Origin of the sequence: Pseudomonas reactans (genome assembly GCF_013385825.1) — a bacterium.
Lineage (GTDB): Bacteria > Pseudomonadota > Gammaproteobacteria > Pseudomonadales > Pseudomonadaceae > Aquipseudomonas > Aquipseudomonas reactans.
The window spans coordinates 1-55,020 of the sequence record NZ_JACAPG010000009.1; the positions used below are offsets into that span (position 1 = coordinate 1).

Genomic DNA, 55,020 nt, shown 5'->3' on the forward strand with positions numbered 1-55,020 from the left:
ACTTCGTCAGAATCCCCAAAAGCCCCCTGACAAAACCCACCGCCGCATCAAGAATCTGCCCGCCATACTTGACCAACCGCAGGCTCAAATACGCCACACCCGCCGCCGGTAACGCGATGGTCAACACCACGCCAATCACCAGATCAATCAACAGAGACACCACAAAACCAGCCGCCATCTCGGCCATTTCACCGGGCGGCAATGCGTCCAGCCAGATCATCGCCGTGCGTAGCATCAGGAACAGTGCTGCCTCATCACTGGCCAGCAGCATCGCCTGTTCCATGACTTTGGGCGCATCGGTGGCGAGCTGCGCCAATTTGGCCGCTTCTGCGCCCAACTCTTCGACATACTTCAATGGGTCATCAAGAATCGCCTGTACGAGCTTGATGCTGTCCCACACATCACGAATCGCCGCCCAACCGCCTGCCAGTACGCCGCTGCCAATCGCGCTGACGGTGGACTGCTCCCAGCGCGGTTTAAAACCCGACCACTGCGCCCGAAGCCACTGCTCCAGATCCCCGGTCAGCCCAGCGTAAGACGCAAACAACGCGTCCACTTGCTCAGCAGAAACGCCCCCCTGCACCCGCACCTGATACCGACCACCCGCCGCGCAGTGGTGCGAGCCCTTGCCTTGTTCATCCAGCATGATCACGGTGGAACTGCCGTCATCCAGCCCGATCACCTCCACCGGGATGTTGCCGATCGGCACGTCATACACCGACTCGAACAGGCTCTCGATCTTCAGCTCGCCGCCCACCGCGCACTGGGCCACGGTCGAAAAGTCAGTATCCGTAATGCTCACCGCCCGCTGCGAATCGCCCACCCGCAACACCCGATCCATCCCCAGCAGCGACGGTATGTCCAGCGCATGGCTCACCGAATCCAGCGCACGCGAATACCACGCGTCCATCTGCTGGCGATAAATCACCAGGCTCTGATGGAAGCCATCCAGCTCAAATTCGATAAGGGCAATGTGGGAAGGGTGGGTCATCCGTGACGTCTCGGCAAAGGGCAAGGCGTCGGAGCATGCCGTAGCAAAACGCAGCGGGATGAACGGTTGAGAAATTCAGAAAGGGCTGACTGATCACGGGAAAAAGCCGCAAAAAACCAACCCAAAGGGCTACACGAAAAAGCGACAAAACTGATTGCAGTGCGGCAACTTAAATAAAAATCGCTCTCATCCTTGCCCGATTTCCCGACATGGCCGTCATGGTTTATAGAACCTCCCTTACGCAGGATTTCCCATGTCGCGCCTTGCTCGTCCCTTGCACCCACTGGCCTTGTCAGTGGCGATGGCTTTTGCCGCCGTGCCGTTGCTGACCGTCCAGTCCTCCTTTGCCGAAGAGACCAGCAGCGCCGTGCGCAGTTTCTCGATTCCCGCCGGTGACTTGAGCCAGGCGCTCAATAGCCTGGCCGAGCAGGCGGGCCTGGTGCTGGCGTTTGATGCAAGCCTGACGCGCGGTAAGCGCAGCAAGGGTTTAAGTGGGCAGTACGACACTGATGTGGCGCTGAATCAGTTACTCGCCGGCAGCGGCTTGCAAGCCTTGAAGCTCTCCGCCGACCGCTACCGCCTCGAAGCCATCCCGGATAACGGCGGGGCCATGGAGTTGCAGGCCACCACCATCAGCGGCGCATACCAGACTGAAAGCCCGACCGGGCCGGTGTCCGGTTATGTGGCCACGCGCAGCTTGTCGGGCACCAAGACCGACACGGCGCTAATCGAAACGCCGCAGTCGATCTCCATCGTCACCAAAGACCAGATGCGCGCGCAAAACGCCGAGAGCCTCAATCAGATCCTGCGCTACAGCGCCGCCGTCATTCCGGAAACCCGTGGCGCCACCGCATCGCGCCTGGACCAATTGACCATCCGGGGTTTCTCTCCGGCCACTTATCTCGATGGCCTGCGCATGCCCTCGAGCCGTGACGCCTTGCCGCAAAAGGATGCCTTTGACCTGGAACGCGTGGAAGTGCTGCGCGGCCCGGCCTCGGTCCTTTACGGGCAGGGCACGCCAAGCGGCGTGATCAACATGGTCAGCAAGCGCCCGCTGGATACGCCGTTTCACGAAGTAGGCGTGGAATACGGTACCTTCAACAAGAAGCGTACGACCTTCGACCTGAGTGGCCCATTGGATGATCAGGGCGTGTATTCCTACCGGGTGGCCGGGCTTTTCGACGATGCCGACGGGCAGGTAGAACACACCGAGACGCGCCGCCAGTCACTGTCCAGCGCCTTCACCTGGCGCCCGGACGACGCGACCTCGCTGACCCTGCTCGGGCATTTCCAGAAGGACCCCAAAGGCGCGTCCTACGGTTCGGTGCCGGCCTGGGGCTCGGTGCTGCACAGCCCGACCGGGCGCAGCATCGATGTGGACTTCTACGACGGCGAAAAGAATTTCGAGAAAAGTGACCGCGAGTACTACAGCATCGGCTGGGCATTCGAGCATCACTTCGATGACGTGTGGACCGTGCGCCAGAATGCGCGTTACCTGCGCAGCGAAGGCCAGTACCGCAGCCTCTACAGCAACTACCTGATGGCGGATTACCGCACCATCCGCCGCTCGACCATTGCCAGCGATGTCGACCTGGACGCCTACACCCTCGACAATCAGGTGCAGGCCAAATTCGACACCGGCCCGTTGCAGCACACCTTGTTGATGGGGCTTGATTACCAGAACACCAGCACCGACACCAAGTCCGGCTCGGGCGTTTACACCGCTGGCCCGACCCTGGATATCTTCAATCCGGTCTATGGCGCGTCGGTCCCGGTGCCGGCCTACACCACCGACGGCACTTCGCGCAGCGAGCAGACCGGTGTGTACCTGCAAGAACAGATGAAGTGGGACAAATGGGTCCTGTTGCTGGGCGGGCGCTATGACTGGGCCAGCACCGACAGTAGCACCAAGACGATTCGCACCGGCGCCAAGTCCGAGTCGTCCCTGGACAGCAAGGCATTTACCGGCCGTATCGGCCTGGTCTATCTGTTTGATAATGGTCTGGCACCCTATGCCAGCTACGCCGAGTCGTTCAACCCGCAGTCGGGCACCGGCTACGGTGGATCGGTGTTCAAGCCGACCGAAGGCAAGCAGTATGAAATCGGCATCAAGTACCAGCCGCCGGGCAGCAACAGCTTTATCACCGCGGCGATTTTCGACCTGCGCCAGACCAACGTGCTGACCACCGACCCGGACCCGACTCACCTGTGCGGCACCGGACGCTGCCAGAGCCAGGACGGCGAAGTGCAATCCCGTGGCTTTGAGCTGGAAGGCAAGGCCAGCCTCAATGACAACCTGGACATCACCGCGGCCTACGCCTACCTGGACAACCGCATCAGCAAGTCCAACAACACCGTGCGGTATGCACCCATCAGTGACATCGGCGTAGGCCCGGCCATCGCCGCCGAAGGCACCACCACTTACGGCGTGCCGCGTCACACCGCCTCGGCGTGGGCCGACTACACCTTCCATGATGGCAACCTGAAAGGTTTCGGTGCCGGTGCGGGGGCTCGGTATGTTGGCTCGTCCTGGGGCGATACGGCTAACACCCTCAAGGTGCCGGGCTACACCCTGTTCGATGCAGCCGTGCACTACGACATCCCGAACATCACCAGCCTGAAGGACAACCTGCGCCTGGCGCTCAATGCCACCAATCTGGCGAATAAAGAGTACGTTGCGTCCTGCTACTCCTATTCGTGGTGCTGGTATGGCTCGCAGCGCACCGTGCAGGCGAGCGCGACCTACCAGTGGTGAAGTAAAAAAGGCCTTGGCGAAAGAATTCGGGAGCAGCATCGCCAAGGCCGAAACGGGCTAGCGCTTAGCGGGCTCAATCCATTTGTTGACCACCGGCGCCTGCCACCGCTCAAGGGCATCGAGCAGGGCGCCGGGGTTGTCTTCGACGATCAGCATCTGGCTGTGTTCGGCCTTGATGAAGCCTTCCTGCACGCCGTGCGCGAACAGGCCCTGCAGCGGCGCGAAAAACTGTGCGGTATTCAGGCAGGCCACGCCTTTTTGATGCTCGCCCAATTGCGTCAGAGTCATCGCTTCCAGCAACTCCTCGAAGGTGCCGAGGCCACCGGGCAGGGCGATAAACCCATCGGCCAGTTCGCTCATGCGCGCTTTGCGGCTGCGCATGTCTTCGGTGATTTCATAGGCGCTGAGCCCTGGATGTATGTGCCCGAGCTCATGCAGCAATCGTGTGATGACGCCGATCACTTCGCCACCCTCAGCGAGCGCGCTGTCGGCAATCACGCCCATCAGACCCTTGGCGCTGCCGCCGTAGACCAGGCGAATACCACGTCGGGCGATTTCACGGCCCAGGGCTTTGGCGTCTTCACTGTAGCGAGGGTGGGTGCCGAAGTTGGAGCCGCAAAATACCGTGAGACTGCGCATCAGAATTCCTGGTTGGGGGAGGGCGTCGCAGTTTCACGGCTGTTGGCCGACAAGCACAGCGCCAAGAAATCACCTGATGACTAGGCCACCCAGCATTCCAGGAGGCGCCGGCCCAATGCTTCAGCGCTGGCCTGGGAGTCGATGTTGGCAAACCCCAGCAGCAGGCCGGGACCGCTGTGCTGCACGACATTCCATTCGCTCAAGGCTTCCGCGAAGAGGCCGACGCTTGCCAGTTTCTGCACCAGCAAGCGGTCCGATTGCGGGCTCTTGAATCGCAGGATCAGGTGCATCCCGCCAGGTTGTGCATCAATGGAAATATGCGCGCCCAATACCTTGCGCAACCCGTTGGCGGTGGCTTCGCGGCGCTCGCCGTACAGCTTGCGCATGCGCTGGATATGCCGGGCGAAATGCCCTTCGGCGATAAAACTGGCGACGATGGCCTGGGTCAGTTCCGGGCAGTTGCCGAGGAAGCTCTGGCTGACCTGTTCGAAACGCCCGACCTGGGAAACGGGCACCACGAGATACGCCAGGCGAATGCCGGGGAACAGCACTTTGCTGAAGGTACCCGCGTAAAGCACCCGGCCCTCGCGGTCCAGGCTCTTGAGCGCCGGTAGAGGGCGACTGACGTATCGGTACTCGCCGTCGTAGTCGTCCTCGATGATCCAGGCCTGTTCACGGCGGGCCCAGTCCAGCAGTTCCAGGCGGCGCGGCAGCGACAGCGACACACACAGCGGGCTTTGATGGGCGGGGGTGACAACCACGGCGCGGGCGGCGCTGAGGTGTTCTACGCAGAGGCCGTCCTGATCCACAGGTATGGGGATGGACTTGATCTGCAAGTGGTCCAGCAGCGGTCGTGTGGGCAGATAACCAGGGTCTTCGACCAGCACCGCGTCGCCGGGTGAGAGCAACGCATGGGTGACCAGGCTCAGCGTGTTGCGGTAGCCCGACGTGACAAAGATCTGCTCCGGCGTGCAGTGGATTCCTCGGGCCACCTGCAAGTAACTGGCGATAGCGGTGCGCAGCGAAGGCAGGCCGTAGACCGGCGGGTTGCCCATGTCCGCCAGTTGCGTGGCGCGCACGCAGCGGGCGGCGATTTTCGACCAGATCTTGCGTGGGAAAGCGTCCAGCGCCGGCAGGCCCATCTGAAAGGGCAGTACGTGTGACTGTTGTCGCACCGCGTTGTAGGGCGTGATGACCACCGGCGTAGGCTGGGCGCTCTGGATACCGTGCGCCACCACCGTGCCTGCCTGGCCGCGAGCCTCAAGATAACCCTCGGCGGTCAGTAATGCATAAGTGCTATCGATGGTACCGCGCGCGAGTCCCAACTCCTTGGCCAGCGCCCGCGCCGCCGGGACACGCTCGCCGGGCTTGAGCAGGCCTTCGGCGATGGCACTGCGAAAACGCCAGTAAAGCTGACGGTAGATCGGCTCGGCCGAGGTAGGGTCCAAAGGGGGCAACGTGTGCATGGGGGGGAGATTTCCTGGTCGCGGCTGCCTTAACTGTAGCGGCTGCATGACCTGTACCCAAGGACCATAACTGCAACATTTGACTAGGCCATCATGGTCTGGTCACCGGGTCCATTCTTGGCTCTTCAGAGGTGAGCCATGGCGCTGCAACATGGTGCCTTCACTCAACCTCGACAGGATTTATCATGACCACTCGCCTCGATTACACCCAAGCATCCCCGGAAGGCTACAAGGCTTTCGGCGGCGTTTATGTCTACCTGCAAAACTGCGGTCTGCCCAAGACGCTGATCGACCTGGTTTACCTGCGCGTTTCGCAGATCAACGGCTGCGCCTTTTGCATCGATATGCACTCGCGCGACCTGCTCAAGCAAGGCTTGGCCGTGGACAAGCTGGTGCTGGTGCCGGTGTGGCACGACGCACGGGATGTGTTCACCCCCCGCGAGCGCATCGCCCTGGCTTTCGCTGAAGCGGTCACCCACAGCGACGTCTCGGACGCAGAGTACGCAGCGGCCGCCGCCGAGTTCAGCGCCAAGGAGCTGGCCGACCTGACTTACGGCATTGCCTTGATGAACGCATTCAACCGCCTGGGCATCACCTTTCGCACCACGCCGGCTGCGGCCAACTGAAACCTGGCGCAATAAGGCAATTTAATGGCCCCTTTGTAACAAAATCCTCGCCAGAATCGCTTTTATTTTCAGGTGGTTAGGTGAGGATGCAAATGCGCTCTGTTGGAATCATGCTGATCGCCTGCTCCCTGGCCGGCGGCGCGGCTGCCGTGCAGGCACGGGAGCTGCGCGAGGGTGACAAGTACATGTGCAGTTGGGGCGCCGGCACCGCCGCCAGGGCCCAGGAACTCAAGCTGTCGGGCGTGTCGTTGTACGCGGCGCGGCAGAAGATCCAAAGCATGAAGTTCAGCAAGTCCTGGATGCGCATGATGGCCATGGGCATTACCGAACAGACCTACGACAGCCGTTCACGGCTCAAACCCGAGGCGATCCGCCAGGGCTTCTATCAGGATTGCGTGCGCTACAAAGTCGCACGCAAATAACGGCTTAACGTGACAGCGGCGAGCTGGCGTCTTCCTGGAAATACACCTTCGCCGTCTCAATAAACCGCCGATTGGCCTGGGACAGGTATTCGCTGGCGCGCCAGCACAGGTTGAAGTGCATGAACTGCGCCGGCTCGAATGAAACGCCGGCCAACCCTGGCTCTTGCTCCTGCACCGACCGCAGCAAGGTGGACACGCCCATGCCGTTGCGCGTGGCGGTAATCACCAGCGGCACGAAGTTGCTTTCCAGGGCTATGTTGAAACGCACGCGGGCGTTGTTGCAAAAGGCGTCCAACAGATGGCGTTGCAGGAAGGTGTTGTCGAACACCAGCATCGGTTCGTGTTGCAGCCGCTGCGCCGAGATGGACGAGAGGCCCGCCAGCGGGTGATCTTCGGCCATGCACAACACCATCTCATCGCTGCCGAGCAGCACCGACTCCCACGCCGGATCAACCCGTCGCGACTCCAACAACGCCACATCGATGTCCCGCGTTGCCAGGCGTTCGCTGATGTCATCGGCGCTGCCTTCCACCACATGCATGGCAATTCCAGGGTATTGGGCGCGAAATTGCATCAGCAGGTCGGGAATATGACGGATGCCGTACATGGGCGGCACGCCAACGCGGATTTCGCCGCTGTGCAGTTGGGTCAAGTCCTGCAATTCACGGCGGGCACCGGCCAAGCCTTCAAGGCACGTCTCGGCGCGTGCCAGGAACAGCTGGCCTTCGGCAGTCACGCTGATCTGCCGCGTCGCGCGGTTGAACAGGGCCACGCCTAACTCACCCTCCAACCGGCTCACCGCCATGCTCAGTGCCGGCTGTGCCACGTGCAAGGCCTGGGCGGCCTTGGTGAAGCTGCCTTGGCGGGCGATCTCGACGCAGTACTCCAGCGCTTTCAGGTTCATGACGGCTCACATAACAAAGAGTGATGGCTGGCTTCACAAATGGATATTTTCTGTGATGAAGGCAAGTCTATAGCCTGTCGGCATTCTTCTCCATGCCGAGTGCTCCTCCATGCCCAACCATTGGCTCTTCACACTGATTATCGGCGCGCTGGGCGGCAGCCTTGCCAGTTGGGCGGGGTGGCCGTTGCCCTGGGTGATCGGTTCGCTGGTCGCCGTGATGCTGATCCGTTGCGCCGGCAGCTTGGTGCCGGAAATCCCCCATGGCCGCCAAGCCGGGCAACTCATCGTGGCGGTTGCCATCGGCTGTCATTTCACGCTGCCGGTGATGCAGCAAGTGGCGGCTCATCTCGGGCTGATCGTCACGGCGGTGTTGCTGACGCTGGTACTGGCGCTGTGTTCGGTGCTGATCCTGCATCGCTGGGGCGTGCCGTTCAGCACAGCGTTCTTCGCCTTGATGCCGGCCAACTCCAGCGAGATGGTGCACCTGGGCCGCCAACGCCAGGGGGACACCAGTTTTATTGCCGCCGCCCATAGCATCCGATTGTTGCTGATTCTTTTGACGGTGCCGGCTGTCGCCACTTTCGGGATGCCCCCTGTAGCTGCGCATGCGCCATTGCCGGTCATCTGGCCCTGGCTGATCTTCATCCTCGCCGTGGGCTGGCTGGCGGCCCTGGGTTTCAAGCAGTGCAAGTTGCCTAACCCCTGGACCTTCGGGCCGTTCCTGATTTGCGCGGTGGGGGTGGGCTGCAATCACCTGTCGATGAGCATGCCGGGCTGGCTCAGCGGCAGCGGCCAATTGCTGATTGGCTGCGCATTGGGCGTCGCGTTTGACCGCAGTTTCTTCCAGCGCGCACCGGGCCTGCTGGGCAAAGTGCTGCTGCTATTGACCGGTTCGGTGATCGCCAGCGCATTGGCCGCCTGGGCGCTGGGTGCCGGGTTGGGCATGCCGTGGCTGTCGCTGGCCCTGGGCATGATGCCCGGCAGCGCGCCGGAAATGAGCCTCACCGCCGAGGCACTGGGCCTGGCCGTTACATTGGTGACGGCGATGCAGGTGATCCGCATGTTGCTGATCCAGGCGGCGTGCCTGCCGTTGTATCGCCTGTTGGATCGGCCTTCTGAAGCACCGTCCAGTGCAAAATCTGCGTAGACCTGTCCAACTTCGCCCCGGCGCCACTCGCCATACTGGCGCCAGGTAACGACGAGGCCCAAGCCATGACTGACTATGTATTCACACCTACGCAAACCCCGTCCCTGGCCGTGCAGGGCAGCGAAGCACGCTTCCCGCTGCGCCGGGTGTTCTGTGTGGGTCGCAACTACAGCGAACACGCTCGTGAGATGGGGCATGACCCGGACCGCGAGCCGCCATTCTTCTTCATGAAACCGGCGGATGCCGTGGTGCCGGCCGAAGGCGTGATCGCCTATCCGCCGCTGACCGCCGACCTGCACCACGAAGTGGAACTGGTGGTGGCCATCGGCAAGGGCGGGGTGGAGATCAGCCCGGAACAGGCGTTTTCCCACATCTGGGGGTATGGCGTCGGCATCGACCTGACCCGTCGCGACCTGCAAGCCCAGGCGAAGAAGCTGTCACGCCCGTGGGATTGGGCCAAGGCTTTTGATGCGTCCGCACCGACGACTGCGCTGCAACCGGTGAGCGTGGTCGGGCATCCGTCCAGCGGCAAGATCTGGCTCAACGTGAACGGTGAACAGCGCCAGGTGGGCGACCTGGCCGACCAGATCTGGTCCGTCAGTGAAGTGATCAGCCATGCCTCCAAATCCGTCGCACTGAAGGCCGGCGACTTGATCTTCACCGGCACTCCGGTAGGCGTCGGCACCTTGCAACCAGGCGATGTCATCACCGCCGGCATCGACGGCATCGGCGAGTTGCGTTTCACCCTCGGCCAGGGTTGAGGTTACAGTGGTGCCCAGGCCGCCCGAGAGACCGTTATGCCAGGCACCCGCGTCACCACTTACGGCATGGAACAACGCAGCGACCGCCCCGACTTCTACATCCGCGACAAACGCGGGCGAGCGGCGCTGACCAGCCCCCATCGCCATGAGTATTTCCAGATCCAGATCAACCTCGGTGGCGACACCGTGCAGCATATCGGCGGCGCGGTGCGGCCGTTTCCGCGCAAGGCGCTGGCATTTATCCTGCCTCACCGCCTGCATGTAATTCCCCATCCCGAAGAGGGCGAATTCATGCTGATCAACTTCAGCCAGGCGTTTTTCCTGCCGCAGTTGACGTGCGATCCGCTGGACCTGGAAGACATTCCCATCGGCCAGGCGCCGGAGCTGTCGCCGTTTCGCTTCCAGGAGCAGTTGGACTTCATTCTCGAAGACGCGGCGTTCGAGCAGGTGCAAACCTGGCTTGCCCACATGCGCGAACTCGATGCCCACCGCACCTTCGGCGCCCGCGAACGCCTCAAGGGCTACCTGTTTCAACTGATCGGCCTGGTCTGCGAACAGTACGCCGAGCCGTTGCAGGCCTTCGCTGCCAACAATGCCACGCGGCGTGGACGCAAGGATGCATTGGCGCGGGTGCAGGGCTATATTCGCGAGCACCTGCATGAACCCACCCTCAACCTCACGGATGCAGCGGCGGCGGCGTTCCTGTCGCCCAACTACCTCACTCACCTGTTGCGCAAGGAAACCGGCAAACCCTTCTCGCAACTGGTGCTCGACCGCCGCATGCAGTTGGCGCGCACCTTGTTGCTCAACAGTGCGCAGATGATCGGCACGGTTGCGCACCGCTGCGGTTTTACCGACGAGGCGTATTTTTCCCGATGTTTCCGCAAGGCCCATGGCGTGGCACCGGGGCAATTCCGACGGCAACAGCGCGAGGCTCTGTAGGGCGTTTTACAAATCCACGACATTCAGTATGTTTCTATTTGCATACAATTGCGCCCTCTACTAGGGAGGCCAGTATGCAAACGCTAATCCGCGTGGCGACGCAGGACGATGTCGACACGCTCTTCGCCATTCGCACCTCGGTGGTGCAAAACCATTTGAGTGTCGAGCAAATGGCCGACCTGGGTATCACGCCGCAGGTGCTGGCCGACAGTATCCGCGCGGCGCCTTGCGTTTGGATCGCCGAGGTGGATGGCCAACCGGCCGCGTTTGCCATGGTCGATCAGGCCGAAGGCGAGGTGTTCGCGATGTTCGTGCGGCCGGCTTTCGAGAACCTCGGCCTGGGTCGTCGACTGATGGCCGTGGCCGAGGCTGCGCTGTTTGAACACCATGATCGGTTGTTCTTGATTACCGACGGCCGTGACGGAATCCGTGCCAACGGGTTTTATCAGCGGCTGGGGTGGAGCGTGGTCGGTCCAGTAGACGGCGATGACGTGCGTTACGAGAAGAGCAGGGCGCAATAACGTCATGAGCCCACCCGAGCCGCCGTCTTCCAATAGCTTTCGCTACTTTGTGCTCGGCGTGCTCTGTGCTGCGGTGTTGCTGGGGTTCTATTTTGTGCGGCTCAACGCCGAGGTTGACCGCGAGCGGGAAGCCGCCAACCAACGCCTGGCGCTGTGCAGGCAGGTGGAAAGTGTAGGGCGCTCGGTACTGCCCAATAGCCTTGAAACCCAGGAAGCCTGCAAACAATTGAATGAGCGTATATCCAAAAGTGTAACGCCGCTTTAATCCAATAACCCTTTTTTATAAGTGGAAATAGTGTCGGTAGTTGCACCAAAAAGTGGCACTCATAGACCGTGCTACCTTAAAAAATGTGTGGTTATTGAATGACTTACAGCGATTTTAATCCGACGAAAGGATTAAAATAATCTTGTTACAGGTTTTTACAATCGTTACTATAGCCGGGCGTTCACCTCCCACGGTTTATGCATTTTTAAATCCCAAGTTTCCATCAGCTACTTGGGATTTTTTTTGCCTTTAATTTGACCTTCGCGTCAAACTTCATCGCCAGCGAACTCGGCGCGCATCCGCCCATTACGTTTGGCCTGATACAGCAACTTGTCGACCTCTTCGACAAATCCCAGCATCGGACTGTCGGGTTTCACGATGCGTGTACCGACGCCCAGGCTCAGGGTCAGCAGGTTCGACACCGCCGAAAAACCATGCTCGATCTGCTGCTGGCGGATCAGGTGCAAGCAACGCTGCGCCACTTGCCGGGCGGAATCCGCATCAGTTTCCGGCAGCAACCACACAAACTCTTCGCCGCCAATACGCGCAATGAAATCCCTCGGACGGTTGGCCGCCTGGGACAGGGTGTTCGCCACCTGACGCAGGCATTCATCGCCCTTGATATGGCCGTAGTGGTCGTTGTACTGCTTGAAAAAATCGATATCCAGAATGATCAGCGACAGGGGCAATTGGCTACGCTGGGCGCTGGCCCATTCACGCTCCAGCACCGTGTCAAACATACGCCGGTTGGCGATGCCGGTCAGGCCGTCCTGGTAGGAATATTCCTCAAGTTGTTTTTGCAGGCGCACCAGGTGCTCTTCGGTCTTCTTGCGCTCACTGATATCGAACATGAACCCGATCAGCGCCTCGACCTCGCCGTCCTTGCGCACCACGTGCACCACATCGCGAATCCACACGTAGTCGCCGTTCACGGTCAGCGCGCGGTAGTCCGCTTCGTGGTCCACCCCGGCGCGCGATTGCGACACGCAGAAATTCACCACGTATTCACGATCATCCGGGTGCATGCGCTCCACCCAGTCGTCCACGCTCACCCAACTCTGCGGGGTCCAACCCAGCAAGGTCTCGATCTGCGGGCCGATGTAGCTGAAGGTCATGCTCTGCCAATCAATGCGCCAAGGGATGGCCTTGGTCGACTCCAGCAAGGTCTTGTATACATCGCTGTCGGGTTGGCTCGGAGGGTCGATGCTCATAGGGGTTTGGCTCAAGATGATGGCGAAAAGCCAAGAGCGTCTTGTGATCGACGCATTGAGTCAAGCCCTCGCCGGAGCAGCAGACGAGAGGTCGAAACGCGGGTTTTCTGGCGTCAGTGATTCGGCGTTTTCGGGGCGAAATGAGGCATGGCTAACACTTTTGCATTAATGCTTCCATGGCCTGTAGAACCTCATCTACTCTGTCTCCATCACAACACCTCGTGAGGCCCAGGGATGGGAACTTGTCATGATTTCAATCGTTGAATTCAACCGCATCATGGCCTCGGGCTTCCTGCCGCTGGCATGCGATTGCACCTTGAACAGCGACGGCTCGTTGCGTATCAATATCTTCGAGCCCGTGTCCGGCCGGGTCGACCTGCTGCTGACCGGGGTGTCCCCCGAAGGTTTGGACAGCATCCGTTCCATCTCAAACCTGATTGGCGAGTTGCGCACCGAAATCAAGGCCGGGCGCCGGGGTTTTGCGGCAGTCGGCTAGCCGTTGACGCTGTGGGTCGGCGTATCGAGCGCGCCGTAATAGCGCCAGCAGCAATGGCGGTGTTCCGGCACGATCACGCAGCCGCTGAGGCTGGCGATCAGCAGTGCGGCAACCAGCATATAAAGTCGGCGGGACATGGTGTTTCCTCTTGGGTTGATCAGCGTTAATCCTTCAACGTTGCCACCTGCGTAAATCCGTCGCGAAGCTTGCAAACCTTTCATCAAGTGCCTTCATCCCCTGGGCAATACTGCCTGCGACAATAATCTGCGCGTCCTGCGACGGATTTTTCGACACGCCCCGTTCAACCCATCAGCAACCGGCACTTTCGCCCGTTGCATGAAGGAGTTGCCATGAGACCCCTGGCCACATTGCGCTTTGCCTTGCTTGCTCCGCTGGCCCTTGCCGCGTTTGTCAGCACCCCGGTGTTTGCCCAGACCGAAATCATCATCCGCCAGGCGCCGCCACCGGAGCGTGTGGAAATGGTCCCCGTGGAGCGGCCAGGTTACGCCTGGGACCGTGGCCACTGGCGCTGGGAAGGGCGCGGCTATGGCTGGGTGCCAGGCCACTGGCAGCCGGTGATGCGCAATGCGCGGTGGGAGCCCGGCCATTGGGAAGCCCACGGTCCCAACTGGTATTGGCGCGAAGGGTATTGGAACCGCTGACCGAGAATTGCCCGATTGAAAGACTCTGATCCGGACGTTGAACTGCTCGCACGCATCGGCAACAACGAACCTGCGGCCGTCAACGAAATGGTGACGCGCAAACTGCCGCGTCTGCTGGCACTCGCCAGTCGGATCCTGGGGGATGCCGACGAAGCCAAGGACGTGGCCCAGGAAAGCTTCCTGCGCATCTGGCGCCAGGCGGCCCGTTGGCGCAGTGGCGAGGCGCGTTTCGACACCTGGCTGCATCGGGTGGTGCTCAACCTGTGCCATGACCGCTTGCGTCGGCGCAGGGAACGTCCTTTGAACGAGGAGGAGGCGCTGGAGCTGGCGGACAGCGCACCGCCTCTGGATGAACAATTGGAAAGCGCCGACCGCAACGCGCGCATGGCCGCCGCGTTGGCCGCTTTGCCCGCGCGTCAGCGCGAGGCGATTGTGTTGCAGTACTACCAGGAGCTGTCGAACATCGACGCCGCGGCCCTGATGAATATCAGCGTCGAGGCACTGGAGAGCCTGCTGTCGCGGGCCCGCCGCCAGTTGCGCAGCCAACTTGCCGATACACCCGGGCTTGCCCGCCCAGGAAGGGGAACATCATGACACTCGAACGATTTGCTTATCTGGCCGACGCCTATGGCGCCAACCTACAGCGTTGGCCCTTGGCTGAACGCGGGGCGGCTCAGGCGCTGCTCGACGGCGGTAATGTCAGTGCCCGTGAAGTGTTGGATCAGGCCAGTTGGCTCGACGCCCAGCTGGACAGCCATCAACTGGCATTCACCGACCCGGCGCTGGCCCGGCAGATCCGCCTGTCAGCGCCGCGCCGGATGTCGTTCTGGTCGCGCTATGCCGCTTGGCTGTCACCGGCGGGACTGGTGGGCGTGGGCATTGCGGGGGTTGTCACCGGCATGCTGGTGGCGTCCATGAGCGTGCCGCTGCCGATGGTGTCCGCCGAGGTATTGCCCAGTGTGTTTGACCAGGGCGATGCGCAAGTCATCTTTACCGTCAATGCCGAGGAATCCGAGCAATGAGTACCCAATCCCTTAAACCGTGGTTGCTGGTCTCGGTGTTGCTCAATGTGTTTTTGATGGGCGGGGTGGGCGGGGCGGTTTACCACTGGATGGCCAGTGCCAAGCCTGTTGAGGCGGTGGTCAACCAGCATGGGTTGCGGCAGGCGATGGTCAAGTTGCCGCCGGAGCGGCGACGGGAACTGCGCCAGTTGTTGCGTCATAACCGCGCCGATAGCCAGCCGTTGGTGATGGCCGGGCGGGAGGCGCGGTTGGGGGTGATCAAGCAGTTGGAGGCACCGACGCTGGACCGGGATGTGCTGGTCACCGAATTGGCCAAGGCTCGCGAGGCGGATATGGCGCTTCGTGCCTTGGTGGACACCACGTTGGCGCAGTTTGCCAGCACCTTGCCCCAGGTCGATCGGCAAAAACTGGTCGAGGCGTTGTACCTGCGCGGGCAGGGCAAACCTAAGGAAAAACTCAAGGCGCCGGTAGCGGACTCAAGATAGCGGGCAAAAAAAATCCCGCCGGGAAGGGCGGGATCGGGATTCAGGGTTGCCCGTGAATCAAGCCGGGAACAGCTCGCTCAGCTTCATCGCCAGCATCATGTCGCCTTCGGTGCGCAGTTTGCCGCCCATGAAGGCTTGCATGCCGTCGGTTTCGCCGCTGACGATGCCTTTCATGGTTTCAGCGTCCATCACCAGGGTGACCTGGGCGTCTGGGTTTTCGCCTTCCAGCAGTTCGCAGGTGTTGTTTTTCACCACCAGCGAGAAGTTCTGGGTGTCGTCGATACGGAAACCGAACACCAGGTCCAGGCCGTCGGCAGCGGCTGGGTTGAATTTGGCTTTCATTGCTTCTACAGCTTTGGCTACGTCAGTCATGGTTTCGATCCTTTAGGGTGGAGTCCAGTGACCTTGGGGTCACGGTTGGCCGCAGTTCATCGGAACGTGATGAGCTGCGGCGCCTTCAACAGTTGCAAGTGGGTATGACTGTTGAAGGAAGCCAGTGCCACCTCGCGACCGCGGAATTTCAGCTGGTTGAGCGAGGTGTTAACAATTTGCCAGTTCAGTTCGAAGGCCTGGGCTGCGGGCATCCGGGTAATCAGGTGGAGCAGGGCGGTGATGGTGCCGCCCGAGGTGAACACCGCAATTTTCTGCGTGTTGTCCGCCGCTTCAAGAATGCGTTGCAAGCCGCCCTGGACACGCTCCACAAAGCCCAGCCAGCTCTCCAGCCCCGGTGGATCATAGGTGCCGGCCAGCCAGCGCTCGATGATCAGGGCGAAGATGCGCTGGAATTCGCTGCGGTTCTGCGCGGCATTGCGCAGGATCTCCAGGGCTTCGGGTTCGGTGGTGAGCAGATCGGGGAGCAGGGCGCGAATGATCGCGTCGGCATCGAATTCGTTGAAGGCGCTGTCGATTTCCAGCGCCGGCACCGGCAGGCCCAGGGCATTGTACTGATCGAACGCGGCGGTGGCGGTGTGCTGCTGGCGGCGCAGGTCGCCGGCCACACAGCGGTCGAACACCAGGCCCATGTCGGCCAAGTGGCGGCCGAGCACCTGTGCCTGTTCCACGCCGACGGGCGACAGGACGTCATAGTCGTCTGCACCGAAGGAGGCCTGGCCATGTCGAATCAGATAGATGCTGCCCACGTCCGTTTTCCCGGTACGTTGAAAGTCTGGCGAGGTTATGAGGATGCCTGCGAGCTGTCAATGAAAAAACATACGCTTGTTTTAAAAGCGCGTTGGAGGGCGCCTGGTGGCGGTTTGAGCACTGGCTCCCGGCAAGCCCCGTCGGTATGCTTGGGCAATCCGCGCCTGGCGCACTGCATTTGTAAGGAGAACCATGGATTTTTTGGCCGAATACGCGAGCTTTCTGGCGAAGACCGTCACTCTGGTGGTCGCTATTCTGGTGGTACTGGTCAGTTTCGCGTCGCTGCGCAGCAAGGGGCGTCGTAAATCCGCCGGTCAATTGCAGGTCAGCAAACTCAATGACTTCTACAAGGGTTTGCGTGAACGCCTGGAGTCGACGCTGCTCGACAAGGACCAGCTCAAGGCCCTGCGCAAGTCCGAAGGCAAGGCCGAAAAGAAGAAGGGCAAGCAGAAAGCCGAGGCCAAGCCACGGGTGTTTGTGCTGGACTTTGATGGCGATATCAAGGCGTCGGCCACCGAGAGCCTGCGCCATGAAATCACCGCGTTGTTGAGCCTGGCCACGCCGAAGGATGAAGTGGTACTGCGCCTGGAAAGCGGCGGCGGCATGGTGCACAGCTACGGCTTGGCTTCGTCGCAACTGGCGCGTATCCGCCAGGCCGGCGTGCCGTTGACCGTGTGCATCGACAAGGTGGCGGCCAGCGGCGGCTACATGATGGCGTGCATCGGCGAGAAGATCATCAGCGCACCGTTTGCCATCCTCGGCTCCATTGGCGTGGTAGCGCAGTTGCCAAACGTCAACCGTCTGCTGAAAAAGCACGACATCGACTTTGAAGTGCTGACTGCCGGTGAGTACAAACGCACCCTCACGGTGTTTGGCGAAAACACCGAGAAGGGCCGCGAGAAGTTCCAGGAAGACCTGGACATCACCCATCAACTGTTCAAGAACTTCGTCTCGCGTTACCGCCCGCAGTTGGCGATTGATGACGTCGCGACCGGAGAAGTGTGGCTGGGTGTTGCAGCCCTCGACAAGCAACTGGTCGATGAGCTGCAGACCAGCGATGAATACCTGGCCACCAAGGCCAAGACCGCCGAGGTGTTCCACCTGCACTATGCCGAGCGCAAGAGCTTGCAGGAGCGCGTAGGCCTGGCGGCCAGTGGTTCGGTGGACCGCGTGCTACTGACCTGGTGGAGCCGGTTGACCCAGCAGCGATTCTGGTAAAAATGCTCAGCGGTGCGCAGGTTTCATTGAGGCCTGTTGCACTGCTGGTAGGGGGTTTCTCATTAATATCCCCACCACCAGCGCCCCCAGCAATCCCAATAACCCCGCCACCCACAGCACGCCACTGAACCCGCCCACAAACGCCTGCCGTGCCATTGGCTGCACCAACAGCCGTGCCGACTCCGGCAACAACCCCATCGCCGCCGGCATGTCACCCGCGACGACGCGTGAAGCAATACCGTTAACCTGAGCCTGCCATTGTGTGTCGATGCTTGCGCTCAACAACTGTTCGCTATGACTGCTCAATAGCGCCCCATACACACCGATCGCCAACATGATCGCGCTGAAGCGCATGGTGGTGCTCATACCGGACGCCATCCCGGCACGGTCTCGCGGCACGCAGGCCATAATGTTTTTCTGCGTATCGCCATTGAGCAGGCCTGCCCCGGCACCTGTCACCGCAATCGCCAAGGCAAAGGGCAGGTAACCCCCCACGTTTACCGCCCAGGCGCTCAAGAGGTTGCCGCAGCCCACCAGGGTCAAGCCGGCCGCCATCATCGTTGCTGGCGCGAAACGCCCTGCCAGGCGGGCGCCAATGCGTGGGCAGATCAGCATGGTCAGCGCAAACGGCAGCATGCCCAGGCCCGAGGCGATCGCGGAGAATCCCAGGCCGTTCTGCAGGTAGAACGGCAACAAGGTCATCATCACCTGGGCACAACCGGCGTAGGCAAACATCCCCAGCAAGGCGCCGATAAAGCGCGGGTGACGGAACAGTTGCAGGTCGACCATGGGTCGCTGTTGTACACGTTCGACGACGACAAATACGCCCAGCAAGGCCGCGCCGCCTATGAGCCGGGCGTAGGTCAATGGGTTGTCCCAGCCGATGCGATTGGCTTCGATCAAACCCCAGATCAGACACAGCAGGGCGGCGCTGAAGGCCAGGCTGCCCCAAGGGTCGAGTCGCGCCGACTGGGTATCGCGGGATTCCTCAATGGCGCGCAGCACCATCGCCATCAGCCCCAGGCCCACCGGTAGGTTGAGATAGAAAATCCAGCGCCAGCCCAGGTACTCGGTGATCAAGCCACCCAGGGTCGGTGCGGCGGTCATGGCCACGCCCATGCAGGCGCCCCAGAAGGCCCAGGCTTTTGCCCGCTCCACGTCGTCATGGAAGGTGTGGCCGATGGAGGCGAGCGCCGAGGTCAATAGCAGGGCGGCGCCGACGCCTTTGATCGCGCGTGCGATGTCCAGGAACACAGCGTTGGGCGCCGCGCCGCAGCCCAGGGAGGCCAGGATAAAAATGCTCAGCCCCCAGATCAGGGTCTTCTTGCGGCCAAAGCGATCGGCGATGCTGCCGGCGGGCAATAACAGTGCGGCAAACGCGAGCATATAGGCACTGACGACCCATTCGATGTCGGCAAAGTTCGCGCCCAGGTCGCGGGCGATGCTGGGCAGCGTCACGGCGACGATGTTGGTGTCGAGCACGATCAGCGAGCAAACGCCGGATGCGGTCAGCAGTGTGAGGCGTGGACTGACCCGGTTCATGGTTGAATTACCTTGCAGGCAATGCTGATAAGGCGGTTGACGGACATCGCAAGGGCTCTCTAGTGTTCAGGTTTTGTGAGCTTATGCCAGGCCGGCATTGCTTTTGTTAGCCGCCATGAAGTACTTCATTACCTTTGAGCTAATGCTGTTATGGATATTCGTCATTTTCGCTACTTCCTGGCCGTTGCCCGCCAGCGCAACTTCACGCGGGCCGCGGAGCAATTGGGCATTGCGCCCCCGACGCTAAGCCGTCAGATCCAGGACATGGAAGCGGCGCTGGGGACGCGTCTGTTTGTCCGCCAGCAACGCGAAGTCAGCCTGACCGAAGCCGGTGCTGCCTTATTGATCGAAGCTGAGGCTACCGTGCGCCAGTTTGAGTTCGCCCAGCGCAATGCCCAGCGCGCCGGGCGTGGCGAGATCGGCCATATTGAATTGGGCTACGTGGCGTCGGCGGTGTATTCGGGCCTGTTGCAGCGGCAAATGCAGGCGTTCGGCCAGGCGTTTCCAGATGTGAGCGTGAATGTGCGCGAATGTGCGATGGCGACGTTGCCTGTCGCGGTAGCGGACGGGCGTGTCGATATTGGTTACATCCGCTCGCCCATGACGCTGCCGGAAGGGGTCGAGGCGGTGCGCCTGGACAGCGAAGGGTTTGTCTTGGCGCTGTCCCAGGACTCCTGGCTGCTGGGGCTCAAGGCCATCGGTTGCACGCATTTGGAGAACGAGACATTCATCTTGCCGGAGCAAATCAGCGGCACCTTGCAGGTGGCCGCGCAAGGTGGCTACGCACCGCGCCTGGGGCCGCAACCCGGTGGGTTGGTGGCGGTGGTGGCGTTGGTGTCGCTCGGGCAGGGCGTGGCGGTGGTGCCGGCGTCCATGGTCGGGCATGTGAGTCTGCCAGGCGTGGTGTACCGCAGCATTCAGGGCGCTGACGCGTCGTCGTGGCTGTCGTTGATTCACCGGCGCTTCGAAAAAGCGCCGGCGGTCGTGCGATATATCCAGCAGGTCAAGCAGACAGTCGCGTCTGCACCGAATCGGCCAGACGCGTGAGGATCAGGCAGCACGACACGGCGCCGGCATCCAGCACGCCGAGGGAACGTTCGCCCAGGCGACTGGCGCGGCCGATTTTGGCCACCAGGTCCTTGGTCGAGTCGCGGCCCTGTGACGCGGCGGCTTTCATCGCATTCAAAGCGTCGCTGAAGGAAGCCCCTGAGGCGTGCGCCCGCTCAAAAGCCTCAACCGCCGGGATCAGGGTGTCCATCAGGCATTTATCGCCCACACCCGCGTCCGTAATGTCCTGCAACGAGGTCAAGCCGCCCCGCAGCAAATGAGCAAAGGTCGCGGCGTCGATGTCGTCACTGCTGCGCACTTCATCGGCCATGCCGATAAACAGGCTGCCATACAAAGGCCCCATGGAGCCGCCGATGCCTTCCATCAAGCTGAGCGTCAACTCATCCAGCGCCTCGGCCAGGGTCAGTTGGCGTCCTTCAATGGTGCGCCCGCAATGGGCAAAACCCTTGGCCATGTTGATGCCGTGGTCGCCATCGCCGATGGCGCCGTCGATTTCACTGAGGTATTCGCGGTTGGCGACGATCACGCTGACCAGGTCGCTGACGATGGCGCCGCCGTCTCGGGTGGAAAAATGCTGGCTCATGGTTCACTCCGCCTGGGTCATGCCGATGGAGCGGCAGGGTTGATCGATCAGGGTGGCAAGCTCTGCGTCGAGGCCGAGCAGGGTCAGGGTCACGCCCATCATTTCCAGGGAGGTGAAGTAGTTGCCGACGTAGCAACGGTGAATCTTCAAACCTTTGGCCGTGAGCTGTTTTTCGACCTCGGCATAGAAAACATACAACTCCATGACCGGCGTGGCGCCCAGGCCCGAGACCAGCACTACCACGCTGTCGTCCTGGCTGAAGTCGCGGTCGGCGAGGATCGGCGCGAGCATGCGTTCGGCCATGGCGGCAGCCGGTTCGATGGGGATTACCTCGATGCCCGGTTCGCCATGATGGCCGATGCCCAGTTCCATCTGGCCGTCAGGGATCTGGAAGTTCGGCTTGCCCACCGCCGCAATGGTGCACGGCGTGAGGCCGATACCAATCGAGCGGCAGTGGTCGACGGTTTTCTGTGCGACCCGGATCACGCCGTCCAGGTCGTAATGCTGAGCGGCAGCAGCGCCACCGATCTTCCACATGAAAATCTCCCCGGCCACGCCCCGGCGCTTGGCAATCTCGGCTTTGGGGGCGGACGCTACGTCGTCGTTGGCGACCACCGTACGGATGCGCATGTCTTTGCTGGCGGCCATTTTCATCGCCAGCTTCACGTTCATGTTGTCGCCAGCGTAGTTACCATAAAGGCAGGCCACGCCTGCGCCATGGTCGGCGGCGCGGAAGGCGTCGAAAAAACTCTTGGCGGTGGGTGAGGAAAAAATCTCGCCCACCGCCACGGCATCCACCAGGCCTGGGCCGACGTAGCCAAGGAAGGCCGGCTCGTGGCCCGATCCGCCGCCGGTGACAATGCCGACGCGGCCAGGCGCAGAAGGCTTGGCCTTGACGATGACGCGTGGGTTGGTCTCGAACTGGCGCAGCTCGGGGTGCGCGACCAGAATGCCGCGCAGCATGTCCTCGACCACCTGGTCCGGATCGTTGATGACTCGATTCATAACGCGGGTTCCTGTTCTTGTTGTTAATTGTAGGAGCGAGCTTGCTCGCGAAGATCGCCAACGATAACGCAGGGCCATCAGATGGGCCGCGGCGCCTGTGGGTTTTTCGCGAGCAAGCTCGCTCCTGCAGTAAGGGCGGAAGCGGTTGAGGTTTGGTCAGGGCTCCAGGACTACCTTCAGCGATTTATCGCCGCGCTCCATCACCGCGAACGCTTCCTTGAAGTCCGCCAGCGCAAACTTGTGGGTCACCACGTCGCGCATGTCGATCTTGCGGTTGCCGATAAAGTCGATGGCGCGTGGGTACATATACGGCCCCAGGTGTGAGCCGAGAATGTCGAGTTCCTTGCGGTCACCAATGATCGACCAATCTACGGTGGCCTCGTCGTTGAACACACTGAATTCGACGAAACGCCCCAGTTTTCGCAGCATCGCCAGGCCCTGGTTCACCGCCTTGTGGTGCCCGGTGGCTTCGATATAGATGTCGCAGCCATAGCCATCGGTGATCTCGCGGATTTTCGCCAGTACGTCCACCTCGGCCGGGTTCCAGACTTCGTCGGCGCCCATGCGCAGGGCGAGGGCGGCGCGTTCGGGTTTCATGTCCAGCACGATGAGCTTTTTCGGATTGCGCAGGCGCACGGCACCGATGATGCCCAAGCCCAGGGTGCCGGCGCCGGCGACCACCACGATGTCGTCGTGGTCGACATTGGCGCGTTCCGCCGCGTGCAGCGAGCAGGCCAGTGGCTCGATCAAAATCGCTTCGTCGGGGGCAATGGATTCCGGCACTTTATGGATGATGCCTTCCTTGGTGAAGATCATGTACTGGGCCATGGCGCCCTGCACATTGTTCTGGAAACCATACAGGTCGTGCTTCTGGCACATCCAGTATTGGCCGTGGTTGCAGAAGCGGCAGCCCCAGCACGGCACGATCTGTTCGGAAATCACCCGGTCACCGACCTTCACCCCGCGTTTCTCTGCACCTGGGCCCAGGGCAACCACGCGGCAGACGAATTCATGGCCGGGGATCATCGGTGGCTTCACGTAGCGGGGTTGTTCGGCGTCACCCCAGAACGAGGGGGCGCCGCGATAGGTCTTGATGTCGCCCATGCAGATGCCGCACAACTCGACTTTGGTGAGGATTTCATCGGGGCCGGGCGTGGGCACGTCGACGGTTTCCAGGCGGTAATCTTCCGGGCCATGGCACACCACGGCCTGCATGGTTTTCGGGATGACTGGGGACAGTTGTTCGGGTGTGCGTTCGGTGACGGTAGACATGACAAAACCTCACGACAAGAAGATGAATTACTGAATGCTGTAGCCGCCGTCGATCACCATGTTGGCGCCGGTGATCATCTGCGCCGCATCACTGAGCAGGTACAACGCCAGCCCGGCGATTTCTTCCGGCTGGGCAAAGCGGCCCGCCGGAATTTGCAATTTGGCCTTTTCACCCACGTCGCCCGCCCAGGCTTTCTTGCCCAGGGCCGTCTCGACAATGGTCGGAGAGATGGCGTTGACGTTGATGTGGGGTGCCCATTCCATGGCCAGTACTTTGGTCATGCCGACAATGGCGGCCTTGCTCGCGCAATAAGCGACGTGCCGGTCCAGGCCGATCACGGCCGCCTGGGACGCGAGGTTGACGATGCGTCCGCTGCCTTGGGCGAGCATGTGCCGGGCGCAGGCCTGGGCCACGAAGAAGCTGGCCTTGAGGTTGATGTCAAGGGTGGTGTCCCAGGCGCTTTCGCTCACGTCGATGGCCTTGTCCAGCAGTACCACGCCGGCGCTGTTGATCAGGTAATCCAGGCGTTGGAAGTGTTCGAAAACCGTGTCGATGGTGGGTTGTATCTGGCCTGCCTGGCCGAGGTCGACGGCGATGCCCAGATGCCCGGCGCCCAGGCTGGCGGCTACCTCGACCACTGCCGGGTCACGGTCCAGCAGCGCCACGCGGGCACCGCGTTCTACCAGCAGGCTGGCGCAGGCCAGGCCGATCCCGGCGGCGCCACCGGTAATCACCGCGCAACGGCCGGTGAGGTCGAAGGCTTGGTTCCAGAATCCAGACATGAATGACTCCTTAAAGGGCAACGCTCCCCCTTTGTAGGAGCCCGGCTTGCCGGCGATGGCGAGTTCAAGATCGCCATCGCCGGCAAGCCGGGCTCCTACAAGGGAGTTGTGGTTATTTACCGCCGCTGACTTGTTTGTACAGCGCATCGGCGTTGGCATTGGTGACCGGCACCCACGGCAGGATGTAGTTCTTCGCCGTGCCATCCCCCCATTTCACATCCTTGGCATAGCGCTCCCAGATCACCGACTGCGGCTTGTAGTCCTTGCCGGCCAGTGCGCGCAGCGCCACGTCCAGCGCGCCCTGGGATTGGGCCTGGGCGTCTTGCAGGAAGGTGGTGACTTCGTCCTTTTTTGCCGCCTGGATTGCGTCCGGCATACCATCGATCGAGGTGACCGGTACGTCCTTGGAGGTCAGCCCGTGGGACTTCAGGGCCTGCACGGCGCCGAGGGCCATGTCGTCGTTCTGCGCGATCACGCCGTTGATGCCTTTGGGGTGGGCGTTCAGCCAGTCTTCGGTGAGCGCCAGGGCCTGGGCGCGGTCCCAGTTGGCGGTTTTTTTCTCGATGATCTTGATGTCCGGGTGTTTGCCCAGCACTTCCAGCTCGCCTTTCTCACGGTCGATCTGTGCCGACTGGCCGATCGGTCCCTGGATGATCACCACGTTGCCTTTGCCATTGAGCTTGTCGACCATGGCCTGGGCCTGCAGGCGGCCGCCTTCGACATCATCGTTGCCTACATACGGTACAGAGGCATCGGCTACTTTCGTATTGGAGGCGATGACCACCACGTCGTTGCTCATGGCCGCCTTGACGGTGCCGACGCCGGCCTTGGTGTCGATCGGTACGAACAGGATGGCGTCGTAGCGTTGGGTCACCATGTTTTCGATCTGGTTGTTCTGGGTGAGGGCGTCGTAGTTGCCGTCGAACACGGTCAACTGCACGGTGCCGTCCTTGACCGCCGGGTGTTCCTTGAGCTCGCGGACCCAGTTCTGCATGAACTGGCCCTTGAGGCCGTAGACGGCTGCGCCGACCTTGTAGGTCTTGCCATCGGCGGCCATGGCGATACTGCAGGCGAGCAGAGAGAGGGCCGCTGTGGCGGCCAAGGTGGTACCAAGTTTCATGAGTAGAACTCCGGTTATTGTTGTGGGTCGTTCTCTAGCGTTTTTTCTTGCGCCACACGTCGATCAGTACTGCGAACACAATGATCAGGCCCTTGGCGACCTGCTGGTAATAAGAGGACACGCCGAGCAGGTTCAGCCCGTTGTTGATCACCCCGATCAACAGCGCGCCGAACAGCGTGCCGACAATGCTGCCGGTGCCGCCCGACAAGCTGGTGCCGCCGATCACCACGGCGGCAATCGCGTCCAGTTCATAGGACACCCCAGCCTGGGGCAGGGCAGAGGTGGTGCGGGCTGAGAGCACCACGCCGGCCAGTCCGGCGAGCAGGCCCGAGACCACGTACACCGAAAACATCACTTTGCGCACGCCGATGCCTGAGGTGCGTGCGCTCTTTTCATTGCCGCCCACTGCGTACACGTAGCGGCCATAGGTCGTGTAGCGCAGCACCATCCAGAAGATCAGTGCAACCACGGCGAAGATGACGATTGGCACGCCGATCGGGCCGATCTTGCCGATGCCCAGTGCCAGGTAGGCGTCGGGCAGGTCGGTGATCGGGCTGCCATCGTTGAGGATAAAGGTCATGCCGCGCGCGATGCTGAGCATGCCCAGGGTGGCCACGAATGGCGGGATCGAAAGGTTCGCAACCATGAAGCCGTTCACCACCCCGAGCATCGCGCCGGCAAACATCCCGGCACTGACCGCCGCCAGCAAGCCGTACCCCTGGGTCGCGACCATGGCACTGCACAACCCGGCAAAGGCCAGGATCGAGCCCACGGACAAGTCGATGCCTTTGGTCAGGATCACATAGGTCATGCCCACCGCAAGGATGCCGTTGATCGAGGTCTGGCGCAGGATGTCCATCCAGTTGCGCCAGGTCATGAAGTATTCACTGGAGAACGCCATCACCACGCATAGCAGGATAAACACCAGCGGCAGGCCGAAACGGTCGAGGGACAGACGCAGGCGATTGCGCGGCGCGGCAGTGACAGGTGCTGCGAGGGTTTTGGCATTCATGAGGCAAGACTCAACAAGGCTTCCTGGGAAAGGGCGGTGTCGGTGCTGATGGTCACCAGCCGGCCGCCCTTGAATACGGCGATGCGATCGCTCAGGTGCAGCAGTTCCGGGGCTTCCGACGACACCACGATGGCAGCGCCACCGCCGCGTACGAATTGGTCGAGCAGGTGGTAGATCTCCTGCTTGGCACCTTCATCGATGCCACGGGTCGGTTCGTCACACAGTAGGCAGACCGGCTCGGTGGACAGGCATTTGGCGAGCACCACTTTCTGCTGGTTGCCGCCGCTCATGGACGCCACCGGCAATTCCAGGGATGTGGTCTTGATCTGCAGGCGCTTGACCATGTCCTGGGCCAATTGGGTTTCCTTGCGCGCATTGATCAACGACCAACTCGAAAGGCGCTTGTAGGCCGACAGGGCGATGTTGGAAAGAATGCTGCCGGTGAGCACCAGGCCACTGTCCTTGCGGTCTTCGGTGACCAGCGACATGCCGGCATTGATGGTCGCCTTGGGCAGCCCGATCGGCATGGGTTTGCCTTGCAGGGTGACACTGCCGGAGTCCGCGACCGTCAGGCCATAGATGCAGTTGAGGAACTCGCTGCGCCCCGAGCCCATCAAGCCATAAATGCCGAGGATTTCGCCTTGGCGCAGTTGCAGGCTGATGTCGTGGAACTCTCCGGTGCGGCTCAGGTTGTCGACTTGCAGGCACGTGTTGGCCGCGCATTCGCGACCGACCTTGTGGTCGATGCGAGTCAATTCCTGGCCGACGATGCCGCGTACCAGATGGTCGCGATCAATGTCTGCCATGCGTCCGCTTTCGACGAAGGCGCCGTCGCGGAAGATGCTGTAGTCGTCGGCGATCTGCGCCAGTTCGCTGAGGCGGTGCGACACATACACAATGCCGGCGCCCCGGGCCGTCAGGCGGCGGATGGCCTTGAACAGGGTTTGCGCCTCGTGTTCGCCAATGGCCGAGGTGGGTTCGTCCATGATCATCACCTGGCAGTCATGGCTGAAGGCCTTGGCGATTTCCACCAGTTGGATCTGCGCGACGCTCAAGCGGTGCATGGGGCTGGTGGCATCGACGTCGAACTCCAGGCTTTCCAGCAATTCGCGGGTGCGCCGGTTCAGAGCCTTGTTGTCGACGATGCAACCTGCGCGGCGTGGTTCTCGCCCTAGCCAGATGTTCTCGGCGACGGTCATGTAGGGGATAGGTTCAAGCTCCTGGGTGATCATCGCGATCCCCGCGGCCAGCGCTTCACTCGGGCGGTTGAACTGCACCGGTGCGCCGTTGAGCAGAATGCTGCCGGCGTCACGCTGGGTGATGCCCATCAGGATGCTCAGAAATGTCGATTTGCCTGCGCCATTGCCGCCGCACAGGGCGTGGACGCTGCCGGCCCGCAGAGAGAGGCGCCCGTCACGCAGGGCTGGGACCCCGGCGTAAGCCTTGGCGACGTGTTCAGCCTGGAGCAGTAATGGCGTGGCCATCGGCGTGTCCTCGTGCTGTGAATTCTTATTAGGTCGCACAGTCATGTTTCGCTGTGATCATATGTGTATCAAATGAAATTCTGATCAGTCAATCTCTTTCATGTAAAAGCGCTGAATCTCGTCTTATTCGTCAAGAAGGCCTTTTTAGGCGCCTTTGACTGTCAGGTCAGTTAAATCATGCTTGACAGTGAAGGGTGGATGGCGGCGAAATGACTGAGCGAAATTTCATTTAGTGATCATATGATCAGTCATAAGTACGATCACGGCAGCGGAGCCAGACGCCATGAACACACCTTTTCCGGTGGCTATCGGATGCGATGAAGCGGGTTTTGAGCTCAAAGAGCTGTTGAAGCGCCATATCGAGGCGCTGGGTTACCCGGTGACCGACTTCGGCACCCATTCCACCGCGCCCGTGCTTTACCCCGACATCGCCCTGGCCGTGGCCAACGCAATCAATGCCGGGCAGCAGCGCCTGGGTGTGCTGGTGTGTGGCACCGGGATCGGCATGGCCATTTCCGCCAACAAGGTGCTGGGCATCCGTGCGGCCCAGGCCCATGACACCTATTCGGCGGAGCGGGCGCGCAAGAGCAACGATGCGCAAATCCTGTCCATCGGCGCGCGGGTGATCGGTGCGGAGCTGGCCAAAAGCATCGTCAAATCGTTCCTGGAGTCGGAGTTCGAGTCGGCGCGTTCCGGCGCCAAGGTCGAGCGCATCAATGCGATCGAGCGCGACGGGCATCAGTAGTGGACTAAACGGGGCAAGAGTCGGGAGAATGCGCCTTTGACGCCGAAACGGAAGCCCGTCCCCATGAGTGACAGTACCCAGCGCATTGCCAGCGATATCGATCAGATGACCGAAGTGGCAATGCTCTATTACCTTGAGAACGTCACTCAGGAAGCCATTGCCAAGCGCTTCGACCTGTCGCGGGCGAAAGTCAGCCGCTTGCTCAAGCGTGCGCGCGATGAGGGGATCGTCGAGGTGCGCGTGCTGCAGCACCCGGCCATGAACAACGAGCTGGAGCAGGCATTGGTGCAGCGCTTCAAGCTGGACCGCGCCTTGATTGCCGTGGACCACAGCGAGCCCGACACCCAGCGCTCGGCCGTTGCCAGCCTGGTGGCCAACTACCTGAACAAGACGCTGAGCGATGGCATGATTGTCGCGGTAGGCATGGGTCGTAACGTCGGCGCGGTGGCGGACAACGTATTCTTGCCGGTCACGCGCAATTGCACATTTGTCTGCGCCATCGGTGGTTCGCTCAAGGCCGGCGAATACATGAACCCCGACCATATCTGCCGGCGCCTGGCGCTGCGCTTCGGGGGGGAGAGTGAAAGCTTGTATGCCCCGGCCCTGGTGGCGAACCCGGAGTTGCGCGGGGTGCTGATCAATAACGACACCGTGCGCTCCACGCTGGATCGGGCGCGGCGCGCGGATATTGCGTTGATCGGTATTGGCGACATGAGTGAGAACAGCAACATGGTGCGCATGGGCTGGTTTTCACCGCAGGAAATCGCCCAGGCCCGGTTGTCCGGCACCGTGGGCGACATGATGGGCTATGACTTCATCGACATTCATGGGCAGCCGGCGGTCAACGCGATCCAGGGGCGGGTGATCGGGTTGACGGTGCAGGAGTTGTTTCGCATCCCGGATGTGGTGGCGATTGCCAGCGAAAATACCAAGGCGGCGGCGACGCTGGGGGCGTTGCGGTCGGGGGTGATCAATACGCTGGCCACGACGGTGACCAATGCGCACACCATCCTGGCGTTGGATGACGCTACCCGTAAGTCCTGACACCACGATGCCCCTGTAGGAGCCGGCTTGCCGGCGATGGCGGCGATGGCGGCGATGGCGATTGTGAGGACGCCATCGCCGGCAAGCCGGCTCCTACAGGTGAGATTACAGATCTTGTAATAGTTTTGCGTTGTAGGAATTTTGTGTTTCAGATGTAGGATTCAAGTCCTTTTGTAATTTCAGGACTTGCATGAACACCCTCTCGGAGCCCCCCAGTCGTCTTTCCCCAAGACTTGCGCTGCCGCTGTTCCCTCTGAAGCACCCCGTATTCCGACTGCTAACCTTGTACCGGTCCACTGACCGCGCCTTGCCGTGCCCGGCGTTCTGAAAATCGATGACTGAAGAGACTCAATAAATGGAATGGTTAGCGGATCCAACGGCCTGGCTCGGCCTGTTGACCTTGATTGTGCTGGAACTGGTGCTGGGCATCGACAACCTGGTGTTTATCGCGATCCTGGCGGACAAGCTGCCGCCGGAGCAGCGTGACCGTGCGCGGTTGATCGGCCTGTCCCTGGCATTGCTGATGCGCCTGGGCCTGTTGGCGAGTATTTCCTGGCTGGTAACCCTGACCCAGCCGCTGTTCGAGGTGTTCGACAAGACCTTCTCGGGCCGTGACCTGATCATGTTGTTTGGTGGTGTGTTCCTGTTGTTCAAGGCCACCATGGAATTGCACGAGCGCCTCGAAGGCCATGTGGCCCAGCGCACGGGCAATGCCGCCTACGCAATGTTCTGGCCGATCGTGGCGCAGATCGTGGTGCTGGATGCGGTGTTCTCCCTGGACGCGGTGATTACCGCCGTGGGTATGGTGGACGAGCTGGCGGTGATGATGATCGCGGTGATCGTGTCCATCGGCGTGATGATCGTCGCGAGCAAGCCATTGACTCGCTTCGTCAATGCGCACCCGACGGTGATCATGCTGTGCCTGGGCTTCTTGATGATGATCGGTTTTGCCCTGACCGCCGAAGGCCTGGGCTTCCATATTCCGAAGGGTTACCTGTACGCAGCGATTGGTTTCTCGATCCTGATCGAGCTGTTCAACCAGATCGCCCGGGCCCGCCGCAAGAAGTCGGCGCAAGGTGTGTTGCCGGTGCGTGAACGCACGGCTCATGCCGTGATGCGCTTGCTCGGCGGTCGTAGCCTGGCGGTAGAAGAGGTGAGCGATGAGGTTGCCGACCTATTGGGTGAGCCGGATGCTGCGCAAGGCCCGCTGTTTGATCGGCGCGAGCGTGTGATGATCAGCGGCGTGCTGCAACTGGCCGAACGGCCGATCCGCACACTGATGACACCGCGGGCCAAGGTCGACTGCATCGATCTGGCGGACGATCCCGACAGTATTCGCCTGAAACTGATGCATTCGTCCTACTCGCGACTGCCGCTGATCCGCAACGGCGCGGTCGATGAGCCGCTGGGCTTTGTGCACAAGAAGGAGTTGCTCAAGGAATACCTGGCCGGTAACGAGCCGAACCTGGAGCACCTGGCCCGCCGGGCGATCAACCTGCTGGACAGTTTCTCGGTGCTCAACGCGCTGGAACAGATGCGTCAGGAATCCACCCACATTGCGTTCGTGATCAACGAGTTCGGTGACTTCATGGGCGTGTTGAGCATGACCGACATCCTGGAATCCATCGCCGGTGAGTTGCCGGACGCCAGCGAAATCGAGGGGCCGGATATTGTCGAGGAGGGGGCAGGTTTCCGCGCCAACGGTGCACTGAACCTTAATCAAGTGCGTCAGCGTACGGGCTTCAACGCGGTTGCGACCGATGATTACCAGACGTTGGCCGGCCTGGTGATGAGCCTGCTGGATCGCCTGCCCGTGGTGGGCGACAGCCTGGTGCATGAAGGCTGGCGCCTGAGTGTGGCGGCCGTCGAGGAGCGGCGCGTGACCCAGGTGTCTATGGTGCGTGAAACGTAAAGCGGTCCTTGCCGGCGTGCTTTGACACATACAGCGCCTGGTCCGCCTTGATCAGTGCCTGGTTCAGGGTTTCACCATCCTCCACCCGGGCCAGGCCGATGCTGATGGTCACCGGGTGTTGGGTCGCTTGCTCACGCACTCGGGCACAGAGCAAGTCCGCCAAGTGCGCCGCATCCTCGCGGCGCACGCCTGCCAGATAGATCCCGAATTCTTCGCCGCCCAGCCGGGCGTAATCGAAGTCGACCATGACCGCCTTGATGTCCTGGGCTACGCGCTTGAGGACTTCATCGCCGATGTCGTGGCCATATACATCATTCACCCTCTTGAAGTTGTCGATGTCGATCATCGCCAGGTAGTGATCGTGCGTCTTGGGCTGTTGGCTGAGCTTTTTCCCGGCGCTGGTCATGAAGGAGCGACGGTTGGGGATTTCGGTGAGGGTATCGAGGTAAGCCTGATCCAGCAGCAATCTGGACATGATGAAGTTATGCAGCTTGGCCTGGCGCAGTTTCAGGAAGCTGTAGAGCGTCAGGAAGGTCAGGAACACCGAATAGAAGGTCACCAAGGCGCCACGCACTTCCAGTAACGAGAGCTGGGCCAGGTGAAACGGGTTGAGCAATGCCCAGGTGATCAGCATTGTCGCGATGAACGACCAATGCTTGAGCGGTAGCACCGATGCACTGTAGAGGATGCTTGAGGCTGCCAGGATCAGCCAACTGGGGTGCAGATCCATCGGCAAGCCTTCGATCAGCAGGCGGGTGCCGAGGGCGATGACCGCGACGAATATCAGGTTGATCCACTGGAAGTGCCGGGCGTCGCGGGTAAATCCCAGGGTAATGGTGTTGATGGTCAGCAGCGCGAGAAAGAGCATCGAAAGCCCGGTAAAACCCTGGCCGCCCGGAAAGCTGACAATCAGGTCGAACACCAGCCAGATGCAGATGCTCGCGATGTAGATCAGCAGGCAGAAAGGCTTGAGTCGCTCGAAATCATGCTGGGCGAACTCACGTTGCAGGGCGGGTGAGGGCTGTTTCTTGAGGACTTCGGCTTCAATGGTCTTGAACATTGCTGACCCTGGATCGGCTGAGACGGCATTGAGCAGCGTAGACGCTGGTCGGTGCCTCGCCAGTGCGGGGTTCAGGCGTATTTGTTCAATAAATCCAGAGTGGCGCGCTCGCCGAGGCCGGGGAGCGTTTCCAATAAGGTGCTGTTCTGGTAGACCAACAGCATCGGCACTCGGGTGACGGCCGGATGTCGGGGGGTGTCTGTGCAGTCGAGAATCAGCACCTTGATCTGTGCCCGGTAGGGTTCGATCAAACGCACAAAGCGTGGCAGCGCGTCCTCGCAAGCGGTACAGCCGGGTGACACAAACACCACAAACACGGCAAGAGGTGTGTCCAGCGCCCGCTCAAAGGCTGCCTTGTCCTCGATGACGGCATTGACGTAGTCCATTGGCGCTCATCCGTAAGTCGTTTGGCTCACGCTAAATCGGCAAACGCCATGCGTCTACTGTCAACTTTCACAGGTCCGTGTCGCGCTCCAAGCGTTCCCGCGCCTTGCGGGCCTGGCTTGCGCATTTCTTGTATTCAAGGTTGTCCCTTGAAGCCTTCGCCTGGCGGTAGCCGTGGTGGTTCTGGCTGGTGTAGTTGGTGCTCAGGGCTGCGTTGAGCTTGCGCAGTTCTTCTTTGCATTGGCGGCGGTCGTTGCTGGCCGAAGCACTGCCGGCCACCAGAAACGAAAGCAAAACCAGGGTGAGGCGGAACGTCATCAGGGCGGAGTCCTTGTCGGGATGAATGTGCAAGGCTAGCCCAGCGTGGGGATTTTTCCACGCGCCAGACGCACTGCAACGGTGCGCGGTAACGCCTTTGTGGCGCACGCAAGTGGGGCCTGTCACCGCTGTGTGGGGCCTTGGGTAGCAAAGTGATTTCAGGTGCTGGCTTAACGCCTTACTCCATATCCTCTTTTATATAGTTGATTTAACACAGATTTATCCATGTCGTTTTTTTCTGTTACCGCGTGTGGCACACTTTCTGCTGTCTATTCCGTTGTTACATACTAAGTTCCGGTATAGCGGAATACACAACTCCTGGAGTGCTTGTCATGCATCACCGACCTTCCGTGTTTAAAGCGTGTGTTTTTCTCTTCGCCGCATCGGCTTCCCTCGCCAGCATCGTGCAGGCGGCGGACAGCAAGCTCGATGATGTGCTCAAGCGTGGGCACTTGATCGTGGGTACAGGCAGTACCAATGCGCCGTGGCACTTCCAGGGAGCGGATGGCAAGTTGCAGGGGTTTGATATCGACATCGGCCGCATCGTGGCCAAAGGCTTGTTCAATGACCCGAGCAAAGTCGAGTTCGTGGTGCAGTCGTCTGACGCGCGGATTCCCAACCTGCTGACCAACAAAGTCGACATGAGTTGCCAGTTCATTACCGTCACCGCCAGCCGGGCCCAGCAGGTCGCTTTCACCCTGCCGTACTACCGCGAAGGCGTGGGTCTGCTGCTGCCGAACAACAGCAAATACAAAGAAATTGAAGACCTGCAGGCCGCCGGCGATGGCGTCACCGTGGCTGTGCTGCAAAACGTGTATGCCGAAGAGCTGGTGCACCAGGCGCTGCCCAAGGCCAAGGTCGACCAATACGACAGCGTCGACCTGATGTACCAGGCCGTGAACTCCGGTCGCGCCGATGCCGCCGCCACCGACCAGTCCTCGGTCAAGTACCTGATGGTGCAGAACCCCGGCCGCTACCGCAGCCCGACGTACGCCTGGAGCCCGCAGACCTACGCGTGCGCCGTCAAGCGTGGCGACCAGGACTGGCTGAACTTCGTCAACACCGCGCTGCATGAAGCCATGACCGGCGTGGAGTTCCCGACCTACAAGGCCTCGTTCAAGCAGTGGTTCGGTGTCGACCTGCCGGAACCCGCGATCGGCTTCCCGGTTGAGTTCAAGTAAATCGAAAACCTGGGGCGTCGCTGACGACGCCCCAATCAGGTACTGCTGACCATGAACTATCAGTTGAACTTTGCCGCCGTGTGGCGCGACTTCCCCAGCTTGCTGGCGGGGCTCGGCCTGGGCCTTGAGCTGGCGCTGCTGTCGATCGCCATCGGCTGCGTGATCGGCCTGATGATGGCGTTTGCCATGCTCTCCAAGCACCGTGCGTTGCGTGTCTTCGCCTCGGTGTACGTGACGGTGGTGCGCAATACGCCGATCCTCGTGTTGATCCTGTTGATCTACTTTGCGTTGCCCAGCCTCGGGATCCGTCTGGACAAGATCCCGTCGTTCATCATCACTTTGTCGTTGTACGCCGGTGCTTACCTGACCGAAGTATTCCGCGCCGGGCTGTTGAATATTCCCAAGGGCTTGCGCGAAGCCGGGCTGGCCATCGGCCTGGGCGAGTGGCGTATCCGCGCCTACATCACCGTGCCGGTGATGCTGCGCAACGTGCTGCCCGCGCTGTCGAACAACTTCATTTCGCTGTTCAAGGACACGTCGCTCGCCGCCGCCATCGCGGTGCCGGAGCTGACCTATTACGCCCGCAAGATCAATGTCGAAAGCTACCGGGTGATTGAAACCTGGCTGGTCACGACGGCGCTCTACGTGGCTGCCTGTTACCTCATTGCCATGCTGCTCCGTTACCTGGAACAGCGTCTGGCGATCCGTCGTTAAGGAGGGCTTTCATGTACGAGTCCCCAAGCTGGCTGCATGAGTTGTGGATCGCCCGGGATACCTTGTGGGCGGGCTTTCAGGCCAGTGTTTATGTGTCGGCGCTGGCGATTATCTTCGGCACCCTGATCGGCATTTTCGCCGGGTTGATCCTGACCTACGGCAAGTTCTGGATGCGTGCACCGTTTCGTCTGTATGTCGATTTGATCCGTGGTACGCCGGTGTTTGTGCTGGTGCTGGCGTGTTTCTACATGCTGCCGGCGCTCGGTTGGCAGATCACCGCGTTCCAGGCCGGCGCGGTCGGGTTGACGCTGTTCTGCGGTTCCCATGTTTCGGAAATCGTGCGCGGCGCGCTGCAAGCCATTCCCCGTGGACAACTGGAAGCGGGCAAGGCGATCGGCCTGACGTTCTACCAGTCCCTGGGCTATGTGTTGCTGCCCCAGGCGCTGCGCCAGATTTTGCCAACCTGGGTCAATTCCTCCACGGAAATCGTCAAGGCCTCGACCTTGCTGTCGGTGATCGGCGTGGCCGAGTTGCTGCTCAGTACCCAGCAAGTGATCGCGCGCACCTTCATGACCCTGGAGTTCTACCTGTTCGCAGGCTTTATGTTCTTTGTCATCAACTACGCCATCGAGTTATTCGGGCGCTACATTGAAAAGCGGGTGGCCTTGCCATGAACCAACCTCACACCAACCAACCGCTGCTGAACATCCGTGGCCTGCGTAAGCAATACGGCCAGGTGGAAGTGCTCAAGGGCGTGGACCTGTCCATGCAGCGCGGCAATGTGGTGACCTTGATCGGCTCCAGTGGCTCGGGTAAGACCACATTGCTGCGTTGCGTCAACCTGCTGGAAGAGTTCCAGGGCGGCCAGATCACCCTGGATGGCGAGTCCATCGGCTACAGCGAAATTGCCGGCAAGCGCGTGCGCCACCCTGAGCGCGTGATTGCCCAGCACCGTGCGATGACCGGCATGGCGTTCCAGCAATTCAACCTGTTCCCGCACCTGACGGCCTTGCAGAACGTCACCCTCGGCCTGCTCAAGGTCAAGAAGATGGGCAAGGACGAAGCCGTCGCACTGGCGGAAAAATGGCTGGACCGCGTAGGACTCCTGGAGCGGCGCAATCACTTCCCCGGCCAACTCTCCGGCGGCCAGCAACAGCGTGTGGCCATTGCCCGCGCCATTGCCATGAACCCCAGCCTGATGCTGTTCGACGAAGTCACCTCGGCCCTCGACCCCGAGTTGGTGGGCGAAGTGCTCAGCGTGATCAAGGGTTTGGCGGAGGAGGGCATGACCATGTTGCTGGTCACCCACGAAATGCGCTTTGCCTATGAAGTCTCGGACAAGATCGTTTTCATGAACCAGGGCCGCATTGAAGAACAGGGCACCTCGAAGGATATCTTCGAACGCCCGCAATCGCCGCGCCTGGCGGAATTTCTCAAGAACATTCGTTTTTAATCAGGAGCCTTTTTTTATGAGCATTACTCGTTACGGTGCCGGTAGCACAGCCGGCGGTGGCCAACCCCGCCCTTTCGCCCGTGCGGTGGAAGCCGATGGTTGGTTGTACGTCTCAGGCCAAGTGCCTGCGGTGGACGGCGAAATCATCACCGGCGGTATCATCGAACAGACCCGCCAAACCATGCGCAACGTGGTGGCGATCCTTGAAGAAGCCGGTTACGAATTGAAAGACGTCGTACGCGTCGGCGTGTGGCTGGAAGACCCTCGGGACTTCTGGAGTTTCAACAAAGTGTTCGGCGAATACTTCACCCCGGAACACGCCCCGGCGCGCGCCTGTGTGCAGGCGAACATGATGGTCGATTGCAAGGTCGAGATCGATTGCGTGGCGTACAAGAAAAAAGGCTAAATTGCCCGCCGCTTTCTCTGTAGGAGCGAGCTTGCTCGCGAAGATCGTCAACGATGACGCGCGTAGTCTGGATGAATGCGTTGTCCTTGGGTTTTTCGCGAGCAAGCTCGCTCCTACAGGGGCCTCAACCAACTTGGGACAGATGATTGCCATGACCGAAGACACCATCAAACGCCGCGCCAAGGGCCTGGACCGTGCATTCGATATCCTCGATTTTCTCAAGGAAATCGGCCAGCCACTGCGCCCGAATGATATTGCCAGCGGCATCGGCAGCCCCAAGTCCACCGTCTACGAACTGGTTGCGTCGCTGCTTGAGCGACGCATCCTGGAAACGGTGGGCAAGGACGGTCACGTCTACCTCGGCCGCCAGCTGTATTTTCTCGGCCAGGCGCACCTGCGCCATTTCGACCTGACCCGCGAGGCCGACCACGCCTTGCAGGAAATCGTCAGCCAGACCCACGAAACCGCGCAGATGTGCCTGCTCAACGGGCGCAAATACACGGTGGCGCTGATGCGTGAAGGCGAGCGGCATTTCCGTATTTCCTCGGACATCGGCGAAAACGCGCCGATCCCGTGGACCGCTTCCGGACGCCTGTTGCTGGGGCACTTGAGCGACCAGCAGATCATCGACCTGATCGATCACGACGACTTCATCCTGCCGGACGGTCAGCGCCTGCCGCTGGAGACCTTCCTGGCGCAAATCCGTCAGGCCACCCTCGATGGATTCTTCTCCTTCGACAGCGTGGCCGACACCTTTACCCATTGCTTTGCCGCCCCGGTGCGGGACGCGCAAGGCATCAGCATCGCGACGCTGTGCATCGTCGCTCCACGCGCCGATGCCACAAAAAACTACAACGACTATCGCCGGGTGTTGATCGACAGCGCCAACAACCTGGCCCGGCGTATCAACGAATAGGAGTTTTCCATGTCTGCCATCAATGCCGTTGAAAAGGGCGCCGCCGCCGTCGGGGCCCACCTGGTCCGTGACGTCAGCCTGCCTGCTCTGGTACTGCACCGTGACGCCCTGGAACACAACATCCGCTGGATGCAGGACTTCGTCAGCAAGAGCGGCGCGGAGCTGGCGCCCCATGGCAAGACCAGCATGATGCCGGCGCTGTTTCAGCGCCAGATCGAAGCGGGTGCCTGGGGAATTACCCTGGCGAATGCCGTGCAGACCCGCGCTGCGTATGCCGGTGGCGTGCGTCGCGTGCTGATGGCCAACCAACTGGTGGGCGCGCCGAACATGGCGTTGATCGCTGACCTGTTGGCCGACACGGACTTCGATTTCCATTGCATGGTCGATCACCCGGACAACGTTGCTGATCTGGGCCTGTTTTTCGCTGCCCGTGGCTTGCGCCTGAACGTCATGATCGAGTACGGCGTGGTCGGCGGCCGTTGCGGCTGCCGCAGCGAGCAAGAAGTGCGTGACCTGGCCAAGGCGATCAAGGCCCAGCCGGCCCTGGCCCTCACCGGTATCGAAGGCTACGAAGGCGTGATTCATGGCGAGCATGCGATCAGCGGCATTCGCGCCTTCGCCGCGAGCCTGGTGCGCTTGGCCGTGGACCTGCAGAACAATGGTTCTTTCGACCTGCCCAAGCCCATCGTCACGGCGTCGGGTTCGGCCTGGTACGACCTGATCGCCGAGTCGTTCGAGGAGCAAAACGCCGCCGGACGTTTCCTCAGCGTGCTGCGCCCTGGCAGCTACGTAGCTCATGACCATGGCATCTACAAAGAGGCGCAATGCTGCGTGCTCGACCGTCGCAGCGACCTCAGCGAAGGCCTGCGCCCGGCCCTGGAAGTCTGGGCCCATGTGCAATCGTTGCCCGAGCCGGGCTTTGCAGTGATCGCCCTGGGCAAACGTGATGTGGCCTACGACGCCGGTTTGCCGGTGCCGCTCAAACGCTACAAGGCCGGTATTTTGCCAGCAGAAGGTGATGATGTGGGCACGTGCAAAGTCACCGCGGTGATGGACCAGCATGCGTTCATGACCGTGGCGCCGGGCGTTGAGTTGCGTATTGGCGACATCATTTCGTTCGGTACTTCCCATCCTTGCCTGACGTTCGACAAGTGGCAGGTCGGCTGCCTGGTGGATGAGCAGTTGCAGGTGATCGAATCCCTGGAAACCCGATTCTGAGTGTAAAGCCATGACCCGCTTGTCCCCACGCATCGCCCTGATCGGCGAATGTATGATCGAACTGCAACACCGCGCCGACGGCAGCCTGCACCAGAGCTTCGGCGGCGACACCCTGAACACGGCCGTCTACCTGCGCCGCGAGCTGGGCGACACCGGCAGTGTCGACTACGTCACCGCCCTGGGCGATGACAGTTTCAGTGATGCCATGTGCCAGCAATGGGCGGATGAAGACCTCGGCCTGGGCATGGTCCAGCGCCTGCCCGGACGTTTGCCGGGTTTGTATTGCATCCAGACCGATGCCAATGGCGAGCGCAAATTCCTTTACTGGCGCAACGAAGCCGCTGTGCGCGACTGCTTCACCACGCCTGCCGCCGAACCGATCCTGGCGGCCTTGCCGGACTACGACGTGGTGTATTTCAGTGGCATCACCCTGGCGGTGTTGGGTGAAATCGGTCGCAGGCGGTTGCTGCAAGCGCTGATCGAAACCCGTCGGCGAGGGGGCAAGGTGGTGTTCGACAACAACTATCGGCCGCGTCTGTGGGCCAGTGTTGAAGCGGCTCGCGCGGCGTATCACCGTGTGTTGGCCGAGGTGGATATCGCCTTGCTGACTGAGGATGACGAGCGTGCGTTGTTTGGCTATGCCGACAGTGAACAGGTGTTCGCGGCGTATCCGGGGATTGAAGAGGTGGTGCTTAAGCGTGGGGCGGATGAATGCCTGATCCGCTGCAAGGGCGAGCGCTTTGCCGTGCCGGCGCTGAAGGTGGAAAAGGTGGTGGATACGACAGCGGCGGGGGATTCGTTCAGTGCGGCGTATTTGGCTGGGCGGCTGAAAGGCGGCACTCCAGAGCAAGCTGCTTTGGCTGGACATCGGCTGGCCAGTCGCGTCATCCAAGTGCCCGGCGCACTCATCCCCAAAGGTTAAGCGGATCTGTTGTGGCGAGCGGGCTTCCTGTGGCGAGCGGGCTTGCCCCGCGTTGGGCTGCGCAGCGGCCCCTAAAAAAGCGGGAGCGCTGCGCACTCCAACGCGGGGCAAGCCCGCTCGCCACAACAAGCCCGCTCTCCACAATGGGCCGGCTACATGCCTGTCAATCGCGGTAGAAGACCTGCACCAAGTGGTACCCGAACTTGCTCTTGATCGGCCCGTGAACCACTTTCACCGGCTTCTTGAAAATCACCGCATCAATCGCCCCCACCATCTGCCCAGGCCGCACTTCACCCAAATCGCCGCCACGCTTGCCGGACGGGCAGGTGGAGTACTTCTTGGCCAGCACATCAAAGGCTTCGCCCTTGGCGATGCGCAGCTTGAGTTGTTCGGCTTCTTCGCTGGTTTTCACCAGGATATGACGGGCTTGGGCTTTCATTGATCTCTACCAGGTGTGCGACGGCGCGCGATTATGCCTGAACTCATTCGACCACGCTGATCATGCTGCGGATTTTCGTGGCCAGCAGGTCGATGGAAAACGGCTTGGCGACCATGTCCATGCCGTCCTCCAGGAAACCTTGGCGTTCGGCGGCTTTTTCGGCATAACCGGTCATGAACAATACGCGCAGTCCGGGGCGGTGTTGGCGGGCGATCTCCGCCAGTTGCCGGCCGTTCATGCCCGGCAGGCCAACGTCGGTCACCAGCAAATCCACGCGCAGGTCCGACTCCAGCAGCGGCAATGCCGCCCGTGCGTCCGCCGCCTGGTGCGCGGTGTAGCCCAGTTCATCGAGTACGTTGACCACCAGCATGCGCACCGCCGGGTCGTCTTCGACCACCACCACGGCTTCGCCGGCCAGGGCCACCGGTGCTTCAGCCAGACTGGCGGGCAAGCTGCTTTCCAGCGCCGTGCCATGCAGGCGCGGCAGGTACAGGCGCACGCAGGTGCCCTGGCCCGGCTCGCTGTGGATGGTCACATGCCCACCGGACTGCTGGGCAAACCCGTAGATCATCGACAACCCCAGGCCGGTGCCCTGGCCGATGGGCTTGGTGGTGAAGAACGGGTCGAACGCCTTGGCCAGAATCTTCGGTGCCATGCCGGTGCCGTTGTCACACACGCCGAGCATCACGTAGTCGCCGGCCTTGACCGGTTCAAGGGTGGTGATGTCGGTGCCGTCCAGGTAGCTGTTGGCGGTTTCGATCAGCAGTTCGCCGCCGTCGGGCATGGCGTCACGGGCGTTGATCACCAGGTTGAGCAGGGCGTTTTCCAATTGGCTGGCGTCGGTATTCACCGCCCAGATGTCGTGGCCCAGTTGCACCTTCAGCGCGATGTGCGCGCCTTTGGTGCGGCGGAACAAGTCTTCCAGGGAGGCGACCAATTGGTTCGGGTCCAGCGGGCGTCGGTCCAGCGACTGGCGGCGTGAGAACGCCAGCAAACGGTGGGTGAGGGCGGCGGCGCGATGGGCGGAGGACACAGCCGCGTCAGTAAAACGGCCGATCTCGTCACTGCGCCCGGCGGCGATGTAGCGCTGCATCAGGTCCAGGCTGCCGATAATGCCGGTGAGCATATTGTTGAAATCGTGGGCAATCCCGCCGGTGAGCTGACCCACGGCCTCCATTTTCTGCGCATGGCGCAGCGCGTCTTCGGCACGCTCACGCTCGTACATCTCGTTTTGCAGGCGCTGGTTGGCTTCGGCCAACGCCTGAGTGCGTTGGGCCACACGTTCTTCGAGGTTTTCGTTGAGGTGACGCAGGGCTTCTTCGGTGAGTTTGCGTTCCGTCTCATCGATCACAAAGATGTAGAAACCATTCACCGAACCGTCATTGCTGAAGCGCGGCAGGTACTTCATCAAGGCGTGGCGTGGGCGGCCGTCGCGGTGCGGGGTGATGGTCATGAAGCTGCAAGCCTTGCCCTTGAGCGCAGCGGCGATCTTGTCTTCACGTCCTGCATACACCTCGTCGCCGAGCACTTCGCGGATGGTCTTGCCGTACAGCTCCTGGGGTGTCATGCCGTACCAATCCAGATACGCGCTGTTGTTCAGGCGAAAGCGCTGTTCATGGTCGACGTACCCAATCAGCACCGGCATGGCGTTGATGATCAACTGCAGCTCGGTCTGGCTCTGACGCAGGGCCTGTTCGGTGTGTTTGCGTTCGGTCAGGTCCAGTGCGGCCCCAAGGAACCGTGTCGGCCGACCTTGATGATCCTTGTAGCAGCGGCCCCGGGCGAACACCCAGCGTATCTGGCCGTCGGCCTGCAACAGGCGGTATTCCTCGGCGTACTCGGTGCCGAAGGTGATGCAGTGCTTGATACTGCGCGCCACCATGCCACGGTCTTCCGGGTGTACCCCGTGCAGGTAGTCGCTGATCGGCAACAGGCGCGCATCGCTGGGGTCGACGCCGTGCAAGTAGGCGAAGTGCGCGTCGGCGATAAAGCGGTCTTCACCGATATCCCAATCCCAAGTGCCTACCGCGTCGGTGGCGGCCAGGGCCAACTGCAAGCGTTGCTCGGTGTTGTGTTGGGCCTTGCGGCGTTCATTGGTTTCGATGGCGGTGACGAGGATGCCGGCCACACGGGTGCTTTCATCGCGGATCGGGCTGTAGGTCAGGTCCAGCCAGATTTCCATGTCGCGATTGTTGCGTTGCAACACAAAGCGCTGCTCGCTGAAGGTGCGCACCTGGCCGCTGAGTACGGCGTCATAGATCGGCGCGGTAAAGCTTTCCAGCTCCGGCCAGGTCTGATGCGCCGGCTGCCCCATTGCTTCAGGATGTTTGTTGCCGGCCAACTGGGCGAAGCCGTCGTTGTAGAGTTGCGTGAGTTGGTCGCCCCACAGCAGGAGCATCGGCATCGGCGAGTGGACGACGATATCCACGGCGGTGCGCAGGCTTTGCGGCCAATCACTGGCCTCACCGAGCGGGCTTTGCGCCCAGTCCAGCCGCGCAATCAACGCAGCGGCTTCGCTACCGGTGGATGTTCCAATCATGAAAAAGCCCTGAGCGTAACGCTTTGAAAAAAGATGACAACACCCATTATCCCGTGACTTGGGAATGGGTGACTACCCCCGAAAAATAGCATGCATTCGGGGTTTGTCTTCAAATGAGTACGTCAGCGCTGAAACCTTTCATCCGTTCGCCAGTTCAGGCCGGTCGCGAAACTGCTCCAGTGCCTGCGGGTTGGCCAGGGCGTCGGTGTTCTTCACCGGCTCGCCGTGCACCACATTGCGCACCGCCAATTCGACGATCTTGCCGCTGATGGTGCGGGGGATATCGGTGACAGCGAGGATCTTCGCCGGTACGTGGCGCGGTGTGGTGTTGGCGCGGATCACCTGGCGGATCTGCTGCTCCAGCGCGTCATCCAGCTCGACACCCTCGTTAAGGCGCACGAACAGCACCACGCGCACGTCGTCCTGCCAGCGTTGGCCGATGGCCAGGCTTTCCTGCACCTGTGGGATTTTTTCCACCTGGCGATAGATCTCAGCCGTGCCGATCCGCACGCCGCCGGGGTTGAGCACCGCGTCGGAGCGCCCGTGGATCAGCAGACTGCCGTTGGGGCGCTGTTCGGCGTAGTCCCCTTGGGCCCAGACGCCGGGAAACAGACTGAAATACGAAGCGAGCAGTTTCTTGCGCTCCGGATCGTTCCATAGGCCGATGGGCATGGCCGGGAAATGCCGGGTGCACACCAGCTCGCCTTTTTCGCCGACCAGCGGCTGGCCCTGTTCATCCCACACCTCGATGGCCATCGCCAGGCTCTTGCACTGCATTTCACCGCGACGCACCGGCAGCACCGGGTTGCCGATCACAAAACAGGAGACGATATCGGTGCCACCGGACATGGACGACAGGCACAGCTCGCCCTTGATCTCGCGGTACACGTAGTCGTAGCTCTGGGGCGATAGTGGCGAACCGGTCGAAATCAAGCCTTTGAGACTGCTCAAATTGTGGCTCAGGCGCGGTTGCGAGCCGGCCTTTTCCAAGGTGGCGAGAAACTTGGGACTGGTACCGAACACGCTGATCTTCTCGGCATCAATCAGCTCGATCAGCCGCTCGGGGCCTGGGTGAAACGGCGAACCGTCATACAGCACCGCCGTGGCGCCAATCGCCAAAACCGACACCAGCCAGTTCCACATCATCCAGCCGCAGGTGGTGTAGTAGAACAGGCAGTCCTCGCGGGACAGGTCGGCATGCAGGCCGTGTTCCTTGAGGTGGGTGAGCAGCACGCCGCCGGTGCCGTGGATGATGCACTTGGGCACGCCGGTGGTGCCACTGGAATAGAGGATGTACAGCGGATGATCGAACGGCACCGCGGCGAATTCAGGCTCGCCGCCGGGCTGATAGAAGTCCTGCCACAGCGCGACGCGGGCGTGGGTCTGATAGTCCTCGATCCTTGCCTGGGGACGCGCGTACGGCACGATGATCAACTGCTCCAGGGACGGTAGGCGTTCGAGGATTTCATTGAGCTTGGCGGTCTGGTCGATGGTTTTGCCGGCATAACGATATCCGGCGCAGGTGATCAGCACCTTGGGTTCGATCTGGCCGAACCGGTCGATCACGCCCTGGGTGCCGAAGTCCGGCGATGAGCACGACCAGATTGCGCCGAGGCTGGTGGTGGCAAGCATGCCCACCAGGGTTTGCCAGGTATTGGGCATACACGCCGCGACGCGATCACCCTGGACCACACCGGCCGCCCGCAGGCTGTTTTGCAGGCCAGCGACATGGGCGGCCAGTTCGGCGTAGGTCAATTGCTCGCGCTGGCCGTCTTCGCTGATGGCGACCACGGCGGGGTGATCGTCGCGGCGGCGCAGCAGATGCTCGGCAAAGTTCAGGGTCGCGCCGGGGAACCACTGGGCGCTGGGCATCTCGGCGTCTTCTATCAGCACCGCCGTGGGCGGGCTGCGAAATTGCACGTCGAAGTATTCCACGATCGCCCGCCAGAAATCCGCGCGCTGGTCGATGCTCCACTGGTGAAGCGCCGGGTAGTCGCTGAGCTGCACGCTGTAGCGCTGGTTGATGTAGCGCCGGAACTGGTCCATCCGCGTGTGGGCGATGCGTTCCGGGGAGGGTTGCCAGAGGATCTCGGACATAGTGGGCCTCTTGTTATTGTGCCAGCCAGCCGCCGTCGATATTCCACGCCGCGCCCCGTACTTGGGCGCCGGCGTCGCTGCACAAGAACAGCACCAGCTCGCCCAGTTGCGGCGGGGTGACAAACTCCAGCGACGGCTGCTTCTCCGCCAGCAGATCATGCTGCGCCTGCTGTGGGTCAACGCCAGCGGCGGCACGGTCATCAATCTGCTTCTGCACCAGCGGCGTCAGCACCCAGCCGGGGCAGATGGCGTTGCAGGTGACGTTACTGGTAGCGGTTTCCAGGCCGACGACCTTGGTCAAACCAATCACGCCGTGCTTGGCCGCCACATACGCCGCCTTGCCCACCGAACCGACCTGGCCATGCACCGAGGCAATATTGACGATACGCCCCCAGCCCTTGGCTTTCATGCCCGGCAAGCTCAAGCGTGTACTGTGGAACACCGACGACAGGTTGATCGCAATGATCGAGTCCCAGCGCTCCGCCGGGAAGTCTTCCACCGCCGCCACATGTTGGATGCCGGCGTTGTTCACCAGGATATCCACGCCGCCGAATTCACGCTCGGCGTAGGCGATCATGTCGGCGATCTGCGCCGGGTCGCTGACGTCCGCCGGATGATGGCCGACCTTGCCGCCGAAGGCCTGCACCTGGGCGATCACCGCGCTGGCGTCGCCAAAACCGTTGAGGATCAGGTTGGCGCCGGCCTTGGCCAGACTCAAGGCAACCCCCAAGCCGATGCCGCTGGTGGAGCCGGTGACCAGGGCGGTCTTGCCGTTCAATGTCGTCATGAAAACCTCACACAATGCCGGTGGCGTAGAAAGTACCGATCACCACGAACACCGCGAGGGTCTTGATGATCGTGATGCCGAAAATGTCCTTGTAGGCTTCGCGGTGCGTCAGGCCGGTGACCGCCAGCAGCGTGATCACCGCGCCGTTGTGGGGCAGGGTGTCCATGCCGCCGCTGGCCATGGCCGCGACGCGGTGCAGTACTTCAAGGGGGATATTGGCCGCATGGGCCGCCGAAATAAAGCTCTCGGACATGGCTGCCAGGGCGATGCTCATACCGCCCGACGCCGAGCCGGTAATACCGGCCAGCAGGGTCACGGTAATCGCTTCGTTGACCAGCGGGTTGGGGATGCCCTTGAGCCAGTCCGCCAGCACCAGAAAGCCCGGCAGCGAGGCGATCACGGCACCAAAGCCGTATTCCGACGCGGTGTTCATCGCCGCCAGCAACGCGCCGCTGACCGCGCTTTTGCTGCCTTCAGCGAGCTTGCTTTTGATCGCCGAGAAGCCGAACACCAACACCATGACGATGCCCACCAGTAACGCCGCTTGCACCGCCCAGATCGCGGTGAGCTTGGCGATTTCGGTGGTTACCGGGGTGGTCATGCCTGGCAGGGCAAGGCTGTGGGTCTTGCCGTACCACTGCGGGATCCAATGCGTGAACAGCAGGTTCATCACGCCCACCAGGATCAGCGGCGACAGCGCGATCCAAGGGTTGGGCAGCGCCAGGTTATCGGCGGTTTCCGGCTCGTTGCGCAGTTCGGTACCGTAACCTTCACCGGCCCGTTGCGCCTTGTTGCGCTGGCGCGCCAGGTACAGCATGCCGGCGCAGAACACGAAGATCGTGCCGATCAGGCCCAGCCACGGCGCCGCCCAGGCGGTGGTGTTGAAAAAGGTGCTGGGGATGATGTTCTGGATCTGCGGCGTGCCGGGCAGCGCGTCCATGGTGAACGAGAACGCGCCGAGGGCGATGGTCGCCGGGATCAGGCGCTTGGGGATATTGCTCTGGCGGAACATCTCCGCCGCGAACGGGTACACCGCAAACACCACCACGAACAGCGACACGCCGCCGTAGGTGAGCAGGGCGCAGACCAACACGATCACCAGCATCGCCTGGCGCGTGCCAAGCAAGCGGATCGCCGCCGCCACAATCGAACGCGAAAAGCCAGACAGCTCGATCAGCTTGCCGAACACCGCGCCGAGCAGGAACACCGGGAAATACAGTTTGATAAAACCGACCATCTTCTCCATGAACACGCCGGTAAAGGCAGGCGCGACGGCGGACGGGTCGGTGAGCAGGACAGCGCCGAGCGCGGCGATGGGGGCAAACAGGATAACGCTATAGCCACGGTAAGCAGCCAGCATCAGCAACGCGAGCGCTGCCAGGGCAATGATCACACTCATGGTGTGTCTCCATCGGATTGTTATTTTTGTGGGGTGTTGCTGTAGGAAGGGCTATAGCGAGATGTGTGCCAACTAGTTAAGTTATTGAAATATATAGATTTTATTCTTTTTTATTGAGATTTATCTCTAGTTAGAGACAAGCGAGCCCCTGTAGGAGCGAGCTTGCTCGCGAAGGTCGTCAGCGATAACGCGGGGATCCTGAACGAACGCGGTGTAATTTGGTTTTTCGCGAGCAAGCTCGCTCCTACAATGGAATGTCTTTAAATTGAGACTTTTGTCTCGTTATGGAGATTCGTTTATTCCCAGCGCCACCATCTTCTTGTACAGCGTCGACCGTCCAAGCCCCAACTGCTTGGCCGCCTCCACCACATTGCCCTCACATGCCCTCAACGCCGCCGTGATGATCTGCCGATCAAACCGTTCCCGCGCCGTGTTGAAACTTTCCCCCTCAACCGTCGCGACGGCGCTGCTACGCGCCACCTGCGTAAAAGTACCAATGGCCGCCCGTATTTCCCTGGCATTCAGCACCAAGTCATCACTCAGCAGTGCCGCCCGCTCCAACACATTGCGCAGCTCACGGATGTTCCCCGGCCACGCATGCTGCGCCAGCAGCGCCAGGGCTTCACGGTCCAGCTCATGCTGGCTGCGCAACTCCTCAAGAATCGCCTCGCTCAACGCGGGAATATCCTCCAGCCGCTCACGCAACGGCGGCACCTGGATGGGCAGTACATTCAGCCGGTAATACAGGTCGGCGCGGAACTCACCGCGTTTGATCGCCGCTTCCAGGTCCATCGACGTGGCCGCGATCACCCGCACATCGCTGTGCAGCATCTCGTTGGAGCCGACCGGCTCGAATTCCTTTTCCTGCAACACCCGCAGCAATTTGCTTTGCAGCGGCAGGGGCATGTCGCCGATTTCATCGAGGAACAACGTGCCGCCCTGGGCAATCTGGAATTTGCCCGCACGGCCCTTGCGGTCGGCGCCGGTAAACGCGCCCGGCGCGGTGCCGAAGAACTCGGCTTCGAGCAGGTCAGCGGGAATCGCTGCACTGTTGATGCTGACAAAAGCCTTATGCGCACGGCTTGAAGCGCCGTGAATCGCCTGGGCCAGCAACTCCTTGCCGGTGCCGGTCTCGCCCAGCAGCAACACTGGCGACTCGGCGCTGGCACTGCGCCGCGCCCGGCGTTTCACTTCGAGGCTGGCGGCGCTGGTGCCGATAAAGTGGGCGAAGTTGTATTTGCTCTGGCGCGAACGCAGTAACGAGCGTGTCGAGGCCAGTTCCTGCTGCATACTCAGGTAGCGCTCGATCAGCGGTGACAGGTTGCGCAGTTCATCGAACAACGCAAAGCCGATCGCGCCGATCACTGCGCCGGCATCGTTGTGGATCGGCAAACGCATTACCACCAACGGGCCTTTGGGCGTGTCCTGGATGTCCAGCAGGATCGGCTGGTCGTTGCGCACCACCTGGCGTAACAGGCTGTTGGAAATCACCTGCTCGCAGGGCTGGCCGATGGCTTCATCGGCGCTCTTGAGGCCAAAGCGCTTGGCGTAGCGCTCGTTCATCCACACGATGTTCGCGTCGCGGTCGACAATCACCGTGCCTTCGCTGGACTGCTCGATGATCTCGAACAGCGACTGGATCGCCAGGCCGCGAACCTGTTGGTAATCCGTGAGGCTGGTACTCATACGCGATAATCCTGTAGGAGCGAGCTTGCTCGCGAAAAACGTCAACGATGACGCAGCGTTAATCGGTACCCCGTGTTGCCTGTGGTTTTCTCGCGAGCAAGCTCGCTCCTACAGGGGGATATGGGCTGCTGCCAGTAGCTCTTTGGTGTAGGGGTGCTGCGGTGCATCGAACACCTCATGGCTCGCGCCGGCCTCCACCACCTTGCCGTCCTTGATCACGATCATGTCATGTGCCATCGCGCGCACCACCGCCAGGTCATGGCTGATAAACAGGTAAGTCAGGCCGTACTTCTCCTGCAGTTCACGCAGCAGCGCCACCACTTGTTTTTGCACGGTACGGTCAAGGGCCGAGGTGGGTTCGTCGAGTAGCATCAGCGCCGGCTTGAGTACCAAAGCGCGGGCGATGGCAATGCGTTGGCGCTGGCCGCCGGAAAACTCATGGGGGTAACGGTGGCGGCTGGCAGGGTCGAGCCCCACGTCCTTGAGCACCTGCACCACCTGCGCATCGCGGTCGGCCAGGCTACACGGCGCATGCACCTCCAGGCCTTCGCTGATGATCTGCTCCACGGTCATGCGCGGGCTGAGGCTGCCGTAAGGGTCCTGGAACACCACCTGCATCTGCTTGCGCCATGGGCGCATCTGCTGGTGGTTCAGCGGGTCGAGGGCTTCACCCTGGAAGCGGATGCTGCCCGTGGAGTCCAGCAGCCGCAGGATCGCCTGGCCCAGGGTGGATTTGCCCGAGCCGGACTCGCCGACAATCCCCAGGGTCTTGCCGCGCTGCACGCTGAGGCTGATGCCGTCTACTGCGCGCAGGTAGGTCTTGCGCCGGAACAACCCGCCGCCGAGGGGGAATCGCACGCTCAGGTCGTCCACCTGCAAAACGGTTTCGCGTTCGTCACTGCACAGCACATCACCGTCCGGCTCGGCATCCAGCAGCAGGCGGCTGTACGGGTGTTGCGGCGCAGTGAACAGGCTCTGGCAGTCGGCCTGCTCGACAATCTCGCCGGCGCGCATCACGCACACGCGCTGGGCGATGCTGCGCACCAGGTTGAGGTCGTGGCTGATCAGCAGCAGCGACATGCCCAAGCGTTGTTGCAGGGACTTGAGCAGCAGCAGGATCTTGCGCTGCACGGTCACATCCAACGCGGTGGTGGGTTCGTCGGCGATCAGCAGTTCCGGTTCGCAGGCCAGGGCCATGGCGATCATCACCCGCTGGCGTTGCCCGCCGGACAGTTGATGGGGATAGGCCTTGAGCCGCTCCCGGGGTTTCTGGATGCCCACCAGGTCAAGCAATTCCAGAATGCGCGCCTGGGCCGCCTTGCCACCCAGGCCCTTGTGCAACAGCAGGGTTTCGCCGATCTGCTTTTCGATGCTGTGCAACGGGTTCAGGGAGGTCATCGGCTCCTGGAAGATCATCGCAATGCGGTTGCCGCGCAGCTTCTGCAGGGTCGCCGCCGATGCGCCGATCAGTTCCTGGCCGCGGTACTGGATGGAACCGGTGGTTTCAGTGCCGGCTTCGGGCAGCAATTGCAGGATCGAGTGGGCCGTCACCGACTTGCCCGAGCCTGACTCGCCTACCAGCGCCAGGCACTCGCCGGGGCGCACGTCCAGGCTCAGGTTGCGCACCACGGTCTGGCCGCTGAAGGCGACGCTGAGGTCGCGGATTTCGATCAGGTTCATAGGCGGTCACTCATGAGCGTGGGTCGAAGGCATCACGCAATGCCTCGCCGATAAACACCAGCAGCGACAAGATCAGCGCCAGTGTGAAGAACGCCGTCAGGCCCAGCCAGGGCGCTTGCAGGTTCTGCTTGCCCTGGGCGATCAACTCGCCCAGGGAGGCGCTGCCTGCCGGCATGCCGAAACCGAGGAAATCCAGGGCGCTCAGGGTAGAAATTGCGCCGGTCAGGATGAACGGCAGGTAGCTCAAGGTGGCGGTCATGGCGTTGGGCAGGATATGCCGGCGAATGATCTTGCCGTCACCCAAACCCAAGGCCCGTGCAGCCTTGACGTATTCCAGGTTGCGCCCGCGCAGGAACTCGGCGCGCACCACGTCCACCAGGGCCAGCCAGGAAAACAGCGCCATGATCCCCAGCAGCCACCAGAAATTCGGTTCGACAAAACCGGACAGGATGATCAGCAGGTACAGCACCGGCAGCCCGGACCACACCTCCAGCACGCGCTGGCCAATCAAATCCACCCAGCCGCCGTAATAGCCCTGCAATGCGCCGGCCGCAATACCGATGGCGGCGCTGATCGCGGTGAGCGCCAGGGCAAACAGGATCGATACCCGCGCACCAAAAATCACCCGCGCCAACACATCCCGCGACTGGTCATCGGTGCCCAGCCAGTTCACCGCCGAGGGCGGGCTGGGGGCAGGGCGGGTCAGTTCGTAGTTGGGCGTGTCGTCGCTGAACGGGATCGGCGGGAACAGCATCCAGCCGCCGTCCTGCTCGATCAGCTTTTTCACGTAGTCACTGCGATAGTCGGCCTGGAACGGTAGCTGGCCGCCGAACTGTTGCTCGGTGTACCGCTTGAACACCGGGAAATACAGTTCGTTCTTGAAACTCAACAGCAGGGGCTTGTCGTTGGCGATCAATTCGCCACCGAGGGTCAGGATAAACAGGCCGATAAACAGCCACAGCGACCACCAGCCGCGACGGTTCTTCTTGAAGCGTTCGAAACGGCGGCGCGCCACGGGAGACAGCTTAAGCATCAGGCGTTCCTCGCGGCGAAGTCGATACGCGGGTCTACCAGGGTGTAGCAGAGGTCACCGATGAGTTTTATCAAGAGGCCGAACAACGTGAAGATGAACAACGAACCGAACACCACCGGGTAATCGCGGGAGACGGCGGCTTCGTAGCTCATGCGGCCGAGGCCATCGAGGGAAAAGATCACCTCGATCAGCAGGGAGCCGGCGAAGAACACGGCGATGAACGCCTGGGGAATCCCCGAGATCACCAGCAACATGGCGTTGCGAAATACGTGGCCGTACAACACGCGCCGTTCGCTCAGGCCCTTGGCGCGCGCGGTCACCACGTACTGGCGCGTGATTTCATTGAGGAATGAGTTTTTGGTGAGGATGGTCAGCGTCGCGAAACCGCCGATGACCAACGAGGTCACCGGCAACACCAGGTGCCAGAAATAATCGGCAATCTTGCCCACGGTGCTGAGGTCTTCGAAGTTCTCCGAGACCAGCCCGCGCACCGGGAACCAGTTCAGCGACGTACCGCCGGCAAACACCACGATCAGGAACATCGCAAACAGGAACGCCGGCATCGCGTAGCCGATGACGATCGCGGTGCTGCTCCACACATCGAAGCTGCTGCCATGGCGCACCGCCTTGCGAATACCCAAGGGGATCGACACCAGGTAGGTGATCAGCGTGGCCCAGAGGCCGAGGGAGATGGTCACCGGCATTTTTTCCAGGATCAGGTCGATCACCGTCTTGCCGCGAAAAAAGCTGTTACCAAAGTCCAGTTGCGCGTAGCTCTTGAGCATCAACCACAGGCGCTCCGGGGCAGGCTTGTCGAAGCCGTATTGCTTTTCGATGTCCTTGATCAGCTTCGGGTCCAGGCCACGGCTGGCACGCGAGCCGCCGCCGATGCCTTCGCCGGAAGACCCCCCGACGCCACCGGTGCCGCCGATGCCTTGCAGGTGGGCGATGGCCTGTTCTACCGGGCCACCGGGAGCGGCCTGCACGATCACGAAATTCACCAGCAGGATGATCACCAGCGTCGGAATGATCAGCAGCAGGCGCCGCACGATATAGGCAAACATCAGTGAGCCCCTCCGCGTTTTTTCAGCTCAGCGTTCATTTGTTCGTTGGTCAGTGGCGTGGGACTGATTTCCCACCAGGTTTCCAGGGCTTCGTCGTTTTTCGCCTCGGTGGCCGGTCGGCCGAAGCGATTCCACCACGCGGCGGACGTGCCGGGCGGGTAGTAATTGGGGATCCACAGGTAATTCCATTGCAGCACCCGGTCCAGCGCGTGGGCGTAGGTGAGCATCTGCGCCTGGGTGTCGGCCTTGACCAGGCCCTTGATCAGGCTGTCGACGGCGGGGTCTTTGAGTACCGCGTAATTGTTGGCGCCTGGGTCGTAGGCTGCCTCCGAGCCGAAATAGTTGTACAGCTCCATGCCCGGAGACGTCGTGACGGGAAAGCCGATCACGATCATGTCGTAGTCCCTGGCCATTATCCGATTGACGTACTGCGAGGAGTCGATACGACGGATGTTCAAGGTAATACCGATCTGCGCCAGGTTACGTTTGTACGGTAGCAGCAGGCGCTCAAGGCCGTTCTGAGTGTTAAGGAACGTGAACTCCAGTGGCTCGCCCTCGGCGTTGACCAGTTTGTCGCCGTCCGGTTTCCAGCCGGCTTCCTCTAGCAACGCGAGGGCCTGCAGCTGTTTGTCGCGGATCATGCCGCTGCCGTCGGTGACCGGCGCCTTGAACACCTGGGTGAACACCTCGTCGGGCACCTGGCCGCGCAAGGGTTCGAGAATCGCCAGCTCCTCTTGGGTAGGCGGCTGGCTGGCCGCCAAAGGGCTATTGGAGAAATAGCTTTGCTGGCGGATGTACATATTCCGCATCATCTGCCGGTTGGCCCATTCGAAGTCCCACAGCATCGCCAGGGCCTGGCGCACGCGGCGGTCCTTGAACATCGGTTTTTGCACATTGAACACATAACCCTGGGCCGGTTGCGGCATCTCCTTGGCCAAGTGCGCGCGTTGCAGGCGGCCATCATCCAGGGCCGGGCCGTTGTAGCCGATGGAGTAACCGGTGGCGGAAAACTCGCGGTTGAAGTCGTAGGCACCGCCGCGCAATACCTGGCGGGCCACTTCGGTGTCGCCGAAATACTCCAGGCTCAAGTGATCGAAGTTGTACAGGCCACGGCTGACGGGCAGGTCCTTGCCCCACCAGTTCGGGTCGCGGGTAAAGGTGATGGTGCTGCCGGAGTCGATCTTGCTGACTTTATAGGGGCCGCTGCCGAGAGGCGCTTCATAGCCGCCGCCGTTGGCGAAGTCGCGGGTCTTCCACCAGTGTTCCGGGAAGACCGGCAGGGTGGCGATGTCCAGGGGCAGGGTGCGGTTTTCATTGCTGGAGAAATCGAAGCGCACTTGGCGTTCGCCCTCGACTTCGACGTGCTTCACGTCGGCAAACAGGGTGCGAAAGCGCAGGCTGCCTTGGGTCATCAGCAGGTCGAAGCTGTAGCGCACGTCCTCGGCAGTGATGGGTTTACCGTCCGCAAAACGTGCCTTGGGATTGAGGAAAAAACGCAGCGACAGGCCGTCATCGGCGCGCTCCATTTTTTCGGCCACCAGGCCGTAAACGGTGTAGGGCTCGTCCAGGGAGCGCTGGGCCAGGGGCGCATACAGCCAGCCGTCGACCTGGGAAACCCCGATGCCTTTGTCGATATAGGGCAACACGTGGTCAAAGCGCCCGATCTCGATGGCCGAACGGCGCAGGCTACCGCCCTTGGGGGCATTCGGGTTGGCGTAGTCGAAATGGGTAAAGCCGGCGGGGTACTTGGCCGGTTCGCCGTACACGGTCAGGTACGGTTGCGGTGCCGCGATCACGGCCGTGCTGGCCAGCAGCAGGGCCAGGGTCGAACTAAAAATGTAGGAAAAAGCCAATCGCATTGTCAGCCTTGAACGCCGTGTGAAGTAGAAAAGGGATTTGTACGCTAACGGCATCAGCGTCGCCAGTCATCACATGCACAACGGCCCACCTAAAGGCGGGCCGTTGTTTAGAGCATCAGCGCAGACTGGATCAGTCCTGGCGGCTGGTGACTTCCAGCAGGTGGTAGCCGAACTGGGTTTTCACAGGGCCTTGCACGGTGTTGACCGGGGCGCTGAAGACGACAGTGTCGAATTCCTTGACCATCTGGCCTGGACCGAACGAACCCAGGTTGCCGCCGTCGCGGCTGGACGGGCAGCTGGAGTTGGCTTTGGCGATTTCTGCGAAATCGGCGCCGCCTTCGATTTGGGCCTTGAGTTCGTTGCACTTGTCTTCAGTGGAAACGAGGATGTGACGGGCGGTGGCTTTGGCCATGGGGAGTAACTCCTTGAATGAAAAGGGTGAGCCTACCGGATTCAGGCGGTTATTTCTTGGCAAAGTTCCGTTGGGGTGGTGGTGTACATATCCTTTGCTGCGGTAACGGCCACTTAGGGTTCCGCTCTTACAGCGGCTCACTTTTGGAAAGACCGGAATGCCGGCCCAGCCAAAAGTAAGCAAAAGGTCTTCGCCCCAACACTCGGCACC

Annotated in this window: 55 protein-coding genes and 1 pseudogene; 26 read left to right on the forward strand and 30 right to left on the reverse strand. The window is 61.3% G+C overall.

The window, feature by feature from the left end; all coding sequences use genetic code 11:
- Window positions 1-991 (reverse strand): annotated as a pseudogene (locus HX868_RS10230) (type IV secretion protein Rhs); the annotation flags it as partial.
- Window positions 992-1,244: 253 nt separating this feature from the next.
- On the opposite strand from HX868_RS10230, the gene HX868_RS10235 reads away from it, so the two are divergent.
- On the forward strand, window positions 1,245-3,746 hold the full coding sequence (locus tag HX868_RS10235) for a TonB-dependent siderophore receptor (RefSeq protein WP_177002767.1): 2,502 nt from the start codon (window positions 1,245-1,247) through the stop codon (window positions 3,744-3,746).
- Window positions 3,747-3,803: 57 nt separating this feature from the next.
- Here HX868_RS10235 and HX868_RS10240 read toward each other — a convergent pair whose 3' ends face one another.
- Both HX868_RS10240 and pdxR read right to left on the reverse strand, forming a co-directional pair.
- Window positions 3,804-4,385 (reverse strand): LOG family protein, encoded by a 582-nt coding sequence (locus tag HX868_RS10240; RefSeq protein WP_177002768.1) that lies wholly within the window; start codon window positions 4,383-4,385, stop codon window positions 3,804-3,806.
- Window positions 4,386-4,465: 80 nt separating this feature from the next.
- Window positions 4,466-5,851, reverse strand: coding sequence for a MocR-like pyridoxine biosynthesis transcription factor PdxR (gene pdxR, locus HX868_RS10245; RefSeq protein ID WP_177002769.1), 1,386 nt, complete (start codon window positions 5,849-5,851; stop codon window positions 4,466-4,468).
- A gap of 185 nt (window positions 5,852-6,036) precedes the next feature.
- On the opposite strand from pdxR, the gene HX868_RS10250 reads away from it, so the two are divergent.
- Together HX868_RS10250 and HX868_RS10255 are read left to right on the forward strand one after the other, a co-directional pair.
- Complete coding sequence (locus tag HX868_RS10250) at window positions 6,037-6,477, forward strand: carboxymuconolactone decarboxylase family protein (protein WP_177002770.1); 441 nt, start codon at window positions 6,037-6,039, stop codon at window positions 6,475-6,477.
- A gap of 92 nt (window positions 6,478-6,569) precedes the next feature.
- Window positions 6,570-6,899, forward strand: a complete 330-nt coding sequence (locus tag HX868_RS10255) for a hypothetical protein (RefSeq protein WP_025999890.1) — start codon at window positions 6,570-6,572, stop codon at window positions 6,897-6,899.
- A gap of 4 nt (window positions 6,900-6,903) precedes the next feature.
- On the opposite strand, the gene HX868_RS10260 is transcribed toward HX868_RS10255, so the two are convergent.
- On the reverse strand, window positions 6,904-7,803 hold the full coding sequence (locus HX868_RS10260) for a LysR family transcriptional regulator (RefSeq protein ID WP_177002771.1): 900 nt from the start codon (window positions 7,801-7,803) through the stop codon (window positions 6,904-6,906).
- Between the two features lie 109 nt (window positions 7,804-7,912).
- Between HX868_RS10260 and HX868_RS10265 the strand changes: the two genes are divergently transcribed.
- The 5 genes from HX868_RS10265 to HX868_RS10285 all read left to right on the forward strand — a co-directional run bounded on the left by HX868_RS10265 (window position 7,913) and on the right by HX868_RS10285 (window position 11,439).
- A complete protein-coding gene (locus HX868_RS10265) occupies window positions 7,913-8,950 on the forward strand; it encodes an AbrB family transcriptional regulator (RefSeq protein WP_177002772.1) in 1,038 nt (345 codons plus the stop codon).
- A gap of 65 nt (window positions 8,951-9,015) precedes the next feature.
- Complete coding sequence (locus HX868_RS10270; protein WP_177002773.1) at window positions 9,016-9,711, forward strand: fumarylacetoacetate hydrolase family protein; 696 nt, start codon at window positions 9,016-9,018, stop codon at window positions 9,709-9,711.
- Window positions 9,712-9,747: 36 nt separating this feature from the next.
- Window positions 9,748-10,653: a helix-turn-helix transcriptional regulator gene (locus HX868_RS10275; protein ID WP_177002774.1), complete on the forward strand. Its 906-nt coding sequence runs from the start codon at window positions 9,748-9,750 to the stop codon at window positions 10,651-10,653.
- 74 nt (window positions 10,654-10,727) lie between these two features.
- Window positions 10,728-11,174 (forward strand): GNAT family N-acetyltransferase, encoded by a 447-nt coding sequence (locus tag HX868_RS10280; RefSeq protein ID WP_177002775.1) that lies wholly within the window; start codon window positions 10,728-10,730, stop codon window positions 11,172-11,174.
- Window positions 11,175-11,178: 4 nt separating this feature from the next.
- Window positions 11,179-11,439, forward strand: a complete 261-nt coding sequence (locus HX868_RS10285; RefSeq protein WP_177002776.1) for a hypothetical protein — start codon at window positions 11,179-11,181, stop codon at window positions 11,437-11,439.
- A gap of 266 nt (window positions 11,440-11,705) precedes the next feature.
- Here the strand turns inward: HX868_RS10285 and HX868_RS10290 are convergent, their stop codons facing one another.
- The gene (locus tag HX868_RS10290; protein ID WP_095017618.1) at window positions 11,706-12,650 is read right to left on the reverse strand and encodes a sensor domain-containing diguanylate cyclase; all 945 of its coding nucleotides are present in this window, start codon (window positions 12,648-12,650) and stop codon (window positions 11,706-11,708) included.
- A 247-nt stretch (window positions 12,651-12,897) separates the two neighbouring features.
- On the opposite strand from HX868_RS10290, the gene HX868_RS10295 reads away from it, so the two are divergent.
- Window positions 12,898-13,146 carry a DUF1652 domain-containing protein gene (locus HX868_RS10295; protein WP_033902309.1) on the forward strand — a complete coding sequence of 83 codons (249 nt, stop codon included), beginning with the start codon at window positions 12,898-12,900 and terminating at the stop codon, window positions 13,144-13,146.
- Here HX868_RS10295 and HX868_RS10300 read toward each other — a convergent pair.
- Window positions 13,143-13,283, reverse strand: a complete 141-nt coding sequence (locus tag HX868_RS10300; RefSeq protein ID WP_162834922.1) for a hypothetical protein — start codon at window positions 13,281-13,283, stop codon at window positions 13,143-13,145. The genes HX868_RS10295 and HX868_RS10300 overlap by 4 nt on opposite strands.
- Window positions 13,284-13,496: 213 nt before the next feature.
- Between HX868_RS10300 and HX868_RS10305 the strand changes: the two genes are divergently transcribed.
- The 4 genes from HX868_RS10305 to HX868_RS10320 are packed head-to-tail and all read left to right on the forward strand — an operon-like array spanning window position 13,497 to window position 15,315.
- Entirely contained in the window at window positions 13,497-13,808 is a 312-nt protein-coding gene (locus HX868_RS10305; RefSeq protein WP_177002777.1) for a YXWGXW repeat-containing protein, read from the forward strand.
- A 15-nt stretch (window positions 13,809-13,823) separates the two neighbouring features.
- A complete protein-coding gene (locus tag HX868_RS10310) occupies window positions 13,824-14,402 on the forward strand; it encodes an RNA polymerase sigma factor (protein ID WP_177002778.1) in 579 nt (192 codons plus the stop codon).
- Window positions 14,399-14,830: a hypothetical protein gene (locus HX868_RS10315; RefSeq protein ID WP_177002779.1), complete on the forward strand. Its 432-nt coding sequence runs from the start codon at window positions 14,399-14,401 to the stop codon at window positions 14,828-14,830. The genes HX868_RS10310 and HX868_RS10315 overlap by 4 nt, the downstream gene beginning before the upstream one ends.
- Window positions 14,827-15,315, forward strand: a complete 489-nt coding sequence (locus HX868_RS10320; protein WP_177002780.1) for a periplasmic heavy metal sensor — start codon at window positions 14,827-14,829, stop codon at window positions 15,313-15,315. Before HX868_RS10315 ends, HX868_RS10320 begins: the two co-directional genes overlap by 4 nt.
- A 57-nt stretch (window positions 15,316-15,372) precedes the next feature.
- Here HX868_RS10320 and HX868_RS10325 read toward each other — a convergent pair whose 3' ends face one another.
- Together HX868_RS10325 and HX868_RS10330 are read right to left on the reverse strand one after the other, a co-directional pair.
- Complete coding sequence (locus HX868_RS10325) at window positions 15,373-15,687, reverse strand: SCP2 sterol-binding domain-containing protein (RefSeq protein ID WP_010210990.1); 315 nt, start codon at window positions 15,685-15,687, stop codon at window positions 15,373-15,375.
- 56 nt (window positions 15,688-15,743) lie between these two features.
- On the reverse strand, window positions 15,744-16,454 hold the full coding sequence (locus HX868_RS10330; protein WP_177002781.1) for a histidine phosphatase family protein: 711 nt from the start codon (window positions 16,452-16,454) through the stop codon (window positions 15,744-15,746).
- 193 nt (window positions 16,455-16,647) lie between these two features.
- Between HX868_RS10330 and sohB the strand changes: the two genes are divergently transcribed.
- Entirely contained in the window at window positions 16,648-17,673 is a 1,026-nt protein-coding gene (gene sohB / locus HX868_RS10335; protein ID WP_016977113.1) for a protease SohB, read from the forward strand.
- 6 nt (window positions 17,674-17,679) lie between these two features.
- Here the strand turns inward: sohB and HX868_RS10340 are convergent, their stop codons facing one another.
- Window positions 17,680-19,215, reverse strand: a complete 1,536-nt coding sequence (locus HX868_RS10340) for an MFS transporter (RefSeq protein WP_177002782.1) — start codon at window positions 19,213-19,215, stop codon at window positions 17,680-17,682.
- A 150-nt stretch (window positions 19,216-19,365) separates the two neighbouring features.
- On the opposite strand from HX868_RS10340, the gene HX868_RS10345 reads away from it, so the two are divergent.
- Entirely contained in the window at window positions 19,366-20,262 is an 897-nt protein-coding gene (locus tag HX868_RS10345) for a LysR family transcriptional regulator (protein WP_177002783.1), read from the forward strand.
- Here HX868_RS10345 and dhaL read toward each other — a convergent pair.
- The 7 genes from dhaL to HX868_RS10380 all read right to left on the reverse strand — a co-directional run bounded on the left by dhaL (window position 20,219) and on the right by HX868_RS10380 (window position 27,542).
- Window positions 20,219-20,866: a dihydroxyacetone kinase subunit DhaL gene (dhaL, locus tag HX868_RS10350; protein WP_177002784.1), complete on the reverse strand. Its 648-nt coding sequence runs from the start codon at window positions 20,864-20,866 to the stop codon at window positions 20,219-20,221. The genes HX868_RS10345 and dhaL overlap by 44 nt on opposite strands.
- A gap of 3 nt (window positions 20,867-20,869) precedes the next feature.
- Entirely contained in the window at window positions 20,870-21,871 is a 1,002-nt protein-coding gene (locus tag HX868_RS10355) for a dihydroxyacetone kinase subunit DhaK (protein WP_095016615.1), read from the reverse strand.
- A gap of 156 nt (window positions 21,872-22,027) precedes the next feature.
- Window positions 22,028-23,143, reverse strand: coding sequence for an MDR/zinc-dependent alcohol dehydrogenase-like family protein (locus HX868_RS10360; protein WP_095016614.1), 1,116 nt, complete (start codon window positions 23,141-23,143; stop codon window positions 22,028-22,030).
- 27 nt (window positions 23,144-23,170) lie between these two features.
- Window positions 23,171-23,926: an SDR family oxidoreductase gene (locus HX868_RS10365; RefSeq protein ID WP_177002785.1), complete on the reverse strand. Its 756-nt coding sequence runs from the start codon at window positions 23,924-23,926 to the stop codon at window positions 23,171-23,173.
- 112 nt (window positions 23,927-24,038) lie between these two features.
- Window positions 24,039-25,046: a substrate-binding domain-containing protein gene (locus HX868_RS10370; protein ID WP_177002786.1), complete on the reverse strand. Its 1,008-nt coding sequence runs from the start codon at window positions 25,044-25,046 to the stop codon at window positions 24,039-24,041.
- Window positions 25,047-25,080: 34 nt separating this feature from the next.
- Complete coding sequence (locus HX868_RS10375; protein WP_016977121.1) at window positions 25,081-26,058, reverse strand: ABC transporter permease; 978 nt, start codon at window positions 26,056-26,058, stop codon at window positions 25,081-25,083.
- Window positions 26,055-27,542: a sugar ABC transporter ATP-binding protein gene (locus HX868_RS10380; protein WP_123476781.1), complete on the reverse strand. Its 1,488-nt coding sequence runs from the start codon at window positions 27,540-27,542 to the stop codon at window positions 26,055-26,057. The genes HX868_RS10375 and HX868_RS10380 overlap by 4 nt, the downstream gene beginning before the upstream one ends.
- Window positions 27,543-27,825: 283 nt before the next feature.
- Between HX868_RS10380 and rpiB the strand changes: the two genes are divergently transcribed.
- The 3 genes from rpiB (at window position 27,826) to HX868_RS10395 (ending at window position 31,243) form a co-directional block, all read left to right on the forward strand.
- On the forward strand, window positions 27,826-28,287 hold the full coding sequence (gene rpiB / locus HX868_RS10385; RefSeq protein ID WP_010210973.1) for a ribose 5-phosphate isomerase B: 462 nt from the start codon (window positions 27,826-27,828) through the stop codon (window positions 28,285-28,287).
- A 63-nt stretch (window positions 28,288-28,350) separates the two neighbouring features.
- Window positions 28,351-29,331, forward strand: coding sequence for a sugar-binding transcriptional regulator (locus HX868_RS10390; RefSeq protein ID WP_177002787.1), 981 nt, complete (start codon window positions 28,351-28,353; stop codon window positions 29,329-29,331).
- 355 nt (window positions 29,332-29,686) lie between these two features.
- A complete protein-coding gene (locus HX868_RS10395; protein WP_177002788.1) occupies window positions 29,687-31,243 on the forward strand; it encodes a TerC family protein in 1,557 nt (518 codons plus the stop codon).
- Here HX868_RS10395 and HX868_RS10400 read toward each other — a convergent pair.
- The 3 genes from HX868_RS10400 to HX868_RS10410 form a co-directional block, all read right to left on the reverse strand.
- On the reverse strand, window positions 31,224-32,303 hold the full coding sequence (locus HX868_RS10400) for a GGDEF domain-containing protein (RefSeq protein WP_177002789.1): 1,080 nt from the start codon (window positions 32,301-32,303) through the stop codon (window positions 31,224-31,226). The genes HX868_RS10395 and HX868_RS10400 overlap by 20 nt on opposite strands.
- A gap of 71 nt (window positions 32,304-32,374) precedes the next feature.
- Window positions 32,375-32,689: a thioredoxin domain-containing protein gene (locus HX868_RS10405; protein ID WP_177002790.1), complete on the reverse strand. Its 315-nt coding sequence runs from the start codon at window positions 32,687-32,689 to the stop codon at window positions 32,375-32,377.
- A gap of 67 nt (window positions 32,690-32,756) precedes the next feature.
- The gene (locus HX868_RS10410; protein WP_177002791.1) at window positions 32,757-33,005 is read right to left on the reverse strand and encodes a hypothetical protein; all 249 of its coding nucleotides are present in this window, start codon (window positions 33,003-33,005) and stop codon (window positions 32,757-32,759) included.
- 332 nt (window positions 33,006-33,337) lie between these two features.
- Here HX868_RS10410 and HX868_RS10415 point away from each other — a divergent pair, with 332 nt between their 5' ends.
- The 8 genes from HX868_RS10415 to HX868_RS10450 all read left to right on the forward strand — a co-directional run bounded on the left by HX868_RS10415 (window position 33,338) and on the right by HX868_RS10450 (window position 39,815).
- Window positions 33,338-34,186: a transporter substrate-binding protein gene (locus HX868_RS10415; RefSeq protein WP_016976587.1), complete on the forward strand. Its 849-nt coding sequence runs from the start codon at window positions 33,338-33,340 to the stop codon at window positions 34,184-34,186.
- Between the two features lie 51 nt (window positions 34,187-34,237).
- Window positions 34,238-34,900, forward strand: coding sequence for an amino acid ABC transporter permease (locus HX868_RS10420; RefSeq protein WP_010210962.1), 663 nt, complete (start codon window positions 34,238-34,240; stop codon window positions 34,898-34,900).
- An 11-nt stretch (window positions 34,901-34,911) separates the two neighbouring features.
- A complete protein-coding gene (locus HX868_RS10425; protein WP_095016607.1) occupies window positions 34,912-35,574 on the forward strand; it encodes an amino acid ABC transporter permease in 663 nt (220 codons plus the stop codon).
- A complete protein-coding gene (locus HX868_RS10430) occupies window positions 35,571-36,353 on the forward strand; it encodes an amino acid ABC transporter ATP-binding protein (RefSeq protein WP_016976585.1) in 783 nt (260 codons plus the stop codon). The genes HX868_RS10425 and HX868_RS10430 overlap by 4 nt, the downstream gene beginning before the upstream one ends.
- Window positions 36,354-36,369: 16 nt before the next feature.
- A complete protein-coding gene (locus HX868_RS10435; protein WP_010210958.1) occupies window positions 36,370-36,759 on the forward strand; it encodes a RidA family protein in 390 nt (129 codons plus the stop codon).
- 151 nt (window positions 36,760-36,910) lie between these two features.
- Entirely contained in the window at window positions 36,911-37,675 is a 765-nt protein-coding gene (locus HX868_RS10440) for an IclR family transcriptional regulator (protein ID WP_016976583.1), read from the forward strand.
- Window positions 37,676-37,684: 9 nt separating this feature from the next.
- Window positions 37,685-38,893 carry an amino acid deaminase gene (locus HX868_RS10445; RefSeq protein WP_177002792.1) on the forward strand — a complete coding sequence of 403 codons (1,209 nt, stop codon included), beginning with the start codon at window positions 37,685-37,687 and terminating at the stop codon, window positions 38,891-38,893.
- A 10-nt stretch (window positions 38,894-38,903) separates the two neighbouring features.
- Window positions 38,904-39,815, forward strand: coding sequence for a sugar kinase (locus HX868_RS10450; protein WP_177002793.1), 912 nt, complete (start codon window positions 38,904-38,906; stop codon window positions 39,813-39,815).
- 163 nt (window positions 39,816-39,978) lie between these two features.
- On the opposite strand, the gene HX868_RS10455 is transcribed toward HX868_RS10450, so the two are convergent.
- From HX868_RS10455 to HX868_RS10505, 11 genes are all read right to left on the reverse strand, one after another.
- On the reverse strand, window positions 39,979-40,254 hold the full coding sequence (locus HX868_RS10455) for a peptidylprolyl isomerase (RefSeq protein WP_177002794.1): 276 nt from the start codon (window positions 40,252-40,254) through the stop codon (window positions 39,979-39,981).
- A gap of 43 nt (window positions 40,255-40,297) precedes the next feature.
- Complete coding sequence (locus HX868_RS10460) at window positions 40,298-42,793, reverse strand: PAS domain-containing hybrid sensor histidine kinase/response regulator (protein ID WP_177002795.1); 2,496 nt, start codon at window positions 42,791-42,793, stop codon at window positions 40,298-40,300.
- A gap of 138 nt (window positions 42,794-42,931) precedes the next feature.
- Window positions 42,932-44,890: an acetoacetate--CoA ligase gene (locus tag HX868_RS10465; protein WP_177002796.1), complete on the reverse strand. Its 1,959-nt coding sequence runs from the start codon at window positions 44,888-44,890 to the stop codon at window positions 42,932-42,934.
- A gap of 13 nt (window positions 44,891-44,903) precedes the next feature.
- Entirely contained in the window at window positions 44,904-45,677 is a 774-nt protein-coding gene (locus tag HX868_RS10470) for a 3-hydroxybutyrate dehydrogenase (RefSeq protein WP_177002797.1), read from the reverse strand.
- A gap of 7 nt (window positions 45,678-45,684) precedes the next feature.
- On the reverse strand, window positions 45,685-47,076 hold the full coding sequence (locus HX868_RS10475; RefSeq protein WP_095016601.1) for a GntP family permease: 1,392 nt from the start codon (window positions 47,074-47,076) through the stop codon (window positions 45,685-45,687).
- A gap of 282 nt (window positions 47,077-47,358) precedes the next feature.
- Window positions 47,359-48,762, reverse strand: coding sequence for a sigma-54 interaction domain-containing protein (locus HX868_RS10480; RefSeq protein WP_177002798.1), 1,404 nt, complete (start codon window positions 48,760-48,762; stop codon window positions 47,359-47,361).
- Window positions 48,763-48,870: 108 nt separating this feature from the next.
- A complete protein-coding gene (locus HX868_RS10485) occupies window positions 48,871-50,442 on the reverse strand; it encodes an ABC transporter ATP-binding protein (protein ID WP_177002799.1) in 1,572 nt (523 codons plus the stop codon).
- Window positions 50,443-50,452: 10 nt separating this feature from the next.
- Window positions 50,453-51,475 (reverse strand): ABC transporter permease, encoded by a 1,023-nt coding sequence (locus HX868_RS10490; protein WP_177002800.1) that lies wholly within the window; start codon window positions 51,473-51,475, stop codon window positions 50,453-50,455.
- Entirely contained in the window at window positions 51,475-52,539 is a 1,065-nt protein-coding gene (locus tag HX868_RS10495; protein ID WP_177002801.1) for a microcin C ABC transporter permease YejB, read from the reverse strand. Before HX868_RS10495 ends, HX868_RS10490 begins: the two co-directional genes overlap by 1 nt.
- On the reverse strand, window positions 52,539-54,398 hold the full coding sequence (locus tag HX868_RS10500) for an extracellular solute-binding protein (RefSeq protein WP_177002802.1): 1,860 nt from the start codon (window positions 54,396-54,398) through the stop codon (window positions 52,539-52,541). Before HX868_RS10500 ends, HX868_RS10495 begins: the two co-directional genes overlap by 1 nt.
- 130 nt (window positions 54,399-54,528) lie before the next feature.
- Entirely contained in the window at window positions 54,529-54,810 is a 282-nt protein-coding gene (locus HX868_RS10505) for a peptidylprolyl isomerase (RefSeq protein WP_010210937.1), read from the reverse strand.
- Between the last annotated feature and the right edge of the window lie 210 nt (window positions 54,811-55,020).

What these genes read in the sequence shown, in the direction of transcription:
- HX868_RS10315 (WP_177002779.1), top strand. Translation starts at nt 14,399, where the DNA reads ATGACACTCGAACGATTTGCTTATCTGGCCGACGCCTATGGCGCCAAC.
- HX868_RS10430 (WP_016976585.1), top strand. Translation starts at nt 35,571, where the DNA reads ATGAACCAACCTCACACCAACCAACCGCTGCTGAACATCCGTGGCCTG.
- HX868_RS10290 (WP_095017618.1), bottom strand. Translation starts at nt 12,650, where the DNA reads ATGAGCATCGACCCTCCGAGCCAACCCGACAGCGATGTATACAAGACC.
- HX868_RS10285 (WP_177002776.1), top strand. Translation starts at nt 11,179, where the DNA reads ATGAGCCCACCCGAGCCGCCGTCTTCCAATAGCTTTCGCTACTTTGTG.
- HX868_RS10300 (WP_162834922.1), bottom strand. Translation starts at nt 13,283, where the DNA reads ATGTCCCGCCGACTTTATATGCTGGTTGCCGCACTGCTGATCGCCAGC.
- HX868_RS10270 (WP_177002773.1), top strand. Translation starts at nt 9,016, where the DNA reads ATGACTGACTATGTATTCACACCTACGCAAACCCCGTCCCTGGCCGTG.
- HX868_RS10395 (WP_177002788.1), top strand. Translation starts at nt 29,687, where the DNA reads ATGGAATGGTTAGCGGATCCAACGGCCTGGCTCGGCCTGTTGACCTTG.
- HX868_RS10470 (WP_177002797.1), bottom strand. Translation starts at nt 45,677, where the DNA reads ATGACGACATTGAACGGCAAGACCGCCCTGGTCACCGGCTCCACCAGC.
- HX868_RS10320 (WP_177002780.1), top strand. Translation starts at nt 14,827, where the DNA reads ATGAGTACCCAATCCCTTAAACCGTGGTTGCTGGTCTCGGTGTTGCTC.
- HX868_RS10295 (WP_033902309.1), top strand. Translation starts at nt 12,898, where the DNA reads ATGATTTCAATCGTTGAATTCAACCGCATCATGGCCTCGGGCTTCCTG.
- HX868_RS10355 (WP_095016615.1), bottom strand. Translation starts at nt 21,871, where the DNA reads ATGAATCGAGTCATCAACGATCCGGACCAGGTGGTCGAGGACATGCTG.
- HX868_RS10480 (WP_177002798.1), bottom strand. Translation starts at nt 48,762, where the DNA reads ATGAGTACCAGCCTCACGGATTACCAACAGGTTCGCGGCCTGGCGATC.
- HX868_RS10345 (WP_177002783.1), top strand. Translation starts at nt 19,366, where the DNA reads ATGGATATTCGTCATTTTCGCTACTTCCTGGCCGTTGCCCGCCAGCGC.
- HX868_RS10485 (WP_177002799.1), bottom strand. Translation starts at nt 50,442, where the DNA reads ATGAACCTGATCGAAATCCGCGACCTCAGCGTCGCCTTCAGCGGCCAG.
- HX868_RS10305 (WP_177002777.1), top strand. Translation starts at nt 13,497, where the DNA reads ATGAGACCCCTGGCCACATTGCGCTTTGCCTTGCTTGCTCCGCTGGCC.
- HX868_RS10390 (WP_177002787.1), top strand. Translation starts at nt 28,351, where the DNA reads ATGAGTGACAGTACCCAGCGCATTGCCAGCGATATCGATCAGATGACC.
- HX868_RS10400 (WP_177002789.1), bottom strand. Translation starts at nt 32,303, where the DNA reads ATGTTCAAGACCATTGAAGCCGAAGTCCTCAAGAAACAGCCCTCACCC.
- HX868_RS10440 (WP_016976583.1), top strand. Translation starts at nt 36,911, where the DNA reads ATGACCGAAGACACCATCAAACGCCGCGCCAAGGGCCTGGACCGTGCA.
- HX868_RS10410 (WP_177002791.1), bottom strand. Translation starts at nt 33,005, where the DNA reads ATGACGTTCCGCCTCACCCTGGTTTTGCTTTCGTTTCTGGTGGCCGGC.
- HX868_RS10455 (WP_177002794.1), bottom strand. Translation starts at nt 40,254, where the DNA reads ATGAAAGCCCAAGCCCGTCATATCCTGGTGAAAACCAGCGAAGAAGCC.
- HX868_RS10460 (WP_177002795.1), bottom strand. Translation starts at nt 42,793, where the DNA reads ATGATTGGAACATCCACCGGTAGCGAAGCCGCTGCGTTGATTGCGCGG.
- HX868_RS10360 (WP_095016614.1), bottom strand. Translation starts at nt 23,143, where the DNA reads ATGTCTACCGTCACCGAACGCACACCCGAACAACTGTCCCCAGTCATC.
- sohB (WP_016977113.1), top strand. Translation starts at nt 16,648, where the DNA reads ATGGATTTTTTGGCCGAATACGCGAGCTTTCTGGCGAAGACCGTCACT.
- HX868_RS10340 (WP_177002782.1), bottom strand. Translation starts at nt 19,215, where the DNA reads ATGAACCGGGTCAGTCCACGCCTCACACTGCTGACCGCATCCGGCGTT.
- HX868_RS10445 (WP_177002792.1), top strand. Translation starts at nt 37,685, where the DNA reads ATGTCTGCCATCAATGCCGTTGAAAAGGGCGCCGCCGCCGTCGGGGCC.
- HX868_RS10380 (WP_123476781.1), bottom strand. Translation starts at nt 27,542, where the DNA reads ATGGCCACGCCATTACTGCTCCAGGCTGAACACGTCGCCAAGGCTTAC.
- HX868_RS10435 (WP_010210958.1), top strand. Translation starts at nt 36,370, where the DNA reads ATGAGCATTACTCGTTACGGTGCCGGTAGCACAGCCGGCGGTGGCCAA.
- HX868_RS10415 (WP_016976587.1), top strand. Translation starts at nt 33,338, where the DNA reads ATGCATCACCGACCTTCCGTGTTTAAAGCGTGTGTTTTTCTCTTCGCC.
- HX868_RS10365 (WP_177002785.1), bottom strand. Translation starts at nt 23,926, where the DNA reads ATGTCTGGATTCTGGAACCAAGCCTTCGACCTCACCGGCCGTTGCGCG.
- HX868_RS10465 (WP_177002796.1), bottom strand. Translation starts at nt 44,890, where the DNA reads ATGTCCGAGATCCTCTGGCAACCCTCCCCGGAACGCATCGCCCACACG.
- HX868_RS10265 (WP_177002772.1), top strand. Translation starts at nt 7,913, where the DNA reads ATGCCCAACCATTGGCTCTTCACACTGATTATCGGCGCGCTGGGCGGC.
- HX868_RS10370 (WP_177002786.1), bottom strand. Translation starts at nt 25,046, where the DNA reads ATGAAACTTGGTACCACCTTGGCCGCCACAGCGGCCCTCTCTCTGCTC.
- HX868_RS10505 (WP_010210937.1), bottom strand. Translation starts at nt 54,810, where the DNA reads ATGGCCAAAGCCACCGCCCGTCACATCCTCGTTTCCACTGAAGACAAG.
- HX868_RS10250 (WP_177002770.1), top strand. Translation starts at nt 6,037, where the DNA reads ATGACCACTCGCCTCGATTACACCCAAGCATCCCCGGAAGGCTACAAG.
- HX868_RS10495 (WP_177002801.1), bottom strand. Translation starts at nt 52,539, where the DNA reads ATGTTTGCCTATATCGTGCGGCGCCTGCTGCTGATCATTCCGACGCTG.
- rpiB (WP_010210973.1), top strand. Translation starts at nt 27,826, where the DNA reads ATGAACACACCTTTTCCGGTGGCTATCGGATGCGATGAAGCGGGTTTT.
- HX868_RS10405 (WP_177002790.1), bottom strand. Translation starts at nt 32,689, where the DNA reads ATGGACTACGTCAATGCCGTCATCGAGGACAAGGCAGCCTTTGAGCGG.
- HX868_RS10375 (WP_016977121.1), bottom strand. Translation starts at nt 26,058, where the DNA reads ATGAATGCCAAAACCCTCGCAGCACCTGTCACTGCCGCGCCGCGCAAT.
- HX868_RS10275 (WP_177002774.1), top strand. Translation starts at nt 9,748, where the DNA reads ATGCCAGGCACCCGCGTCACCACTTACGGCATGGAACAACGCAGCGAC.
- pdxR (WP_177002769.1), bottom strand. Translation starts at nt 5,851, where the DNA reads ATGCACACGTTGCCCCCTTTGGACCCTACCTCGGCCGAGCCGATCTAC.
- HX868_RS10475 (WP_095016601.1), bottom strand. Translation starts at nt 47,076, where the DNA reads ATGAGTGTGATCATTGCCCTGGCAGCGCTCGCGTTGCTGATGCTGGCT.
- HX868_RS10280 (WP_177002775.1), top strand. Translation starts at nt 10,728, where the DNA reads ATGCAAACGCTAATCCGCGTGGCGACGCAGGACGATGTCGACACGCTC.
- HX868_RS10325 (WP_010210990.1), bottom strand. Translation starts at nt 15,687, where the DNA reads ATGACTGACGTAGCCAAAGCTGTAGAAGCAATGAAAGCCAAATTCAAC.
- HX868_RS10450 (WP_177002793.1), top strand. Translation starts at nt 38,904, where the DNA reads ATGACCCGCTTGTCCCCACGCATCGCCCTGATCGGCGAATGTATGATC.
- HX868_RS10260 (WP_177002771.1), bottom strand. Translation starts at nt 7,803, where the DNA reads ATGAACCTGAAAGCGCTGGAGTACTGCGTCGAGATCGCCCGCCAAGGC.
- HX868_RS10500 (WP_177002802.1), bottom strand. Translation starts at nt 54,398, where the DNA reads ATGCGATTGGCTTTTTCCTACATTTTTAGTTCGACCCTGGCCCTGCTG.
- HX868_RS10240 (WP_177002768.1), bottom strand. Translation starts at nt 4,385, where the DNA reads ATGCGCAGTCTCACGGTATTTTGCGGCTCCAACTTCGGCACCCACCCT.
- HX868_RS10490 (WP_177002800.1), bottom strand. Translation starts at nt 51,475, where the DNA reads ATGCTTAAGCTGTCTCCCGTGGCGCGCCGCCGTTTCGAACGCTTCAAG.
- HX868_RS10235 (WP_177002767.1), top strand. Translation starts at nt 1,245, where the DNA reads ATGTCGCGCCTTGCTCGTCCCTTGCACCCACTGGCCTTGTCAGTGGCG.
- HX868_RS10420 (WP_010210962.1), top strand. Translation starts at nt 34,238, where the DNA reads ATGAACTATCAGTTGAACTTTGCCGCCGTGTGGCGCGACTTCCCCAGC.
- HX868_RS10425 (WP_095016607.1), top strand. Translation starts at nt 34,912, where the DNA reads ATGTACGAGTCCCCAAGCTGGCTGCATGAGTTGTGGATCGCCCGGGAT.
- HX868_RS10255 (WP_025999890.1), top strand. Translation starts at nt 6,570, where the DNA reads ATGCGCTCTGTTGGAATCATGCTGATCGCCTGCTCCCTGGCCGGCGGC.
- dhaL (WP_177002784.1), bottom strand. Translation starts at nt 20,866, where the DNA reads ATGAGCCAGCATTTTTCCACCCGAGACGGCGGCGCCATCGTCAGCGAC.